Origin of the sequence: Antarctobacter sediminis, assembly GCF_019218285.1 — a bacterium.
Taxonomy (GTDB): Bacteria; Pseudomonadota; Alphaproteobacteria; order Rhodobacterales; family Rhodobacteraceae; genus Antarctobacter; species Antarctobacter sediminis.
Window position 1 is genome coordinate 276680 of record NZ_JAHUZG010000001.1, and the last position, 57671, is coordinate 334350.

Here is a 57671-nt window from a genome sequence, read left to right on the forward strand (position 1 = left end):
GATGTCGAACACACGCAGGTCAAGGCCCGTATCCTGTGCTGTGGCAAGGCTGGGCAATAGAGAGAGTAAGAGAAATGCTTTTTTCATTTCCGCAAGTTAGGTCGCGGAGCGCAGGAGGTTCAAGGTGCAATCCGTTGCGTTGACCATTGCACCATTGGCGATATGGTTTTCGGGGGCTGCTCAGCCGTCAGTCAGGAAGCGGCGTGAGGCGGGGGAGCGCATAGCCGTCCGGCGCATCCGGGTCCAGCAACAGAAAGACGTCTTGGCCCTGTGACCAGCGATCGAACCAGTCAAAAAGCGTTAGGCCGCTGTCAAAGAGCGCGGTGCCGATGGGCAGGCTTTCATCCCAGGTGCTGGGTTCCCAGATGATGATCCGGTCGCGAATGGTATCGACGCAATCGTAGATCCCGCAGCCATGGTGACAGATCGGCAAGAGCCCCTGTGGCCAGAGCCATGTGGCCGTTTCGGGATCAGGCCTGCGAAACACGAGATAGCGGCGGTCGGCTGTGGCGTCCTGATCATCGGCGAAACCATCTCCGATGCCCAGAAGGCCATACCCGGGCCCAAATCCACCATTGGCGATGTCCTGCCAGACGCGGACCAGCAAAAGTGGCAGGTCGACGTCCAGAGAGGATTGAACACGTGTCAGTGTATCGGCCCCCAGGACCGGCGAAGGCTGGGGTTCCGGCAGGCGCATGTCATGGAGTGCGTCCACGCGGGGCAGGCGGGCGCGCAGCCGGTTCAGTAGCGCGCCCGTGGCATTGTTCACTCCGCGGCCTTCATCTGGAAGCCTTTGCGGATCATGTCCGCCGGTTCCACCGGATATTCACCCGAGAAGCAGGCGTCGCAATACTGCGGGCACTTGCTGTTGCGGCCTTCGGCCTCGCCCACGGCGCGGTAGAGCCCGTCCAGCGAGATGAATTTCAGGCTGTCGACGCCCAGATGTTCGCACATCTCGTCCTCGGACATGGTAGCAGCCAGCAGCTTTTCGCGCTGGGGTGTGTCCACGCCGTAGAAACAGGGCCACGCCGTTGGGGGCGAGGCGATGCGGAAATGAACTTCGGCGGCGCCGGCATCAAGGATCATTTCCTTGATCTTGCGGCTGGTGGTGCCCCGCACAACAGAGTCGTCCACAAGGATCACCCGTTTGCCTTTGATCAGCGCACGGTTGACGTTCAGCTTTAGCCGGACGCCCATGTTGCGGATCTGCTCTGTCGGCTCGATGAAGGTGCGGCCCATGTATTGGTTGCGCACAATGCCCATGCCGTAGGGGATCCCCGATTCATGGGCGTAGCCGATGGCGGCCGGGGTGCCGCTGTCCGGCACCGGACAGACAAGATCCGCCTCGACCGGGGCTTCCCGCGCGAGTTCCACGCCGATCTGGCGGCGGGTCTCATAGACCGACCGTCCGCCGATGATCGAATCAGGGCGCGAAAAATAGACATGTTCAAAGATGCAAAAGCGCGGTTGCGCGGGGCGGAAGGGGTGATGCGATTCCACACCCTTTTCCGGGGTGATGACGACCATCTCGCCTGGCGCGATCTCGCGCACGAATTCGGCACCGATGATGTCCAGCGCGCAGGTTTCGGAGGACAGGCACCAACCATCGCCGACGCGGCCCAGAACCAGCGGGCGCACGCCCAGCGGATCACGCACGCCGATCAGCTTGGTCCGGGTCATGGCGACGACGCTGAACGCCCCTTCGACCCGGCGCAGCGCGTCCTCCATGCGGGCGGGAATGTCCCGTTGCAGGGACCGCGCCATGAGATGAATGATGCATTCGCTGTCCGAGGACGACTGAAAGATCGAGCCGCGCTCGATCAATTCGCGGCGCAGCGCCTCGGCGTTGGTGATGTTGCCGTTATGGGCAATCGCCGCCCCGCCCATCGAAAATTCGCCAAAGAAGGGCTGAACATCGCGGATCTGGGTCTGGCCCTTGGACCCGGCGGTCGAATAGCGGACGTGGCCGATGGCAAGGCTGCCGGGCAGCGTATCCATCAGCGAGGCGCGGGTAAAGTTGTCGCGCACATAGCCGAACCGTCGGGCCGAGTTGAAGCCGTGTTCGGGATGATGCGAGACGATGCCACCGGCCTCTTGCCCGCGATGTTGCAGGGCGTGCAGGCCGAGGGCGACGAAGTTCGCGGCGTCGGATATTCCGACGACGCCGAAGATACCGCATTCCTCCTTGAGCTTGTCGCCGTCGTCCGGGTCGCGGACTGCGTCGAAGTCAAAAGGATGTGCGGGCGGAAATTTGGGGTCGGACAAGAGGGAGGCTCCGAATCCGTGTGCAGACGCAGCACGGTTTAAAGCGCCGGTCCCGGAATGTCACGAAACGATTACATGAATGCCCGGGACGCCCGTAAGGCAGATGCCGCTTGTTTGGCAGATCCGGTGGACTGCGGGTATCATTTTCCCATGGTTTACCGTTTCGCCGACTGCACGCTTGATCCCGAGAGGCACAGGCTCACCTCTGGTGGCGCGGAAAGGCATGTCGAACCACAAGTCTTTGCATTGCTTGATCTGTTGTTGCAGCGCGCCGGTGAGGTGGTTTCAAGGGATGACCTGATCCGGATCGTCTGGAAGGGCCGGATCGTGTCTGATGCCACGGTGGACGCCCGAATCAGCGCGGCCCGGTCTGCGGTGGGCGACGATGGCCACAAGCAAGCAATCATCCGGACCGTCCCGCGCGTCGGCCTGCAACTGGTGGTGCCGGTGGAACGAGTGGGTACGGAAGCACTCCCCTTTCACGCAACGGACCGTGTCACCGTGCGGATGGCCACATCGGCCGATGGTTCGGGGATCGCGTGGAGTTCGCTGGGCAAGGGGCCGCCGCTGATGCGCGCGGGGCATTGGATGACCCATCAGGAACGCGACCTTGAAAGCCCGATCTGGCGGCCATGGCTGGACCGGCTTGGCCGGGGGCGCCGCCTTGTGCGCTATGACCCGCGCGGCACCGGCATGTCCGACCGGGATTGCGGCGGCGTATCCGAGGAAAAGCTTGTCGAGGACATGGAGGCCGTTGCCGACGCGGCCGGTTTGGAGCGGTTCTCGATCTTTGCGGCGTCACAAAGTGCCTCGGTTGCCTGCATCTATGCCGCCCGCCATCCGGAACGGATCGACCGGCTGATCCTTTACGGCGGTTTCACGCAGGGCAGTCTGGTGCGAGACGGAGAAATCGGTGCCGCCATGACGCAAGCCTTCGGAGACCTGATCCGCAAGGGCTGGGGGCAGGAGAATATTGGCGCCATGCGGTCCTTTTCAGCCTTGTTCATGCCACAGGCCAGCGAGGACCAGATCCAGAGCTTTATCGACTTGCAGGTCCGCTCGGCATCGCCGGACTGGGCGGCAGAACTGCGCGAGGTCTGCGCCTGTGTCGATGTGACCGAGGTGTTGCCCAAGGTCATCGCGCCGGTTTTGGTCGCCCATGCTCGCAACGATGCGCTACAGCCGTTTTCACAGGCCCAACGGTTTGCTCGCCTGCTGCCGGATGCCCAATTGTTGAGCATCGACAGTGCCAACCATGTTCTGGTTCCGGATGAACCCGGCTTTGGCCGCCTGATGGACGCGGTCGACGATTTCCTTGCCCGCCAACCGTGATCAGGGTGCGGTGCAGACACTCACCAACTGTTCATACTGCGCCGTGATCCAGCCAAGCGCCTGCTCGGGGTTTTGGTCTTCGATCTGGTCTGTAAACTGCGCAAAGACCGCGGCAGAGCGCGAGTCGTTGATCATCGGAATGTCCTGCGCGGTGATCACCGTTTGGTAGACGAAGAAGGCGATGGCCACCAACAGGATGCCCCGCGCCACGCCGAAGAAAAAGCCAAGCGCCTGATCCAGACCGCCAAGCGCCGACCGTTTTATGAGCGAGGAAAACAGCGGCGTGAACAGCGAAACAACCACCAGCGCCAACGTAAAGATCGCGGCAAAGCTGGCGATGACGGCCAGTTCGCAGCTGTCCGCAAGGAATTCCCCGATAACGGGGATTTCCTTGACCAGCGGTTGCAGCTGATCGGCAAAGAGAAAGGCGACGATGGCCGCCGCGATCCAGCCGAGAATCGCCATTGCCTCGCGCACCAGTCCGCGCGAATAGGCCAGCAGCGCCGACAGCAGGATGACAACGCCCACGACGCCATCAACGATTGTAAAACCTTCCATCTGCCTCGTTCGCCTCTTCTGGTCGGGCCCTCCGGCCCCTATTTCGTGCCTGTTTGCGCCCGGCGCTCAACCAGCGCCAAAGACGTCGCCGACAAAGGCCGTGAGGTCCGGCATCTGGGTCAGCGACATGCCGCCCGATCCGGTAGCCTTTCCTCCTTGCGGCAGGATCGCCTTGGAGAAACCAAGTTTCCGCGCCTCTTTCAATCGGTTTTCCGATTGCCCGACGGGACGCAGGCTCCCTGATAGGCTGATTTCCCCGAAAACGACAGTGTCCGCCGGCAAGGGGGTGTCCTCACGGGCGGAAAGTAGCGCAGCGGCCACAGCCAGATCGGCAGCGGGTTCGCCCACCCGCATGCCGCCCGCGACGTTCAGGTAAACGTCCAGCCCGGCAAAGGGAATGCCGCAGCGCGATTCGAGAACGGCAAGGATCATCGCCAGCCGCCCGCCGTCCCAGCCGACCACCGACCGGCGCGGCTGGGAATGCGGGCTGGGAGCCACCAGTGCCTGCAATTCCACCAAAACCGGCCGGGTGCCTTCGATGCCGGCAAAGACAACGGATCCGGGCGCGGGCTGGCCGCGCTCGGAGAGGAACAGGGCCGAGGGATTTGCCACCTCGGACAAGCCTCCGCCGGTCATCTCGAAGACACCGATTTCATCCGTGGGGCCAAAGCGGTTCTTGACGCTGCGCAGGATGCGGAACTGGTGGCCACGCTCACCTTCGAAATAAAGCACTGTGTCGACCATGTGTTCGACCACGCGAGGACCGGCCAACTGGCCCTCCTTGGTGACATGACCCACCATCATGATCGCGCTGCCGGTGCGTTTGGCAAAACTCGTCAGTTCATGCGCGGCGGCGCGGACCTGGCTGACCGACCCGGGAACGCTGTCTACATTGTCCGCCCACATGGTCTGGATCGAATCGATGATCGCAAGGTCGGGGCGCGTTTCATCCAGCGTGGTCAGAATGTTGCGCAGGTTGGTTTCGGTCGCCAGCTTGACCGGCGATTTCTCAAGGTCCAGCCGCCGGGCGCGCAGCCGCACCTGCGCGCTGGCCTCTTCGCCCGAGATATAGACGACTTTCAGCCCGCTGTTGGCAAAGGCGGCTGCCGCCTGCAACAATAGTGTCGATTTGCCGATGCCGGGATCACCGCCCACCAATACCGCACTGGCGGGAACCAGTCCGCCGCCCAGCACGCGATCGAATTCCTCCAGCCCGCTGGTGGTGCGCGGCGGTGGCGCTTCCTTGGTCGCCAGATCTGTCAATGCCACCGCGCGGCCACGCGATTGGCCGAGGCTTTTGCCCGAAGGCCCCTGACTCAACGGGGTTTCTTCGGCAATGGTGTTCCACTCGCCACAGGACTCGCAGCGCCCCGACCATTTGGATGTGACTGCGCCACAGGACTGACAGACGAAACGGGCGGATGCTTTGGCCATGGAGACTCCGTCTTTGGGGCAGGGCGCTTATGCCTTATCGCAGGGGCGAGGCCAATGGGTAGCCGTGCCGAAAGGGGGCGCTGCCCCCTCGGCCTGCGGCCTCACCCCCGAGGTATTTGAAAACCAAAGAAACCGGGGATGGTTTTTCGCTTCTTTGGTTTGGAAAATACCTCGGGGGGAGCGCGGAACGCGCGGCGGGGGCAGCGCCCCCGTCCTGGGCTAGCCGTGGGCACAACGCTTTTCGATCAGTCCAAGGAAGATCGAGGTCAGGATGCAGGCGGTGAACAGGTACAGGCCCCAGGCGGTTTCGACCCGGCCGACTCCCATGCCCTTGGCCAAGGTAATGTAGAGCGCAATCAGGAAGATGTCCGCCATGGCAAGCTTGCCGATGATTTCCAGCACTGGCAGGCTGCGGCGGTCCAGCAAGTGGAATTGGACAAGCGCCAGGCCCAGCGTCTTGATCAGCGGTGCAAACAGCGCGAATAACGTGACCAGCAACGCCAGCATTACGTCGGATTTCCACAGTGATTGAAGGCCTGACAGCAGGCTGATCTCGCTCATGCCGAACAAGGGCAGCAAGCCCGCCCGTAGGAGCGGTGCAAACCAGGACATCGGGTAAAGCACCAACAGGGCAAGGTTCAGCCAGCGCAGGTGAACCGTCCAGCCTCTGTCGGTCATGAGGTCCACCACCAAAGGCCCAACAGACCGATCAGCAACAGGCCATGCGCGACGTCGATCCAGCGCCAGCGCGCGCCGGGGCTGATCGAACTGATCAGGAACAGAGCTGAAGGCACCAACAGGACGGTGATCCCGCCATTGCTGGCCATCGTGCGTGCTGCCGACGCATATAGCGCGCCCTGGTTCAGTCCGGCTGCCGGGGCAAAGACGGTGACGATTCCGCCCATGCACAGGACAAAGCAAGCCAGCGCCGGCCACCGTGACAGGCCGCGTCCAAGGATCAGCCGGATCGCAGCCAGTACTGCCAGAATTTCAAGGTAGAGGAATTTCTTTGCAAAGAGGAAAAACAGGACAATTGGATCGGGTTGAAAGAAACCGTTCATCGGACCGCCTCGATCGGGCCGTCGGCGCGGCCTGAGATGAATTGGTCGACGTAGGGATCGCCGCTGTTGTCCAGCCGAGACACCGGCCCAGTCCATTGGATCACGCCGCCATGCAGCATGGCAACATTGTCGGCGATGGCGCGGACGCTGGACATGTCATGGGTGATTGTCATTGCGGTGGCGCCCATCTCGGTCACGATCTGGCGGATGAGTTCGTTGATGACACCGGCCATGATCGGGTCCAGACCCGTGGTGGGTTCGTCGAAAAAGATGATCTCGGGGTCGGCGGCGATGGCACGGGCAAGGCCGACGCGTTTTTGCATCCCACCTGAAAGTTCCGCCGGCAGCCGGTCAGCCACATCTGCCTTGAGTCCGACGCGGCGCAGTTTGTCGATCGCGATGGCGCGGGCCTCGTCGCGCGGCCGCTTGAGCGAGCCGCGCAGCAGGCGGAAGGCCACGTTCTGCCAGACCGGGAGGCTGTCAAAGAGCGCCGCGCCCTGAAACAGCATCCCGAAGCGGGCCAGAAATGCGTCGCGGTCGGTCTGGGTGACATCCTGACCGTCCAATGTGATGGACCCCGCATCGGGAGAGACGAGTCCGAGAATGCATTTCAGCAGCACGGATTTGCCTGTGCCCGATCCTCCGATGATCACCATGGAGGTACCCTTGGGGATGGTCAGATCGACATTGCGCAGCACTGCGTTGTCGCCGAAGGATTTGGAAACCTTGGAAAGTTCGATCATGGTCTTCCACTCCCGGCGGTGGCGCGGGCGGAAAGGGCGGATGCCTCCGGCGGGGATATTTCGGGACAGAAGAAACAACGGGGTGCGCGCAAGGTCATAGCGAGAAAAAGGCCCCTGTCAGCAGGAAGTTGGCGGCAAGAATCAGCACCGCTGCCGCCTCGACCGAGCCTTTGGTCGCGCGGCCCACGCCCTGCGCCCCGCGGCCCGAGTTCATGCCGAAGTAGCAGCCCATCAGGGCCGCCAGCCCGCCAAAGGCGCACCCCTTTGCCAGCGAGGACACCACGTCCAACGTTTCGAGGAAATCCATGGTGTTTTTCAGGTAGGCCGCGGCGTTGAAGCCCAGCGAGCCCGTGGCCACCGCGTAGCCGCCGAAGATTCCGATCACGTCTCCCACCGCGACCAGCAGTGGCACGACGACCAGAGCCGCCAGAACACGGGGGGCGACGAGGTATTTCATCGGGTCGGTGGACAGGGTCACCAGCGCATCAATCTGTTCGGTGACCTTCATTGTCGCGATTTCGGCCGCGATGGAGGATGTCACGCGCGCCGCGATCATCAGGCCGACCAGCACCGGGCCCAGTTCACGGACCATGCCGATGGCGACGATCTGGGGCACCACGGCCTCGGCATTGAAACGCGCACCGCCGGAATAGATCTGCAATGCCAGTGCACCGCCGGTAAAGATCGCGGTCAACCCCACCACCGGCAGCGACAGCCAGCCGATGTTCAGCAGCGCCAGCGCGAATTCACGGCCATAGAAGGGCGGGCGCAGTGCATGGCTGAGCGCGGTCAGTGCGAAGAGCGCCACACGACCGACCAGCGCGGTCAGCGACAGCGTGGCGCGTCCGAGCGCGCCGATGGGGGCCAGAAGGCTCACGCGCCGGTATAGGTGCGGGCATAGCGCGCACCCAGCGAGGTCAGGATCTCGTAGCCGATGCTGCCGGCCCAGTCGGCCAGCCTGTCGACGCCCTGATGCGCGCCCAGCAGTTCAAGGGTTTCGGGGGCGTCCTTGACCTCGGTCACGTCGACGCCGATCAAATCCATGGAAATGCGGCCCAGCATCGGGCAGCAGGTGTCGCCGGCCCACATCTGTGCCTTGTGGCTCATGGAGCGCAAGATGCCGTCGGCATAGCCCGCGGCAATCGTCGCCACCCGGGTGGGACGTTGTGCCGTCCAGGTGTTGCCGTAGCCCACGGTTTCGCCGGGGGCCACATCGCGGATCTGGATCACCGGAATCTCGACATGGGCGACGGGGCGGGCATCGGCAAAGGGCAGTCCGCCGTAGGTTCCGATCCCCGGGCGGGTGACGTCGAAGTGAAACTCCGGTCCCAGCAACACGCCGCCGGTCGCCGAAAGCGAGCGCGGCGCGTCGATCCCGTCTGTCATCTGCCGGAAGGCATGCAGCTGCTGCATGTTCATGGCATGGTCAGGCTCATCTGCGCAGGCAAGGTGGCTCATGACAAGGCTGGGTTTCTGCGACAAGGCGATGTCGCGCAGCGCGCTCCATTCGGCCGGTTCCATGCCCAGACGATTCATGCCGCTGTCCAGCTGGATGCCGAAGGCATGGCCGGGCAACCCTTCGACGTGGCGCAGCATCTGATCCACCGAGTTGATCATGGGGGTCAGCTGCGCGTCCCGGATCAGCGGAGCATCGCCCGCCATGTGCCCGGAGAACACGCAGATTTCCGGACGCGGGCCAAGGATGCGGCGCAGTTCGGCGCCTTCTTCGGCGACAGCGACAAAAAACCGGCGCGCGCCTTCCTCGGCCAGGGCCGGGGCCACGCGGTCGATGCCGAGGCCATAGGCGTTTGCCTTGACCACAGCGCCCGTTTCCGCCTGCGCCATGTTTGCGAGGGTCCGCCAGTTGGCGCGCAGCGCCGCGAGATCGATGGTGAGCTTTGCCTGTGCCATGGGTTCCGTGTTTCTCAGGTTCGGGGCGAGCGTCAAGCGCGAAATCGCGCCGTGCGCGGGCTTGTCGGCGACGAGGCGCTGCTTATGCTGAACCTCCGGAACTTGCGAGGGGGGAGAGATGCCTGCGGCACTTCGGCTAGAGGTCCAGCTTTTCCTGCTGGCGGTGCAGTATCTGACCCGGCTGCCGGTGCCGCGCGATCTGCCGGTTTCGGACGACCTGATGGTTCGGGCGGTGAAATACCACCCTGCTGTTGGCGCGCTGGTGGGCGGGATCGGGGCGCTGGTGCTTTGGGCGGCTGTTCCGGTGTTGCCATGGTCTGCGGCGCTGATCCTGTCGCTTGCGGCGACACTGCTGGCGACGGCGGCCTTTCACGAAGCGGGCCTTGCCGATGCGGCCGAGGGTCTGGCCGTGGGGCGCGACCGGGCCGAGGTGATGTCCATCATGGATGGCACGCGGCTGGGCACCTATGGTGCGCTGGCGCTTTCACTGGTCACGGGGCTGAAGCTGGCGCTGCTGTCGGGATTTCCGCCCGAGGTGGCGGGCGCGGCCTTGATCGCGGGTCACGCGGTGGGGCGGATGGCTTCGGTGCATGTGACCCTGACAACGGTCTATGCACGCAGCGAGGGGATGCAGAAATTCGTCCCGAAAGTCACGCCGGATGGCTATCGCGTGGCTCTGGCGATCACCCTGCTTGTCCTTGCGGGGTTGACGCTGGAGGTGGGCGGCGGGGCCACGATCTGTGCCTTCCTTGTGGGCACCGTATTGGCGCAGGCGTTTCGGGCATGGTTCGTGGCACGGATCGACGGATACACCGGCGATTGCCTTGGCGGATCACAGCAAACCGGCGAGCTGGGCGTCTATCTTGGGCTGGCTCTTTGGTTATAAGTCTTTTTAAAACAAGAGGTAGCCGGGCAAAGCTCAGGTTCTGCCCGAGGGTTGTCCGGCATGCCGATGGCGAAGGACATGCCCGCCGGTAAGGCGGGCAAAACGCTTACATCTGGCCCGCGTCGCCCTGTTGCCACGGCTGGATGAGGTTGCCAAAGCGGGTAAACTGCGACTCGAACGACAGTTCCACCGTACCGATGGGACCGTGACGCTGTTTGCCGATGATGACCTCGGCCTTGCCGTGCAGGCGACTCATGCGCTCCTGCCATGCGGCCATTTCGTCCAGCCGGTCGTCCGAGGGCTTTTCCCGTTCCACGTAGTATTCCTCTCGGAACACGAACATGACCACGTCCGCATCCTGTTCGATCGAACCCGATTCCCGAAGGTCGGACAGCTGCGGGCGTTTGTCATCGCGGCTTTCGACCTGGCGCGACAGCTGGGACAGGGCGATGACAGGGATGTTAAGTTCCTTGGCGATCGCCTTGAGACCCATGGAGATTTCCGCGATTTCCTGCACCCGGTTGTCGGCTGTGCCGCGCAACAGTTGCAAGTAGTCGACGATGATGAGGTCCAAGCCATGCGTCCGTTTCAACCGGCGCGAACGCGCCGCGACCTGGCTGATCGGCAGCGCGGGCGTGTCGTCGATATAAAGCGGGCAAGCCTCGAGATCCTTGGCTGCCTGCACAAAGCGGCGGAACTCGGTCTCGTCCATGTCCCCTTGACGGATCTTGTGGCTGGAGATTTCCGAGGCCTCGGCGAGGATACGACCAGCCAGCTGTTCGGCGCTCATTTCGAGACTGAAAAAGCCCACGACGCCGCCGTCGATGGCGCCGGTGCTGCCGTCAGGCCGTTGGCCCTTCTTGTAGGCCTTGGCGATGTTGAAGGCGATGTTGGTGGCCAGCGAGGTTTTGCCCATCGAAGGACGACCGGCGAGAATCAAAAGGTCGGAGGGGTGCAGGCCGCCCAGCTTCTTGTCCATGTCGATCAGGCCGGTCGAGATCCCGGCAAGACCACCCTCGCGCTGATAGGCGGCATTGGCGACGTTGACCGCCTCGGTCACGGCGCGCAGGAAAGACTGGAACCCGCTTTCGGTCTGGCCTTGCTCGGCCAGCTTGTACAGCGCCTGTTCCGCCTCGACGATCTGTTCGCGCGGTTCCGAGGCGACATCGACTTTGGCCGCCTTGTCAGAGATGCTCTTGCCAAGGCGGATCAGGTCGCGCCGTACCGCAAGGTCATAAATCATCTGTGCATAGTCGCGCACGGCAAAGGTAGAGACAGCCGAGGCCGCCAGGCGAGCAAGATAGGCCGGGCCGCCCAGTTCCTTCAGCCCCTCATCATCCTCCATGAACGCCTTGAGCGTAACCGGCGAGGCGAGGTTGTTCTTGGCGATGCGCGCGGCGGCGATTTCATAAATCCGGGCGTGCACCGGATCGTAGAAATGGCCGGAATTGATGATCGAGGCGACACGGTCATAGATGTCGTTCTCTGTCAGGATCGCGCCAAGAAGCTGCTGCTCGGCCTCGATGGAATGCGGCATGGTCTCGGCGGATTGAACTTCGACGCCGGTCGGATTGATCGTTGTGATCTCGTTCATTCTTTCCCCCCACTGCTCGGGTCGGCGGCATAGCAGGCCGCGTCGTCAGGGTGCAAAATGTATGTTTCTGGGGATAAACTGTGGCTATCCTGATCCACAGCATCTTGGCAGCCCAAGGGGCATTCCGTCAACATCTTGACAGGCCGACTCGGGGCTGTGCCCGTTTGGGCACATGCAACTTGCCTTATCCGAGGGCTTCCCCCGTGTCAGTCACCTGCGCGCGCAGCGCGCCATGCGTGCGGATCCTTGAGAAACGACTCGACCTCGGACAAGACACCTGCATGTTTCGCAGGGGCTTCGGCCAGAACTTCCCACCATGTACACAGATGGTGCAGATCGACCCCGTGGTCACCCAGCGTTTTGATCGTTTCCGGGAAGATCCCGTAGTAAAAGATCACCGCCGTGTGGCCGCAGGTGGCACCGGTGTCCCGGATCGCATCCACGAAGGACAGCTTCGATCCGCCATCGGTGGTCAGGTCCTCGACCAGCAGCACACGCTGACCTTCGGTCATGGCACCTTCGATGCGGGCATTTCGGCCATATCCCTTTGGTTTCTTGCGGACGTAGGTCATGGGCAGGCCCATGCGTTCGGCCACCAGCGCGGCAAAGGGAATGCCCGCGGTTTCGCCACCGGCAATGTTGTCAAAGGCTTCGAACCCGGCGTTGCGCATGACCGTAACGGTCAGAAAGTCCATCAGGGTGCTGCGGATGCGCGGGTAGGAGATCAGCTTGCGGCAATCGATATAGACCGGCGACAACTGCCCGGAGGCGAGCTTGAACGGCTCGTCCTGCATGAAGTTCACCGCCTCGATCTCCCACAACATGCGCGCGGTCAGGCGGGCCATTTCTTCGGCGGTGGGGTAGGTCGAGGGGATCATCGGTGGCGCTCCTGGTGATGGGTCGGCGTTCGCATAGACCATTTGTTCACCAGAGAGAAGGCCGCAGCCGATTGTTCGGCAGAGCAATTGCCGTTGTTTGTCACGACAGAACCCCGCCACACGAGCCACACGCCCGCCTGCGGCCTTGGCAAAACCCGTGCCTCCTTGCAGCCTGACGCGGCGGGATTGCTTGGCGCGGGTCATTTGAGCCGGAACCGATGACGATTTTCATGGACTGTTTCGGCGTTCGGGCTGTGGTGGCCGACTGCACGCTGCCGGCCTTCGTCGTCATGCGACGTTAGACCTCGCTGATCGTTGAGGCCGAGTTGGCGGTTCTGCCTGGGGCCGCACATTTTCCCATTCCGGGCTCCGGGGATTTCGGCCAGAGGGTTGCACGGATCAAGCGTTTCTTGCGGCGGCACGGGCAAGGCGGTCAGCAACGCGCGTAAATGCGGCCCCAGAACATCCGGTTGGGCATCGGGTCCGATGTGCCGGTTCTTTTCAGGTAGCGGCCGCCCAGAAGATAGGCCTCGGGTTCGCCAAGCGCCAGACACTCCCAGCGCTCGGATGCGCCGCTTTTCCATTGCACGTAATGCACCAGTTCATGCAGCAGGATCTCGCGCCACAGAGGATTGTCCAAAGGGCTGTCAAAAGCCTCGGCATGATCAATGAACTCAGGAGCCAGCAAATAGATGGTGCCGTTGGGACCGTCCTCGCGCGAAAACAACGCATTCAACCGGTCATCCACGCCGTCATCCGGAGCCAGATGTGCAACACCGCTGTAATATTCGCCGGTCAGTTCCTGCGGGCTCATGACACGCACGATCGGATGCGGCATGTGCTGTGTTTCGTATTCCGTCTGATCGCCAATCCAGGCGAGAAGTGCGTCAATCAGGATGTCCACGACCAAAGTCTCCCTTGCCAGATGCGGGAATCTGGCGGGTGACGGCGGGAAAAGTCCTGAGAGGGTTCTGAAAGTTTTCTGAATCCGGCCCGGGTTCTGTTATTTTGGGCGCAATAGGAGGCCCTTTGCCTGAAATGTTTGCCGACCCACAGCGGCCCGCCCCGGTTTCGATGGCCAATGTCGACGATGGTTCCTTGCGCCCGAACGCGGCTGCGCTTTTGGCGTACCTGCGGACCCGTGATGGCGAAGTGGTCAGCAAGCAGAGCCTGATGGATGCCGTATGGCCGGATACCCATGTGACGGAAAACTCGTTGTATCAGGCGGTGTCTGAACTGCGGCGCGCGCTTGCCGATGTGCCGGGGGTGGAGCTGCAGACCGTGCCGCGCAGGGGCTATCGTCTGGTCAGCGACGCCAGTCCGGCATCGGTGCATGGCGGGCGCTGGCCGTCATGGGGGCCGCCCCTGCGCGCCTTGGTGGCGATGTCGGTGGCCGTGCTGCTGGTGGCTGCGCTGGTTGGGGCCGTCCGCTTTGTGTCGGCCAATGCGCAACCACGGGCCAGTCTGCCCAGCGTTGCCGTGCTGCCCTTCGAGGCCTCGGATCCCAAAGGCCGCTGGCAGTTGTTTGGTCAAAGCATGAGCGAAGAGGTGGCCGGGTCGCTGGCCGCGAATAAATGGCTGCGCGTTCACGCCGCCGACAAGGCCCACGAGGCGCGGTTCGTACTAAACGGCAGCCTGTTGACCCAAGGAGGGCAGTTGCATGTGAATGCGCGTCTGACCGACCGGACCAATGGGGCGCTGATCTGGGCCAAAAGCTGGCACGGGCTGGAAAGCGGCTATTTCGATCTTCAGGCGGCGGTGGCACATGAGGTGGCGTCCGAACTGGGCGGGCACTGGTCCGGCGCGGTGGTGCGTTTCGAGGCGGGGCAGGCGGTGCGCCGCCCGACCGATAGCCTTGATGCCTACGAGCTTTTCCTTCTGGGCACCCGCGCCAAGCATCGCTTTACCCCCGAAAGCTTTGAGTCCGCGCGACGGATGCTGACCCGCGCCGTCGAAATCGACCCGGGGTTTGTCGAGGCGTGGACGACCTTGTCGGTGGTCCACAATCTGCGCGCCCTCGTTGAACCCGAGGTGGCGCAGTTGCAGCGCATCATGGCGCAACGGGCCAAGGCGATAGAGGCCGCGGTTGCGCTGGCCCCGGAGGATCCGACCGTCCTGATGGAACAAGGCTGGTTGTTGGCGCGACAGGGCGACCACGCGGCGACGGTGCGCGCAGTGCGTCGTGCGGCGGCGCTTGCGCCCGATAACCCGGACGTGTTGGCCTATGCGGCCCTGAACGGAAATCTGCGGGTCGATCTGGGCAAGGAAGGCGTGGATTGGATCAGTCGCGCCATGGCGCTGAACCCCGATCCGCCGCCTTGGTACCATATCGGCGAAGGGCTGGCCCGGTTCACCGCGCGGGATTGGCAGGGCAGCGTGGCCGCCTTTGCCAAGGCCCCCGACTACGTGACCCGGGACCTGTTCACAGCGGTTGCCCTTGCGCAGTCGGGACAGCGCGATCAGGCGCAGGCCGTGGCCGATCGCCTTGTACGGACCTATCCCGCCTTTCGCACCAGCCACTACGTGTATCAAGAGGCGATGGACCTGTCGGTCAACGGCCGTCTGCTGATCGAGACGGCCGCCGACCTTGGCATTCCGCGGGGGGATCTGCTCAGGCGACCTGCCAGTGCAGGGGCATCATTGGATTAAAGACCGTCACCGGCCCGTCGCCGGTATCGATCTTTTCCGGATAGCTGACCGGCGCGCCCTTGGTCAGTGTGACCGTGCTCTCGTTGGCGGGCAGGCGATAGAAGGCGGGACCATTGAGCGAGGCAAAGGACTCCAGCCGGTCCAGTGCGTTTTCCTGTTCAAAGACCTCGGCGAGGATCGACAGCGTATTGGTTGCGGTGAAACACCCGGCACAGCCGCAGGCGTTTTCCTTGAGCGGGTCGATGTGCGGCGCGCTGTCGGTGCCCAGAAAGAACGATGCATCGCCCGAGGTCGCTGCCGCGCGCAGGGCCAGACGATGCTCTTCGCGCTTGGCGACGGGCAGGCAATAGTAGTGCGGCTTGATCCCGCCGACGAGGATCGCGTTGCGGTTGATGACAAGATGGTGCGTGGTGATCGTGGCACCCAGATCGTCGCCGCCCGCGCGGGCATAATCGACACCTTGCCGCGTGGTGATATGTTCCATGATGACGCGCAGGCCCGGTGTGGTGCGGCGCACCGGGTCCAGAACACGTTCGATAAAGACGGCCTCGCGGTCAAAGATGTCAATGTCCGCATCCACCACCTCGCCGTGCACGCAAAGCGGGATGCCGTTTTCCGCCATGGCTTCGAGCGTGCCGCGCACCTTGTCAAAGTCGCGCACGCCCGAGGCAGAATTGGTCGTGGCACCCGCGGGGTAGAGTTTCACCGCAGTGACGATGCCGTCCTTGTGGGCCTGCACCACATCCGCCGGATCGGTTTCCTCGGTCAGGTAAAGGGTCATCAGCGGTTTGAAATCTGCCCCTTCCGGCAGTGCCGCAAGGATACGGTCTCGGTAGGCGGCCGCCTGTGTCCCCGTCACGACGGGCGGCACGAGGTTGGGCATGATGATGGCGCGGCCGAAATGGCGGGCGCTTTCGGGGGCGATGCCCTGCAACATGGCGCCATCGCGCAGGTGCAGGTGCCAGTCGTCGGGGCGGCGGATGGTGATCTGTTCCATGTCTCCGGCGTTAGCACGCGGACCCGCGCCGCGCCAGTGGGCTCAGACCTCGTCGTCGGTGGCCTCGATCTGGGCCAGCCTGCGGCGAAACCGCGGGGCGTGCATCCGCCCCACCACGTTCTGACACAGAACACGGGCCAGTTCGGTGCGGCCTTCGCTGTCGATCCGGTGCAGCAGGCGGCGCAGATAGGGCGGGTGATCCCGCCGCGCCCGCAGCATCGAAGCAAAGAGTTCGGGCGTCAGGCGGTCTTCGCCTGCGGCGGTCAGCAGACCGGGCAAAAGATCCAGCGCCCGGAAATCCGCTTGCAGGGCGCCGCCCATGAAAGGCGCGCGATAGCGCCGCACATTGGGTTTGGCAAACAGCGCCGAATGCATCGCGTCCAGCCGTTCGCGCGGATCGTATATGATCCATGCCTTTTCGGCGGCGTCGATCATTTCCGGCGCAAAGCCATAGCGCGAGGTAAAGTCGCGGCGGCGCTCTTCGACAAAGCGATCGTCCCATTCGGTTACACGCGGATCCAGCGTGGCCTGCGGTTGCAACATCAGCACCCGCGCGCCGGGCGCGGTCACCGAATAGGCACCGGCGGCATAGCCACAGGGACCAGCGCCATAGAATAGCACGGTTTCGAATTCGTCGAAAAAGCCGTCGTCCTGCAACTGGTCGAAAAAGGCATAGACGCGGTCGTCACGGAACCATGTGTCGCCATGGCTCAGCAGCGACAGCGAGGACCAGCCGTTCGCATTGACCATGTCAAAGCCGATGGGTGTCTTGGTTTCGGACAGCGCTTCGATCCCGGACATGGTTTCAAAACCGACGACCAGCGTGTCGCCTTCTTCGACAAAGATCGCCGCATGACTTTTGCCCATGGGTTCGGCATAGCCGTATTCCTCGCCGATCCGCCGAAGCGCGCCCAGCCATTCGCTGCGCGACAGCGTGCTGAGATCGGGGGCGAAAGTCCTTTTGTGCGTTTCCATGACCGGTTGTCCTCGTACTCCGTGGAAATTGACACGGATTTGAGACAAACCCTGCACGGTCTTTCCGGCAAGAATGTGGTGCCCGGGTGGCAATACCTTGCGCCAAGGACAGAGCCACAAGGCTCAGGCGTCATCCTGCTGGCGCGACCGCGTGGCGTGACCTGCAAGGAAACGCGCCGCATTGACCGGCACCGGGCGCGAAGGCGGGGTCATCAGGAGGCGTGCAAAAAGCGCCCGATAGGGTTCCTGCGCCAGCAGTTCCTCAAAACGTGCCTTGCGCCACGCAACGGCCGCCGCGTGCAGTCGGGACAGTTCAGGATCTCGGGCCAGATCGGCACGGTGGTCTGCCACGCCGGGCAGCAACAGGGCGCTGCGGTCGTCTTCGTCACACCAGTTGCGTTCGACCCAGTAATCCATCCCAAGTGCCTGATCGGAATGCACGGCCCGGCCCCGGTCGGCTTTCAGCACATAACTTTCCATCGCGCCAAGCGCGTAGTGGTTCAACTGAGCCAACCCATAGTTGGACCGGCCATAGGTCGAAAAGATGCGGCGGCTGCGGAATTGTTCGTCCAGCGCGCGGCCCTCGCTGTCGAACCATTTTGCGCGACCCAGCCGGGCCTTGTCCGGCGCGCGGGGGCGATGGACGCCCAGTTTCGCGTAGGTTCCGTCATTGCGATACAGCGTCTTGAACATGGCCGCGCGCCAAGGCCAGTGCATGACCACCGGCGCGGCGCTGGTGAATTGCCGTGTCACCGGTTTGTCGACGTAGCGCACGACGCCCGCGTTGCCGAACAGCCGCCAGGTCAGCGTGATCGCCGTGGCTTGGGGCAGGGCGGCGACCAGCGCGGGCAGGGTTCGGTCGCCGGTGTGGACATTGACGAATTCGTCAATGTCCAGCGACAGCAACCAATCCGCTTCGCGCACGGCTTCGGCCTTGTCCGCGCGTTTCAGCCCGGTGAACTGGATGCCGCGTGCCTCGTAGGGGCCGTCGTTGCGAATATGCGTGACGGGCGCCACGTGAGCCAGCCGGTCCAACATGGCATCGGTGCCATCCTGACAATCGTTCGACAGGGCCACCACATGGGTGACGCCGCAGGCAAGGTGATGCGCCAGCCAGTCCAGCAGGAAGGCGCCTTCGTTGCGCAGGCAGAGGACCGCTGTGATCTTCACGGCGGCGTCAGGTTTCCATATCCAGCGCCAGCGCATAGGCGACGCGTTCGGTTTCCGTCAGTTCCAGCGCCAGCGCCTGCCGGTACAGGTCTTCGAATTCGGGCATGCCGTGCAGTTCGGCCGCCTTGGCGCGGTGCCATTCCAGCGCGCGATGATGGGCGGCGCGCAGGATATCGTCGCGCATCAGCCGGTCATATTCGGCACGGACGCGGGGTATGTTGCGCTTGATCGTGATGTCGCGGTGCACAGACCAGTCCATGCGGATCCAGTAATTCAACCCGATATTGCGATCCACGTGCAGGGCGCGACCGCGCTGGCGCTTGATGAGAAAGCTCTCGGCGGACCGCAGCGCGTAGTGGTTCAACTGGATCAGGTCATAGCCGATCGTCCGCTTGGAACTCCTCCAGCCGTTGCGGATGGCGGCTTCGGTCATGTCATGACCCGATCCGTTGACCCATTTGACCTTGTCCTCGAACCCTTCGGCCAGCTTGTTCGGCCGGTGGCACGAGATCTTTTCATAAGCGCCGATGTTGCGGAACATCGTCTTGAACCCCCAGACCGTGTGCGGTTTGGGGCAATACTTCGGGGCGCAGGTGTCGAATTGTTCGATTACGAAACGGTCCTGAAACCGGCGCACACCATTGTGCCCGAACAGCCGCCAAGTCATCGCCACGTTGGTGGCATCCGGCACCCGGTCGAAAACATCCGCCAGCGTGCCGTTGCCGCAGCGGATGTTGACGAATTCATCCACGTCGATATGGGCGATCCAGTCGGCCTGCCTGATGACGTCTTCTTGCAGCGCGGCGTCCAGCGCATGCTGTTGCGGGCTTTTGCCTTTCCAGCCGTTGTTGTCACGGTGATGGACGATCCCCAGCGCGTCCAGACGATCAAGGATTTCGACCGTGCCATCGGAACAGTCATTGGTGTAGATCAGGAAATTGTCAAAGCCCACGGCCCGGTGATAGGCGATCCACTCAAGGATATAAGGGCCTTCGTTCTTCATGCAGCCGACGATGACATTGCCCGTCGATCCCTGTGGCAACACGCGGCGCGGGGCCGGGGCAAAGGCGGCAGCAAGGTCTTCTTCGTTGACGCGGCCCAGCCGGTTGTGCGGCGCATAGGCGGATCCGTGCAGGCGCGCGAAGTTCTGCTTGGCCTGCGGGGGCATGACCTCTTGGGCGGCGTCGGTCAGGGGGGGCGTTTCCGGTTCCGGCACCGAAGCACCGTGCAGATGCGCCAGTTCGGCGGCACGGGCAGCGCGTTCCTCCTTGTCGCCCTGCGCGATGCGCCAGCGGAACGCCATAAGGTACTGCGTGGCGCGATAGCCGCGCGTCGGGCAGGCCTCTTGCCAGTCACCGCAGATCGGGTCGGCCTCCATGTCGGCGGGATCCATGCCGGGATGGGCGGCGCAAAGATCCGCGATGTCCGCTTCGAACCGCATGGACAGTTCGGACAGGGCACCGGCAAGAATGGCTCCGCCGGGAACCTTGATCTCGCCGAGGAAACGTCGCCAAAGCGCGCGCGGCAAAAGAATATCCTGCCGGTCCAGCAGGCGCAGCACCGCATCGTTGAACAGCCTCGCGCGGGTCAGCCATGGCGCGGCGGGCAGACGCGGCAGATCCTCTGCCTCGGCCTTGCCGATCTGCGCCTTGATGCCAAAGGCCTCACAAAGGTCGGTCGTTGCCTCCTCGGACCACAACCTGTCACGGTTGATCGAACGAAACTGTACCGAACCGGTGCCAAAGACCGCTTCCCATTCGTCTTGCAGCCTTTTGTAATCCAGCCAGAAGTTCGCGCCCTGCACCTCGGGGAACAGGCCCGCCAACGGGGCGGTGTCGGGCCATGTCTCCAGCGCGGCAGAGCGGAAATCGGGGGCGTCCAGCAGGCCAAGTTCGAGGTCCAGCGCCCGGGCGCGGCCGTCCAGAACCTGTGCGCCATAACGCGCCACCAACGCCCGCGCCGGTTCGTCCAGCCAGGCAAGGATGCGAATGTCGGACGAGATCGGGGCCAGCATATCCCGCAGACGTTCCAGTTCGGTACGGTTCGACAGGGAAGTGCCCAGTTGATGCGCCGACAAGATCAGGCTGTGGGCACCTTCGCGCTCGGCCTCTTGCGCCAGTTGCCGGGTAACATCCTCGCGCAGCGCGGCCTGTTTCCCGGCCAGCATGAAACCACGGTTAAAACGCAGAACGTCGGGGCGGTCGGCGTCGGTGACGGCCATGAACAGCCGCGTGTGATTGCGGGTGCCGGGGCTGCGGGCATAGAGCACGCCTTCATCTTTCAGGCGGCCCCGTTTGGCGTCAAGGATCCTTTGTATTCTGTCGCTGGACGGGCCGTCCGGCCCGATATGTAGATAGATCCGCATCACACTGCCCCTCGTGCCGTTTCGGCCTTGTTATTCCTGCCTGTCCGCTTGTCGCGGGTGTTTTCGTTCAGCTTGCCCCACCAGGGCATGTCCATGTCCAGATGCCGGGCCAGACGCTCGCGCGCGTCCTTGGCTGCCACCGGAAGTTCCAGATAGCGCGGATCCTCGCCAAAGAGGTCGCGCAGCATGTCGTAATGGCCTTCGATCCAGCGGATGCGCTGATCGTCATCGGCCCCATAGCCCGCAGGCAGGCCCGGGATTGGCCCGGTGGGCAGGCGGTCATTGCCAAGGTTGCCCCAGCGCCGCATGGATTCCGACGTCTCCGAAGGTGGCCGCCATGTGGCCACGAACAAGAGATCCGGCCGGGCAAGGCGCATCGCCTTGATCATCGCATAATCGCACTGAGGCCACATCGAAGCCGCGCCGTTCAACACGCTGATCTCTGTCAGCGCGTCGTATAGCCCGTCAAGATGGGCAAAGGGATCGCCGGTTTCGAAGTACCCATTGTATAGCTGCCGGGCGATGTAGGTCCCGCCAAGTCCGGGGGTGCGGGTGTGAACGCGGCGGACCTTGTGATCTGCCGCCCGCCAGCCAGCCTGTTCCAGCGCATGGGCCAGCGTCGTGGTGCCCGTCTTGGGCAGGCCGAGATTGACCAGCTTGACCTTGAGATCGCTCATAGCCCCAGCGCCTCCATCAACTCGGCCTCGCCCGGGGGCAGCGCGGGCAGCGCCGCAAGATGGGCATACATCTCGGCATAGGCGGGCTGGGTCATCAGGGCATCGCGTTTCTCGCGGTGCAGACGGACACACTCACCATGCAGTCGCGCGATTTTCGGGTCCGATTTGATCCTGTCCAGCGCATCTTCCAACGCGGGCAAATAGCGGAGGATCGAGCGGTCCTCATATCCCGCATCATTGCGTTCGCGCCAGTAGGTGTCATCGAACACGCGGCCTTCGCGGTTGACGTCGCCCCGGTCGTTCTTGACGAGATAGCTGTCCAGCGAGCGCAGGGCATAATGGTTCAGCGTGGCGAACTGGCGGCTGCCGGCTGCGGGAAACTTGCGGATGCGGCGCGGGTTGTCCGCCGTCAGGAACTTTGGCGGCACCCTGCGGCCTGAGGCATCGGTCCAGTCCGGTCGCCTGTCCTCGGGCAGGGACTTGCGAAAGAAGGGCCGATGCGCGCCAAAATATTGCAGCGGGAAATCGTGGCGGACGAGGCTTTTGACCTCGATCGAGGTTTCGGCACACCAGATGTCGGGATTATGCGAGCGCATGAACTGCGCGATCACCGGACGGTCGACGAAATCCGCGACCCCGTCACTGGCGAAGAACTGAAAGTTGATCGAAATGGCCTGCGGGTCGCCACAGGCCGCGATCAGGGCCGGGATCGTATGGTCGCCCACGTGGACGTTCAGGAACTCATCCACATCGGCGATCCAGACCCAATCCGCCTGCCGCACCACCGGATGTTTCGCGGCGGCCTTCAGCGCTTCCATCTGGTAATTGCGGCCCTCCGCCGGGTTGGGGAGATGCACAACATTGCCGATGTCCGGGTGCGGGCTGGCCGCCAGCGCATCCAGCAAGCGATCCGTGCCATCGGTGCAATCGTTGGAATAAAACAGGAAATCGGTGACACCCAGTAGGCAATGAAAAGCCATCCACTCCAACAGGAATGGTCCTTCGTTCTTGACGCAGGTCACAGCGGTGATGCGCCGCGTGGCGCCCGCTTTGATGTCAGCCATGTCTGCTCGTCTGCCTGATCTCCGGGTTTGCCCCGGTTTTATACCGCGAATCATGACATTCCGTGAGCAACCCGTCAATCCATGCCAAGGTCAAGAGCCCGGGGGCGTGACTTCCGTCCTATTGACGGCCCTCGCAGGGCTTGGGAAACCGGGGGCAGGAGGACCGCCATGACATTGCCTGCATCCATCGACGACGTTCAGGAAACGCTTGGGAACACGGGCTATGTCTGTGGCCGGGCGCTTGCCACCGTCGTGTTCCTGTCGCTGCGCCTTGGGCGGCCTCTGTTCCTCGAGGGGGAGGCCGGCGTCGGCAAGACCGAGATCGCCAAGGCGCTGGCCAAGGCGCTGGGGCGGCGTTTGATCCGGCTGCAATGTTACGAGGGGCTGGATGCCTCCAGCGCGGTCTACGAATGGAACTTTCCGGCGCAGATGATCGCCATTCGCACTGCCGAGGCACAGGGCAGCGCCGACCGGGACGTTCTGAACCGCGAACTGTTCGGGCCGGACTACCTGATCGAACGTCCGCTGTTGCAGGCCATGCGACCGGATGAGAACGGCGCGCCCATCCTGCTGATCGACGAACTGGACCGCACCGATGAACCTTTCGAGGCCTTCCTGCTGGAGGCGCTGAGCGACTTTCAGGTGACGATCCCCGAAATCGGCACCATCCAGGCGCCCGAGCCGCCGATCGTGATCCTGACCTCGAACCGCACGCGCGAGGTGCATGACGCGCTCAAACGGCGCTGCCTGTATCACTGGGTGGATTACCCGGACTTCGCGCGCGAGGTGGAAATCCTCAATGCCCGCGAACCGGGCGTGGCCGAAACCCTCAGCCGCGAGATCGTGGCCTTTGTTCAGTCGCTGCGCACCGAAGACATCTTCAAGAAACCGGGCGTGGCGGAAACCATCGACTGGGCCAAGTGCCTGCTGGCACTGGACGTGGTGGACCTGTCGCCCGAAGTGATCAGCGACACGCTGGGCGCGATCCTGAAATACCAGGACGACATCGCCAAGATCGAAGGCGGCGAAGCCAAGCGCATCCTCGACGAGGCCAAGGCCAGTATCGAGGCGGCATGAACCTGTTCCGCCCAACCGGCCTGAAGGACCTGCAAGTGGCCAGGGATGCCGGATGGAGCGCCCGGCCCGCGTACCGGCCGGACCGGTCCACTTTCTACCCGGTCACATCGCAACGCTCCGCTGAACAGATCGCGCTAGACCGAACCTCCGTTCTGCCAGCCTCGGATGGTCCGGGGCCTGTAACCCGCTTTGCAACTTCCATGGACTGCGCGGCTGGCCATCCGGGTCATCTGGCTGGCTCCAAGGAAGATGACGAACCGCGGGTCGCTGCGGATGCGCTTTCCGCGTCCAAAACCAAACCTGTCGAGCCGGTCTCGGTTGCGTTGCCGTACCGGTTCAAACAACCAACCTCCTCGAAAAAGCCCATGAAAAGGGTGGAACCGAGATGATCAGTGCCACCACACCCCCGGCGCGGCGGCGCAAGCTCCTCCGCCCCCACGGGCAGAACGTCCCGCGACGATACGGTTCCAAGGATCTGCCAGAGATCGGATTATACAATTGCCAGAAGGATCAGGCGCGCCACGCCCTTGGGATCGGGTTTGACGCGGCCACGCAGGATGCGCTGATGTTTCTTCTTGGTCAAAATACCTCTCCGGGGGTCCGGGGGTGGAAAACCCCCGGGGTTTGCCAAAGGCGAAATCAGGATGCCTGAATACCTGCCGCTCGAAATTCCCGAAAACCCGCGCCTTGCGCAGAACATCATCCACTTCGCCAGGGCTTTGCGTCGCGCGGGCCTTCCGGTGGGACCGGGCCGGGTAATCGACGCGATCCGCGCGGTCGAGGCGGCAGGCTTTACCGAGCGGATGGATTTCTACTGGACGCTGCATGCCTGTTTCGTGAACCGGCCCGAACATAGGGTCGTCTTTGCGCAGATCTTTCGGCTGTACTGGCGCGATCCACGTTTCCTTGAACAAATGATGTCGATGATGCTGCCCGCCATTCGCGGCGTGCAGGAGGAACGCAGCGCGGTGGCGGCCGAGAAACGCGCAGCTCAGGCCCTGCTGGGCGACCAGCTGCCTGAGATGCCCGAGGAGGAAGAGCAGGAAGAGGCCACCAAGGTCGAGGTGGATGCCTCGATGACCATGTCCGTCGAGGAAAAGCTGCGCAGCCTCGATTTCGAACAGATGTCGACCGAGGAAATCGCACAGGCCAAGCGGATGCTGGCGCGGTTGACCCTGCCGGTGAAACCGATCGAAAGCCGCCGTCTGATGGGCGCTCATCTTGGGCACCGCATGGATGCGCGCAAGACGATCCGAGATGCCCTGCGCAAGGGAGGTGAGATCCAGTCCATTGCGCGGGCGAAACGGCGGCCACGCTGGCCCAACCTGGTGGTCCTTTGCGACATTTCCGGCTCCATGAGCCAATACAGCCGCATGGTGCTGCATTTCCTGCACGCTGTTGCGAATGAAAAGGGGCAGGGTTGGGCCAAGGTCCACGCCTTCACCTTTGGCACGCGGTTGACCAATATCACCCGCCATCTTGCCACCCGTGACGTCGATGCGGCGCTGAAGGCCGCCGGGGCCGAGGCGCAGGATTGGGAGGGCGGCACGCGGATCGGCCAGTGCCTGCACGCCTTCAACCGGGACTGGTCGCGCCGGGTCATGGGGCAGGGGGCTGTCGTTTTGCTGATCACTGACGGTCTGGACCGGGACGATGCGGGCGCGCTTGAGAAAGAGATGGAGCGCCTGCACCTGTCCTCGCGTCGGCTGATCTGGCTGAACCCCTTGTTGCGCTGGGACGGTTTTGCGCCCAAGGCCACGGGTATCCGCGCCATGCTGCCTCATGTGGACAGCTTTCGGGCAGGGCATTCCATCGCGTCGCTGGAGGATCTGGCCGAGACAATCTCGCGTCAGGATGATCTGGGCGAAAAGACCCGATTGATGCAGATGCTCTAGGCGGCGGACCGCCGAAGCGGCGCATTGAGGGAAACATTGCCGCCAGTTGTGCGTTTTCTTGCCAATCCCCATCCGGGGAAGGTGGAAAGGAGACAGCGATGACCCCCATTCGCAATGCCACGGCGCTTGCCGGTGTACTGACCCTCGTGATCGGAGGCCCGGCGCTGGCGCAGGGCCAGAACGGCGATGCCGGTGCCGCTGCCAAGCTGCCTCAGCGACAGCTTGAGATGCTGAACGAACTTTGCAAGCTGGGCACAGAGGCACCGCAGGGTTTTGCCTGCGATGCCATTGCCGAGGCGCTTGCCGGTGGTCAGGCGGACAAGCCCGATCCCGAGGCACCCGAAGCAGATGCCAAGGTCGATCCGGCAGAGGCGCTGAAACCCAAGGACGCAACCGAAGACAAGGCAGAGGATCCGGCCCCCAAAACGGCCGACCCCGCGCCGGAAGTCGTCGACCCAGCACCCGAAACGGTCGAACCGGCCCCCGAGGCAGCAGACCCCGCACCCGAAGTTGCCGAACCTGATCCGGAACCGGCGGACCCCGCCCCGGAGGTTGTCGAACCGGCCCCGGAACCCGAGGCAGGCGACGCGCCAAGGGTTGCGGATACCCCGGACCCCGCAGCGGAAAGCGACGGTCCCGATCCGCAGGCGCAGATCGACTCGTTGCGCCGCCTGTTGGAAAGTCCGCCCGCTGCGGCTGCTGCCAGCCCACGGGATGGCGGAGAGCTTGTCGAGGAAAAGCTCGACGCAGAAGATGTGCGCCGGTCGAGCGAGGATTTCACAACCGGACTGGACGGCAAGGTGAAACCGGATGCCGAGGCCAAGAAGTCGGATGATGACGATGGCCTGTCGCCGCTGGCAAAGGCTGCGATTGTCGGTCTGGGCGCTGTCGCCCTGTCCGAGATCCTTGGTGAAAATGACAGGGTCGTATCGAACTCCGGCGACCGTGTGGTTGTTGAACAGGACGGGCAATTCCGCGTCCTGCGCAATGACGACGTGCTGTTGCGCCGACCGGGGGCCGAGGTTGAAACCCGCAGCTTCGAGGACGGGTCGACGCGAACCCGTGTGACCTACGAAGACGGCACAGTGGTCACCACGATCCGCGCCGCTGATGGGCGCGTCCTGCGCCGCGTGCGCCAGTTGGCAGACGGGACAGAGGTTGTTCTGTTTGACGATACGCAATCCAGCCCGCGGGTAGAGATCAGCGAACTGCCAAGGGTCGAGACACGCAGCCGTGTCGATTACCGCGATACGGATGCGGATTCGCTTGCCCGGGCTTTGGCGGCCACAGGCGCGTCCGACATCAACCGCCGCTTTTCGCTGGCTCAGGTGCGCAACATCGATGCGGTGCGTCACCTCGTGCCCGAGATCACGGTGGACACGATCAACTTTGAAACCAATTCGGCGGCGATCCGTCCCGAAGAGGCCCGTGACCTTGCCGCGCTCGGTGATGCAATGCGAAGCGCCATCGCCCGCAATCCGGCAGAGGTATTCCTGATCGAAGGGCACACGGACGCTGTGGGCAGCTTTGCCTACAACCTTGCCCTGTCGGACCGTCGCGCGGAATCCGTGGCACTGGCATTGACCGAGTATTTCGACGTCCCGCCAGAGAACATGGTTCTGCAAGGCTATGGTGAAGGCGATCTGTTGATCCGTACAGATGACGCGGAACGCGCCAATCGCCGTGCCGCCGTGCGTCGCATCACGCCGTTGCTGACCGGGCAGTAAGCCGCCCCTGACAGACCCCGAAAAGGCCCCCGGCAGAATGCTGTCGGGGGCCTTGTTTATTGGGGGTCGGGAATACCTCCGTTGCCCGAAACGGCCTGTCAGGGTTTGATGACGCTGCGTCACAGGAATACGTGGCTCCCGAATTTCAAGGGGCTGGCGATCCATCAAGGGACCATGCCGCCCGCCGCCACCGGCGCACCAAAGACTTTCCCGTCCGTCTAGCCTTTGCTGGAAAGGAATTGCCCAATGAAACGCTTCCTCCTCGCCACGGCCGCGCTCGGCGTGCTGACGGCGTCTCTTGCCGGGCCGGCAGCGGCCCAGAATTTCGACCTGAAACAGCTGTGCAACCCCGCGCTGGGCATCAAATGCCCGCCCGCGACCGGAACCCTGCGCCGTGTGCCCAAGGCCAAGACCGCGCCCAAGGTCATCGTACAGCAACCCAAAGCCACGGTGCAGCCGCCCAAGAAGGTGGTGCGCGTGCCCAAAAAGACCGTGCAGGTGCCGCAGGTCATCGTGACCCCGCAAAGAAACAAACCCGCGGTACAGGTCATCATACCCAAGAACGTGTCGCCGCAGGTCAAGGTGCCGAACGTCCAGATCGTTCGGCCCAAGGGCAAGACGCCGACCATCAAGCTGCCGACGCAGACCGTGCGTCCGGGGGCAAAGGTGCCCGGTGTCCAGATTGCCGTCCCGCCCAAGGGAAAACAGCCTGCGATCAAGGTCGCCCCGAATGGCACGCTTGTCGTCAAGCCCGGGCAGGTGGATCTTGGGGCCCTGCGGGACCAGTTGGCGAAGGATCTTGTCACTGGCAAACCCGGCGCCCTGAGGGTGACACCCCGGCCCGGGGTCACGATCCGCATCCCCGAAGGCAACATCGACCTCGGCTCCAGCCAGCGGCAGGCCGATATCGTGGCCTTGCGGGACGTTGCCAAGGTGGCCGCGGCGGTTGGCCTTGTGGCGGGCGGGGTCAAGATCCTTGACCGGACCCTGACCGATGAGGATGTGCGCCGCTCATCCGAGGATTTTGCGCGCGTCGCAACCCAGATCGGTGCCCGCACGGGTACGCTTGATTTCCGCAACGTGGATCTTGGCAAGGTGTTGCAACGGGGAGACCGCGTCATCACCAACAGCGGCGACCGGATGGTAGTGCAGAACAACGGCGTGATGCGTGTGCTGCGCAATGACGACGTGCTGCTGAATCGCCCCGGGACGAATGTGCAGACCTTCCAGTACAAGGATGGCTCGACCCGAAACCTGATGATGTACGAAGACGGAACACAGGTTGAAACTGTCCGGGCACCGGATGGCCGCGTGCTGCGCCGGTCGTCGATTGCACCGGACGGCACAGAGGTTGTGTTGTTCGACGATACGCGACCGACCGAACAGGTCCATGTCAATGAGCTGCCCGAGCTGAAGGGACCGACTGTCGTGGCCTATAACAGCGACAGCGACGTGAACGGGGCGCTGGGCGCGGAAACCAATGTCGAGGCCGGACGTCAGTTCTCGCTGGCACAGGTGCGTGACATCGAGGCCGTGCGCAAGATGGCACCGGGCATCAATATCGACACGATCCACTTTGCGTCGAACTCGGCTGCGATCCGCCCCGAAGAGGCCGAAGAACTGGCCGCACTGGGCTATGCGCTGCTGGAGGCCATTGCGCTGAACCCGGGCGAGGTCTTTCTGATCGAAGGGCACACCGACGCGCGCGGGCACGAGGCCTATAACCTGTCGCTGTCAGACCGCCGTGCAGAATCCGTGGCGCTGGCCTTGATCGAATACTTCGGCGTCCCGCCCGAAAATCTTGTCCTGCAAGGCTATGGGGAAAGTGATCTGCTGGTGCGGACAGATGCCGCCGAACAGGCCAACCGCCGTGCCGCCGTCCGCCGGATCACGCCCCTGTTGACCGACATCTGATCCGGAAAAAACCTCCCGGACCCGGCGCAAAGATCCTGCGCCGGGTCTTTGCATGTGCGTGGCACAGCATCTGCCAAGGCCCCGGCGGCACGGGTTGTCCGGACTGTGGCCAATTCAGTCGACGAGGATCCCGTCAGTGACAAAAACTGCGCGATAGGTTTCGCTGCTGTCGTCGAAATTGAGCGTGCCGCGCACGGTGATCTTGGTGGCCTCGGGCACATCGGGCATCGGGCGCTTCATCATGACTTCCAACGAGGGACCATAGCCGTTTTGTCCGCAAAAGGGACAATCGGCCGGATCGGGCACCAGCAGGAAGGTCGACACATAGGCCTGCGCCTCGACCGGGACGTAGTAACCGGTGATCTGGAACCCGTCCTGCATGGCCCGCAGGTCGTCGGGAATGATCTTGGCCACCGACCATGTGGTTTCAGTCTCTGTCTCTTCGTATTCGATCGACTGGATCAAATCCCACGGATCAGGCTCTGCCGAGGCCGGGCAGGCCGCAGAGAGACAGGTGGTGGCCGCATGGAAAGCGGCAAAGAGGTGGATCATGCTCATGGGCGCAATATACGCCCGGCGCAGCGCAGAGACCATGCATCACGTGCAACATGGCCCCACCATCGGCAAACTATTGCAGGGCACAACAGGCGGGGGCCGATCCGTAAGACGGGTCCGCCCCTGCCGAGTCGATCAGACCATCATTTCCTTGGTCGCCGACAGGTGGACGTCCGGGTAGTCGCGTTCGATCCGGTCGATGTCCCATTGCAGGCGCGTAAGGTAGACCACATCGCCATCATGGTCATAGCTGATGTGCTGTTTGTTGGCGTTGATGAACTTTTCAACCGCGGCCTTGTCGCCGGTCACCCAGCGCGCCGAGGTGAACTGAGAGGCGTCGAACCGGACCGGCAGACCGTATTCCAGCTCGATCCGGCTGCCCAGCACCTCGAATTGCAGCGCGCCCACGACGCCGACGATAAAGCCCGACCCGATCATCGGCTTGAACACCTTGGCCGCGCCTTCCTCGGCGAATTGCATCAGCGCCTTTTCCAGGTGCTTGGCCTTCATGGGGTCGCCCGCGCGCACCGATTGCAGCAGTTCCGGTGCAAAGGACGGGATGCCCGTGACCTTCAGCGCCTCACCTTCGGTCAGCGTGTCGCCGATGCGCAGCTGGCCATGGTTCGGGATGCCGATGATGTCACCGGCCCATGCCTCTTCGGCCAGTTCGCGGTCGGATGCCAGGAACAGCACCGGGTTCGAAATGGCCATGGGCTTTTTCGTCCGCACATGGGTCAGCTTCATGCCGCGGTTGAAATGCCCCGAGGCGAGCCGGACAAAGGCCACGCGGTCGCGGTGCTTGGGGTCCATGTTGGCCTGCACCTTGAACACGAAGCCGGCCACCTTCTTTTCCTCGGGGGCGATTTCGCGCGGGCTGGCCTTTTGGATCTGCGGCTCGGGGCCGTAGGTGCCGATGCCATCCATCAGTTCCTTGACGCCGAACGAATTGATGGCCGAGCCGAACCAGATCGGCGTCATGTGCCCTTCGAGCACCGATTGCGGGTCCAGCTTGGGCAGCAGTTCACGCGCCATCTCGACCTCTTCGCGGAGCTTCTCCAACAGGTCGGCAGGAATGTGATCCTCCATCCGGGGATCGTCCAGACCTTCCAGCCGGATCGATTCTGCCACCTTGTTCCGGTCGGCGCGGTCCATCAGTTCCAGCCGGTCGTTCAGCATGTCGTAGCAGCCAAGGAAATCCCGGCCCATGCCGATGGGCCAGCTGGCGGGCGTCACGTCGATCGCCAGGTTTTCCTGGATTTCGTCGATGATCTCGAAGGTATCGCGCGCCTCGCGGTCCATCTTGTTGCAGAAGGTCAGGATCGGCAGGTCGCGCAGGCGGCAGACCTCGAACAGCTTTTGCGTCTGGCTTTCCACACCTTTCGCACCGTCGATCACCATGACTGCCGCGTCCACCGCCGTCAGCGTGCGGTAGGTGTCCTCGGAGAAGTCCGAGTGGCCGGGCGTGTCGACAAGGTTGAACCGGAAATTGCCGAAGTCAAAGGACATGGCCGAGGCCGAAACGGAAATCCCGCGGTCCTTTTCCATCTGCATGAAATCCGAACGCGTGCGCCGTGCCTCACCCTTGGCGCGCACCTGTCCCGCCATCTGGATGGCACCGCCATACAGAAGGAATTTCTCCGTCAGGGTCGTCTTGCCGGCGTCCGGGTGCGAAATGATCGCAAAGGTGCGGCGGCGGGCGATTTCCGCGGGCAGATCGGGGCGGTTCGAAGGTGCGTCCAACATGCGCGCGGATATAGGCGAGCGGCGAGGCCGGGGCAATGCGCAAGACGCGCGGCGCAGCGCGTACCGGTCTGCTGTCTTGTTCCTGTCACAGAGCTGCGCTAAGGTGAACATAGAGTGAACATTTTAGGGAGGAAGCGCGATGTTGTTGAGAGAAATTGCAGAGGAACTGGTTGCCGGCTGCCGCGAAGGGCGTGAGTTGGAAAACCTCGACAAGATCTATGCCGCAGATGCCGTTTCGGTCGAGGCGATGCCGATGGACGGCGCGGACAGCGCTGAAACCCACGGGATTGAGGGCATCAAGGGCAAGCACGCCTGGTGGTCGGCCACTTTTGAGGTGCTGGACGGTACGGTCGACGGACCGTTCCTGCACGGTGATGACAGCTTTGCCGTGATTTTTGAAATGAAGGCAAAGCACCGCGAAAGCGGCGAGGTGAGCGATATGAAAGAGGTCGCGATCTATTCCGTCGCTGACGGCAAGATCGTGCGCGAGGCGTTCTATTACACGATGTAGGCGGGCCTAACCCCCGGATGACTTGCGCAGGACATCCGTGGCGTCGGGCCGTGCCAGCAGGTGCTCTTCGACCTCCAGTGCGCGGGGATCGCTACGGCGATGGCCGGGCAGCAGGTCGGAGAGTTCAAGATCCTTTGGCAGCGCGGCGCGGGTGCGTGTGTCCACCAGCATGGATTCGGCGGCAATTCCTTCGGCGTATATGATCTGATGCGTGTCAAAAAGCATCTGGTAGTAATCGACAAAGCCGCCCTTGCGGCGGGCCACGGTATCCCCGTTCACAAGGTGCCGCGCCCGCACCAGCAGTTCGGCGCGTCCCGCACCAAGGTGGTCGCGGCGCTGGTAGATGAAAAGCCGATGATCAGGAGACACCAGCAGATCACGGGTATTGTTCAGCACACCCTCGCGGATGCAAATCGGGGCAAAGGCACCTACGGCGCGGACGGTCTGATGGCCGATCCAGCGGATCGGCTGGGGACCATCGTCGCGGGTCAGGATGCGGTCGCCGACCTTCAGATCCTCGACGGGGCATTGGGCCCCGCTGGCAAGGGTGATCATGGTTCCGGCTGTAAACGAGACACAGGCCACCTGCGCATAGCGTTGCAGCGCCGCCTCTTCGTCAACGCCGACCAGAACGTAATCGGCCCGCGCCTTCATCGGTGCCAGCGGCAGCAGATAGACCTCGGCCGCGTTGCCTTCGTCGTCAGTTTCCACCAGCACCAGCGCCTCGGTCGTCTGGCCATCGCCGGACATGAAAGTCACGCAACAGTCAAGGTGCAGGTCCGCGCCGGGATCGCCAAGGGCGCTGCCCTCGGCCACGCGAAACGGCGGGGCGGGCCCTGTCACCACTCCCAGCGGTTTCAGGACCGCCAGTGGCGACAAACGGTAGACATCGTCGTGCACAAGCTCTTCGGCAAAGCCGATCGGATCGCCAAGATTGGCACCGTTCACCACCCGCAGCGCATCGGCGCGGTAGACCTGAAGGCTTTGCGTGGCGCGGGTTTGGTCCGATTGTGGCATGAAACTTTCGCACTGAGGTGACGGCTGGATAGACGCTGTCGCCCATTGTATGCCAGCACAATGTGTCTTCAAATGGCCCGGAAGCCGGTGTTTTGTCGGCGGAGGGGAAACAAGGAACAGGGAGCCAGGAACATGGATCTGGGAATTCGCGGCAAACGGGCGCTGGTCTGTGCCTCTAGCAAGGGGTTGGGACGCGGCTGCGCCGAGGCACTTGCCGAGGCAGGGGTGGATCTGGTTATGAACGCCCGCGGCGCCGAAGCGCTGGAAGAGGCGGCGCAGGATCTGCGCGATCGTTACCAGGTTTCGATCAAGACCGTCGCCGCCGACATCGTGTCCGAAGAAGGCCGCGCACGGGTGCTGGAAGAGGCTGGCGACGTGGACATCCTTGTCAACAATGCGGGCGGCCCGCCGCCGGGCATGTGGTCGGATTGGGGCCGCGAGGATTTCATCAAGGCGCTGGACGCCAACATGCTGACACCCATCGCGCTGATGACCGAGCTGATGCCCAAGATGATCGACAAGGGATGGGGCCGGGTGGTCAACATCACCTCGGTTTCGGTCAAGGCACCAGTTGCGGTTCTGGGCCTGTCGAACTCGGCCCGGACCGGTCTGACGGGCTATGTGGCGGGCACCTCGCGGCAGGTGGCCTCCAAGGGCGTGATCATCAACAACCTCCTGCCCGGCATTCATGACACCGACCGCGCCACCGCGCTGGACACCGGTGTGACCAAGGCCAAGGGGATCTCGATGGATGAGGCCCGCGCCGAACGCGAGGCGACCATCCCCGCCGGGCGCTATGGCACGCCGGAGGAATTCGGCAAGATGTGCGCCTTCCTCTGCTCGCAGCACGCGGGTTTCATCGTCGGCCAGAACATCCTGCTGGATGGCGGCGCAAGCAACATGACGATGTAAGCCGATGGCGCGCGGACCGGACGGGCAGGGTGGCGGCGCGGGGTTTTCCCTCGCCGACCAATTGTTCAACGCTGACAGCCTGCGCGATCTAGCGCAGGACTACGCGGTGCTGCCCGCATTCGATGCCGCGCGCTTTCACGCCGAGGCGCTTGGCGGACTCGACGGGCGCGGGTTGCTGGAACGGCTGGACTGGATCGCCACCTGTGTCGAAACGCAGTTGCCCGCTGATTTTCCGGCCATGGCCGAGGCGCTGGAGGCTGCCTTGCCCGATCCGCTGGACCCGTCGCTAAAGGACGATGATTTCGGGCGCTTTATCCATGCGGTGCCCGGAATACTCGCCGTGCGGCACGGGTTGGAGGATCATCCCGACAGGGCGCTGGATCTGCTTTATGAGGCGACCAAGCGCTTTTCGATGGAATTCTACATTCGTCCATTCTTGAACCGCTGGCCCAACGAAACGCTGGCGCGTCTGGATCTGTGGGCGGGGGATGAGAACTATCACGTCCGCCGCCTTGTCAGCGAAGGCACGCGGCCCCGACTGCCCTGGGCGGCGAACATCGCGCTGGACCCGGCGGTTCCCTTGCGTTTTCTGGACAGGCTGCACGCCGATCCGACACGCTATGTCACGCGGTCGGTGGCGAACCACATGAACGACCTGTCCAAGGTGATGCCGGACCGTGTCGTGGATCGCCTGCGCGATTGGCAGGCCGCCGGTCGGCAGGATGTCAAGGAAATGGACTGGATCACCCGCCATGCGCTGCGCACGGCGGTCAAACGTGGCGAACGCGGCGCGCTGGACCTGCTGGGCTATCGCCCCGGCCATGTCGCGGCACGGATCGAGGGACTGCCTGACGGGCTGCGCATTGGCGAGACCTTGCAGTTCGACGTTGTGCTGAGCGGCGACGAAGCTTTGCCCGTGCTGGTGGACTACCGCTTGCGGTTTGCACGCCCGAACGGCAGCGCGGAAAAGGTCTTCAAGCTCAAGACCGGCAGTCTGACGCCGGGCAAGCCGCTGACACTCCGGAAGAAACACGTGCTGAAGGGCAATGCCACCACGTACAAGCTGCACCCGGGGCCGCATCGGATCATTGTGCAGGTGAACGGTCAGGACGTGGCCGAGGCCGGGTTCGACCTTTACGCCTGATCCCAGCGTGCCTCCAGCACTTCCAGCGCCTTGATGCGCTCGCTGGTCTTGGGGTGTGACATCAGCCATGCGGGCATGGCACCGGACCGCGATTGCGTCAGGTCTTCCAGTTTGCCGAACAGGGTCTTTTGCGGACCGACCCCGATGCCCGATTTGACCAGCAGCGCAGCGGCATAGGCGTCTGCCTCATATTCGTCCGAGCGCGACAGACGCGCGGCCAGAAGTGAGGCAAGACCGTTTGCGATATAGACGCCGACGCCCGGCAGAAAGCGGCTGAGCACCATGGCCAGCGCGGTGCGCAGCGCGTTTTGGCCCGAAAAATCGATCATGCGCCGCCGCGTATGCCCCAAGGCCACATGGCCCAGTTCGTGGGCAATGACGCTGGCCATTTCCTCGGCGCTGACTTCGCCTTGCTGGTACTTGCGATAAAAACCGCGCGTGATGAAGATCCGTCCATCCGGTGCGGCCAGCCCGTTGATCGGGTCGATCTCGTAGATGTTGACCTTGATCCGCGGCAGGTCCAGCGACTCGGCCATGCGGTCTGTCAGTCGTTTGAGCCGGGGGTCCGCCAGTTCCGTTGAACGGGAGTCCAGTTCGCGCGCGGTCCGCCACGCGGAAAACCGGTAGTAGACAAAACCGTAAAGCACGGCGAGCAGGATCGGAGTCAGCTTGAGCATGAGGGGAATATGGTTCCGCTGCCCGGTCTGGAAAAGGGGCGAACCGCCGCTGACGCCGTGAAAAGCCCCGCCGCCGGCGATCAGGCGGCGGGAAATGCGTCAGGGATCAGCCGAAGTGCGTCGACAGAGCTTCTTCGGTCAGTGCCTTGAGTTCGGCAAGCGCGGCTTCTGACTTGCCGAACCGCACCGTGTCCCCCGAAAAGCGGCCAACGGTGGTCATGGGCACGCCTGCCTTGCCTGCGGCGATCATCAACGCCTCGGCGGAGTCAAAGTTGCAGGCGATCAGGTAGCGGCCTTGATCCTCGCCGAACAACATGGCCGTGTCATCATTGTCGATCTGCACACCCACGCCCGAGGCCGCGGCCATTTCAAACGCCGCAAGCGCAAGCCCGCCGTCGGACAGGTCGGTGCAGCAATTGATCCAGTCGCGGTTGGCGCGGATGAATTCGCCCGCGGCCTTTTCGGCTGCAAGGTCGACCTTGGGCGCGTCGCCTTCTTCGCGGTTGAACACCTCGTAAAGCAGCGCCGACTGACCAAGGTGGCCTTCGGTTTCGCCCACCAGCAAGGCCACGTGCCCGTCGCGGGCGTAGCCGAGGATCGGTTCCTCATCCGCCGCGATCAGGCCGACCGCGCCGATGGTCGGCGTGGGCAGGATGCCCTGACCGTCGGTTTCGTTGTAGAGCGAGACGTTGCCGGACACGATCGGCATGTCCAGTGCAAGGCAGGCCTGCCCGATGCCATCCAGCGCGCCCACGAACTGGCCCATGATCTCGGGCTTTTCGGGGTTGCCGAAGTTCAGGTTGTCGGTGGTGGCCAGCGGCAGCGCGCCGACAGCGGACAGGTTGCGATAGGCCTCGGCCACCGCCTGCTTGCCACCCTCGACAGGGTTGGCGCGCACGTATCGGGGGGTCACATCGCTGGTAAAGGCCAGTTTCTTGTCGGTGCCATGCACGCGGATCACGCCCGCGCCAAATCCCGGCACGCGCATGGTGTCGGCCATGACCTGACTGTCGTATTGTTCGTAGATCCATGCGCGCGAACAATAGTTGGGGCTTGCCACCAACAGCTTCAGCGCATCCACGGGATCAACCTGTGGCACATCCTCCAGCGGCAGCGCCTCTTCGGTCGGGACCCATGGGCGGTCATATTCCGGTGCGGAGGACGACAACCGCGACAGCGGCATGTCCGCCTTGCATTCGCCGTTGTGCATGATGAGGAAGCGGTCTTCGGGGATGGTTTCACCGACGATGGCAAAATCCAGGTCCCACTTGTCAAAGACGGCTTTGGCCTCAGCCTCTTTGGACGGGTCCAGAACCATCAACATGCGTTCTTGCGACTCCGAGAGCATCATCTCGTAGGCGGTCATGTTGGGCTCACGCTGGGGCACTTTTTCAAGGTCCAGCCGGATGCCCAGTTGCCCCTTGTCGCCCATTTCCACCGCCGAACAGGTCAGGCCCGCCGCGCCCATATCCTGGATCGAGATCACCGCGCCGGTTTGCATCAGCTCCAGCGTGGCTTCCATCAGGCGTTTTTCGGTGAATGGATCGCCGACCTGAACGGTGGGGCGCTTTTCCTCGATGCTCTCGTCGAATTCCGCCGAGGCCATGGTTGCACCGCCGACGCCGTCGCGGCCGGTCTTGGCGCCAAGGTAGACCACCGGGCGGCCAACGCCCGAGGCGGCAGAGTAGAAGATCTTGTCCGCATCGGCGAGACCCGCGGCAAAGGCATTCACAAGGCAGTTGCCGTTGTAGGCGGGGTGAAAGCGGACTTCACCGCCAACGGTGGGCACGCCAAAAGCGTTGCCATAACCGCCGATCCCCTCGACGACACCATGGACCAGCTGCCGGGTCTTGGGGTGTTCCTTTTCACCGAAAGACAGCGCGTTCATCGCCGCAATCGGGCGTGCGCCCATGGTAAAGACATCACGCAGGATGCCCCCGACGCCCGTCGCCGCGCCCTGATAGGGTTCAATATACGAGGGGTGGTTGTGGCTTTCCATCTTGAAGACGACGGCCTGACCGTCGCCAATGTCCACGACGCCAGCGTTTTCGCCGGGGCCACAGATCACCTGCGGGCCGGTCGTGGGCAGTTTCTTGAGATGGATCTTGGACGACTTGTAGGAACAGTGCTCGTTCCACATCGCCGAAAAGATGCCCAGTTCGGTAAAGCTGGGTTCCCGGTTCAGGATGCGCAGGATCTCGGCATATTCATCCGGCTTGATGCCGTGTGCCTCGATCAGTTCCTCGGTGATGGCCGGTTCCTGCATGATATCCCCCGTCTGGCGTGTGCTGCGGTCTTTACGCCAAGCCCCGAGGCAGGAAAAGGGGGCGTGTGGGCAACTTGCGTCCGGCGCGATGTCGCGGTTGCGGTGCGGTCATGCTGCAACTGCAAAGGGATTGGTGTGTTAGCCCTGCGATTTCAGAAGTCGATTCAACCCTTGATTGAGGCCTGGCCCGCTGAATCAAAGCGGTCAGCGTGCGCCTGCGGCCCCGTTCCCTTGTCTGCCCATGCGCGCGGTCCTGCGCCATGGCCGTGGCGGGGTGAAGGCGGATCAGAACGCTTTGGTAGCGGACAAAACAGACGGTCGCAGATGCTGCGGGCGCGTCGCAGCGTCTAACTAAATCTAGTGGATTTACTTTTTGCTCATTCGATGAGCCAAAAAAAAAGGCCGAGCACAAAGCTCGGCCGAAGTCCAACAGGGAGGTATGAAGATGAACCGCGAATGAGCGTTTCATCGTTCATTTGCCGAATATGTCATCACGACTGACTCGATCAAGCCATTTCACGTCGCACGCGCAGCATTTCCGCTATGCGTGATGTGCATACCACAGCGTTTTTGCCTGTTTTTCGGGCGGAGTTCAGTCCTCGACCAGCGCGCGCACCTGACGGCGGTGGGCAATGATCTCTTCCTGAACAAAGTCCCGGAATGCGGCTACACGCTTGGATTGTCTCAGTTCTTCGGGGTAGGCGAGGAAGACGGGCACTTCGACGGATTCCACGTCCGGCAGGACGCGTTTCACCTTTGGAAAGTCCTCGATGATGTAATCGGGCAGAACGCCGATGCCGAGGTTCGAGATCACGGCCTGCAACACGCCGAAATAGTTGTTCACGGTCAAAGTGGCCGGCATTTCATAGGCCAGCAACTGTTGAACCAGCGCCTTGCCCGCCGATACCTGTGCCGAATTCGGGTTCTGACAGATCAACCGATGGCCGCTCATATCCTCAAGCCGTGTCGGTTCACCCTGGTCGGCAAGGTATTCCGGAGAGGCGTAGAGGCGCATGCGAATGCTCATCAACCGTTTTCGGATGAGGTCCGCCTGGCTGGGTTCCTTCATGCGGATCGCCACATCGGCCTCCCGCATGGGAAGGTCAAGAACGCGTTCTTCCAGCATCAGGTCAATATTGAGATCCGGGTATTTCTCATAGAGCTTGGTCAGGCGCGGGGCCAGCCAGAGCGCGCCGAAGCCATGTGTGGTGGTAACCCGGAGCTCACCAAAGACTTCTTCTTCGCTGTCGCGGATGCGCGCGGTGGCCGCATCTATCCGCTTTATCATCGCGCTGGTGGCATCGAACAGCAGTTCGCCCTGTTCCGTCAGGATCAGGCCGCGGGCGTGCCTGTGGAACAGAGTCGTATTGAGCGATTCTTCCAAGGCACGAATCTGCCGCGACACCGCCGATTGCGACAGGTGAAGGGCGTCTCCGGCGTGCGTCAGGCTGCCTGCGTCGGCAACGGCGTGAAATATTCTTAGCTTGTCCCAGTCCATGGCGCCACGGTCTTGTCTGCTGATCTCAATATACGACAGAATGATTTTGTTAAGAAGATTACAGGCCTAGAGCGTCACTTTTGCGATATTTTCCTTGTTAAGGTCAGCAACTGTGACCTATATTTTGCCCCAATTGCACATATCTTCTGCGTTGGGAGGCGCGTCATGAGCAAGCACAGGATTTCTCTGAACGACCGTTTCGATCTGGAAAAGGAGACCGTGCTGCTGAACGGCACCCAGGCGCTTGTCCGTCTGATGTTGACCCAGAAAGAACGGGACCGGGCCGCCGGGTTGAACACCGCAGGCTATGTGACGGGCTATCGCGGATCGCCTCTGGGGGCGGTCGACTTGCAGATGCGCAAGGCGGAAAAACAACTGAGGGCCGCTGACGTTCTGTTCAACGAGGGTCTTAACGAAGATCTTGCCGCCACCGCACTTTGGGGCAGTCAACAGGCAGAGCTGCGCGGCGAGGGCAAGTTCGACGGCGTCTTTGGCCTTTGGTATGGCAAGGGACCCGGCGTCGACCGCTCGGGAGACGCCATGCGGCATGCCAATATGGCGGGCACGTCCAAACATGGCGGCGTGCTGATGGCCATGGGCGACGACCATACCGGGGAAAGCTCGACCGTGCTGCACCAGTCGGAATGGGCGCTTGTGGATGCCTATATGCCCGTGGTGTCGCCCGCCGGCGTGCAGGAAATTCTGGACTACGGCCTGTATGGCTATGCGCTGTCGCGCTTCGCCGGGGTCTGGGTTGGTCTCAAGACCATGAAGGACACCATCGAGGCGACGGCGGTCGTGGACGGACGTATCGACCGCGTGAACCTTGTCACTCCCGATTTCGACATGCCCGACGGCGGGCTGAACATCCGCTTGGCTGACACGCCGCATGCGCAAGAAACGCGGATGATTGATTACAAGCGCTTCGCGGCCGAGGCGTTTTCCCATGCCAACCGCATGGACAAGCGCGTCTGGGGCAAGCCGGGTGCCAAGATCGGCTTTGTCGCGGCGGGCAAGAACTGGCTCGACCTGCAACATGCGATGAGCCTGCTGGGCATTGACGAACCCGAAGCCGAACGGCTGGGCATCACCACCTACAAGATCGGGCAGGTCTTTCCGCTGGACATGCGGGGCTTTCATGACTGGGCCGAAGGGCTGGACCTGATCGTGATCGTCGAGGAAAAGCGCAAGCTGATCGAGATTCAGGTCAAGGAAGCGCTGTTCGACGACAACCGCTATCGCGTCTACGGCTGGTACAAGGGCGGGGCAGGTGGCCTGCACCGCGAAGAACTGTTCCCGACACGTGGCGCGCTGGATCCTACGTGGATCGCCCGCAAGCTGGGCGAGATTCTGGTCGAAGAGGGGCGCGGCACGGACGCGGTCAAGGCTGGCCTGACCCGGATCGAAGAGGCCGCCCGCGCCGACAACCTGCCCGAGATCGCGGCACGTGTTCCCTATTTTTGCGCGGGATGTCCGCACAATACCTCGACCAAGGTGCCCGAAGGCAGCCGTGCCTATGCCGGCATCGGTTGTCACTACATGGTGCAGTGGATGGATCGCGAAACGCAGGGATTTACCCATATGGGGGCCGAGGGTGCGAACTGGATCGGCGAAGCCCCGTTTTCCAAGCGCCCGCATGTGTTCCAGAACCTCGGTGACGGCACCTACAACCACTCGGGCGTTCAGGCGATCCGGGCCGCGCTCGCCGCGGGAACCAATATCACCTACAAGATCCTCTTCAACGATGCCGTGGCCATGACCGGCGGGCAGCCGAACGAGGGCGGACTGACGCCTCAGCGCATTGCGGCGGAACTCCGGGCTATGGGCGTTCAGGCGCTGGCCGTGGTCTATGATGAAAAGGAAGAGGTGAACCCGGCGTCGTTCCCTTCGGATGTGCAGACCTTTGAACGGGCCGAGATGGACAGTGTGCAGAAACGCATGTCCGAGGTCGAAGGCGTGTCTGCGATCATCTACGTGCAGACCTGTGCCGCAGAGAAGCGCCGCCGTCGCAAGCGGGGCAAGTTCCCCGACCCGGATCAGCGCGTCTTCATCAACACCGATGTTTGCGAAGGTTGCGGCGATTGCGGCGTACAGTCGAACTGTGTGGCAATCGTGCCCGAAGAAACCGAGCTGGGCCGTAAACGGGCCATCGACCAAAGCGCCTGCAACAAGGATTTCTCTTGCCTCAAGGGCTTTTGTCCCAGCTTCGTGACCCTGAAAGGCGCGCAGGTCAAGAAAGCGCCGACCACTGCGCTGGACCTGCCTGACATGCCCGCACCGGCGCTGCCGCAGATCGACGGCACGCACAACGTCATCATCACCGGCGTGGGCGGAACGGGTGTTGTGACCGTGGGCGCGGTTCTGGCGCAGGCAGCCCAGATCGACGGCAAAGGCGCGGCCATGATGGAAATGGCCGGGCTGGCACAGAAGGGCGGCGCCGTCCATATCCATTTGCGTCTGGCGGAAAAGCCCGATGACATCTCGGCCGTGCGCGTCGCAACCGGCGAGGCGGATGCGCTGATCGGCGGCGATCTGGTCGTGTCCGCAGGGGCCAAGACACTGGGCCTGACGCGCGCCGGGCGGACCGGAGCCGTGGTCAACAGTCATGAGATCATCACCGGTGAGTTCACGCGCAACACCGAATTCCACCTGCCCACGGACCAGTTGCGTCTGGCGCTTGAGGCGCGGTTGCAGGATCGGGTGGCCTTTTTTGACGCCTCCGATCTGGCGCGCGTGACGCTTGGAGACTCGATTTTCTCCAACATGATGATTCTGGGGGCGGCATGGCAGCAGGGCCTTGTGCCGCTGTCGCATCAATCCATCAAGGAGGCGGTCGAACTGAACGGCGCGGCGGTGGAACGCAACCTGCGCGCCTTCGAGATCGGTCGGTGGGCAGTTCTGTATCCCGCCGAGGCGGCGGGACTGACGCAGTCAAAGGTGGTCGACCTGCCCAAGAGCCTTGAGGATCGGATCGCGTTCCGCGCCGATCATCTGGTGAAATACCAGGGCAAGGGACTTGCCAAACGCTATCGCAAAATGGTGGACGGTATCGGCGATACCCGTCTGAAAGAGGCGGTCGCCAAGGGGTATCATAAACTCTTGGCCTACAAGGATGAATACGAGGTGGCGCGGCTCTTGCTGGAAACGCGGGCGAAGGCGGAACAGACCTTTGACGGCACTTTCGAAATGCAGTTTCACCTTGCGCCGCCGATCGTCTCAAAAGTAGGCTCGGACGGCCGTCCGGTCAAAAAGACCTATAGCGAGGGCATGTTGCGCTGGTTCCGCCTTATGGCGCGTCTGAAGGGGCTGCGGGGGACACCGCTGGATCTGTTTGGCCGCACCGAAGAGCGCCGCATGGAACGCGCCCTGATCGCGCAATACGAGGCGGACATGGCCGAGTGGCTGCCCAAAGCCGCCCCGGAAACCATGGATGCCTTGGTCGCTCTGGCTGAACTGCCGTTGCAGATCCGGGGCTTTGGCCCGGTCAAAGCAGCGAACGAAGCCAAGGCCGCGAAACGGCGCGAAGAACTGTTGTCCGTTCTGCGGCAAGGTGGTGCCCCTCTGAAGGCGGCAGCCGAATAAGGAAAACACCGGGTTCTGAGAGGCTTTTCATGAAACTTTCATGAAGGCGTCACAGAATCTGGTGCATTCGGCGCGGCGGCCTTAAAATGGGCCGAGGTTGCAAGGAGGATTCACGCCAGATGCCCAACCGGCGTCACGTTGCCCGTGATATTTCGTACAGCTATTCCGCCAGCACGCGCGGCGGACGCGCCATGATCCGGCTCATGGAAAATGCCACTGGCCGCATCGGCCTGATCCGGCGTGCCGAAGGATATGAAAACGAGGTCGCGCAAGGGCGCGACTTCTGGCAGGTCATGGTCGAACGCTACGGGCTTGGTCTGGATGTCATTGCGGGCAGCCTTGACAACCTGCCCAAGGAAGGGCCGTTGATTGTGATCGCCAACCATCCCTATGGTATCCTCGACGGGCTGATCATGGGGCACATCCTTTCGGTCGTGCGTGGTGATTTCCGCATCCTTGCCAACAGCGTCTTTCGCAAGGCGGAAGAACTGAACCGCATTATCCTGCCGGTGAATTTCGACGAAACGAAAGAGGCGATGCAACAGAACATCGCCACCCGGAAAGAGGCGCTTGGCTATCTGGGTGACGGCGGGTGCATTGGGATCTTTCCCGGCGGCACGGTGGCCACGGCGGAACGCCCCTTTGGCAAGCCGATGGACCCCGGTTGGCGTCTGTTCACGGCGCGCCTGATCGCCAAGTCCGAGGCCACGGTTGTGCCGATCTACTTTGACGGGCATACCTCGCGGCTGTTCCAATTGGCGAGCCATCTGCACTACACGCTGCGCATGGGCCTGTTGATCAAGGAGTTCCGCAAGCGCGTGGATACACCTGTGCGTGTGGCCATCGGCACCCCCATCCCGCGGGCGGAAATTGACGTGCGGGCCAAGGACGCACGGGCGATGATGGATTTCCTGCGCAAAGCGACTTATGACCTGTCTCCGACTCCCCTGAAGTCCTACGACTACGGGTTCGAGTTCGAAGAGAAACACAGGGAAAAGCCGAAGGCGCGCCACTGACAGACGCGCGTCGCGGGGCAAGAGCGGGGCGCAAATGGCGGTAGGGGTTTTCGACAGCGGGCTTGGCGGGCTGACGGTTCTGGACGCGGTGTCGCGTCGGCTGCCCGAGGTGCCATTCGTCTACTTTGGCGACAACAAGCATGCGCCCTACGGTGTGCGTGACGCGGATGATGTCTATAACCTGACCTGCGCGGCGACCGAACGGCTGTGGGACGCGGGCTGTGACCTTGTGATCCTTGCCTGCAATACCGCCTCGGCGGCGGCACTGCGGCGGATGCAGGAAAGCTGGATCCCGCGGGACAAACGGGTGCTCGGCGTGTTCGTGCCGCTGATTGAGGCACTGACCGAACGCCAATGGGGCGACAATAGCCCGCCGCGCGAAGTGGCTGTGGAACATGTTGCCCTTTTTGCCACCCCCGCCACGGTCCGCAGCCGCGCCTTTCAGCGTGAACTGGCCTTTCGCGCCATCGGCGTCGATGTCGAGGCGCAGGCCTGCGGCGGTCTGGTCGATGCGATCGAGGAAGGCGACATGATCCTTGCAGAGGCGCTGGTGCGGAGCCATGTGGATGCGCTGAAACGCAAAATGCCCACCCCGGAGGCGGCAATCCTTGGCTGCACTCATTACCCGCTGATGCAGGACATCTTTCAAGAGGCGCTGGGGCCAGAGGTGAAGGTCTATTCGCAGGCCAACCTTGTGGCCGAATCTCTGGCGGACTACCTCGGTCGGCATCCGGACATGATGGGCGCGGGGACAGAGGGCGGCTTTTTGACCACCGGTAACCCGGCCAAGGTCTCGCAGAATGCGACGCAATTCCTGCGTCGGAAAATCACTTTCGACCCCGCCTGAACCGCGGCGTCATGGCGGTCGCCGGATTGATTTTTCCGGCGATCCCGCCTATATGTTGGGGCGTAGAGGAGATCAGACCATGTCCATGAACGGCCCGCTTCCCCCGATCGTCTGACCCGGTTCCGCCTAGGCGCCGGGCCAGGTGTCCTGACGGGGCGGCAAGACTTCCATCACTTTGTCATGAATCTCGCCGGCTTCGGGCGAGTTCGCCATGGCTGCCGACAGGCGTTGGTAATCCGCTTGCACCTTTTCGCCAAGGGCTACGAGCGTATCCAGCGCCTGCTTCTTGCGTTCCGCGCTTAATGCCGCAAAATCCTCGGTGGCCAGATGCGCGTAATAGCCGTGGAACAATTGCGAATTGTCGAAGAACCGGTCGCAGGCCACCATCAGTTCGATGCTGAGGCGACGGCGCACCGCGCGATAGTCTCCGAAACTGGGGTCGGGCGCTTCGGGCGGAACAAAAGGCCGATAGTCCGACGGACCGGAATCGATCTGTTCTTTCAATGCCGCGATCCGGCGTGTTTCGATAATCCCGGTTACACTGCGGTCGTCGAAATCGGCATGGATCAGGATATCGACAAGCACTTCGGCCAGATGGCGCTGACGGTCATCCGCATCGCGCCGCCGCTGGCGCCAGTCGCCCACGGCCTGCGCCGTGGCCTTGCCCAGCCAGCCCAAAACCGCGACCAGAGAAGAAATCGCCAGCAGCGCCAGCGCGCCGGTCACGCTTTTGGTGTCACCGGTGAACAACGATTGCAGCCAACCCATGGTGCCTAGCGCCCTCCGCCGGGACGTTCCCCGATGTCGCCGGACCACCATGCCCGCTTGATCCCCTGATAGACGACGATTTCCTGTCCGGGACGATAGGGTTCCAGCTGATGTTCCTTGTAGGCGAGGCTTTCTCCTTGGCGTCCGCTGGCCTCTTTCCACGTCAGGCGATAACGGTACTTGTTGTTGACGCGATAGTTGGTGGCTTTCATGCCGGTCACATGAGCCGTTTCCCGCGCGCCGTAGCGGCGCGCTCGCACGGCGGCCACGGCCCAACGGCCCGGAATCCACATGGCCACCAGCGCGCCAAGACCAAAGACCAGCGCGATCCAGCGGGTCACGATCGAGGTGGTCCGGTTTTCTCCGCGGTTGAGCTCGGTCCTTTCCGGATCGCTTTGGAGATACCAGATCGGCAGTCGTTCACCAATCTCATGACGATGGTAGAGCGAACTGCCGACCGAGCGGCTGACGACCACACGCTCGCCTTCGTGGGTTTCGAACCGTAGGTCAAAATAATAGGTGACCTCACGATCCCCGTCGCTGTCTGTTGTGACCTCGCGCCGTTTGTCGACGATGTCGGCGGCGGTTTCGCGGCCTTCCTGATCGAACCGGTTTGCAAGGTTCAGCGTCGTGTGGCTGATCAGGGTCAGGACCAGCAGCAGCGCAATAAAGATCAGCGTGATCCAGCCCCCCATGCGCCAGAACAATCGGAATATCGAAACAGGTTGGTCATCAGCAATACGGGCCATGTCGGCATGATGACCGCGCCGCGCGCGCCGTTCAAGCGCAAGAACGGGGAATTCATCGTTGATCGTGATCCGGTGGGGGTCTATAGCCAAAAAGCAAAGGAGCCATGTCATGTCCGCGTTCAATACCCTGCGCCTGCGACGATGATCTGCCCGCTGCCCGCCGACCGGGCCGCGCCTTTCCCTTTGTCTTTCCCATTCGCGTTGCCGTGCCGTGCACGCATCATCCAGCAGGTGACTTGCCATGACCCATTCCATCGCCATCATCGGGGCTTCGGGCTATACCGGGGCCGAGTTGATCCGGCTTTTGGCCACCCATCCGTCATTTGAAATCAAGGCGCTGGCGGCCAATTCCAAAGCCGGGCAGAGCATGGCGCAGGTCTTTCCGCATCTGCGCCATCTTGATCTGCCGGATCTTGTGACTTGGGAGCAGATCGATTTTTCTGCAATCGACCTGTGTTTCTGCGCCCTGCCGCACAAGACCTCGCAGGAGGTGATCTCGCAACTGCCCAAGAGCGTGAAGATCGTCGATCTGTCGGCGGATTTCCGGCTGCGCGATCCGGCGGATTACGAAAAATGGTATGGCAATGCCCACGCTGCCATAGAGACGCAGAAAGAGGCCGTTTACGGCCTGACCGAGTTTTACCGCGACGCCATCAAGGACGCGCGCCTTGTGGCCGGAACCGGCTGTAACGCGGCAACCGGGCAATACATCCTGCGGCCGCTGATTTCGGCCGGGGTGATCGACCTGGACGAGATCATTCTGGATCTGCAATGCGGGGTCAGCGGGGCCGGGCGGTCGCTGAAGGAAAACCTGCTTCACGCGGAACTGAGCGAGGGCACCAATGCCTATGCCGTAGGCGGCACCCACCGGCACCTTGGCGAATTCGATCAGGAGTTCAGTGCGCTTGCCGGTCGGCCGGTGCAGGTGCAGTTCACGCCGCACCTTGGGCCATTCAACCGGGGCATCCTTGCGACCTCCTACCTGAAAGGCGATCCGCAGGCGATCTACGCGGCGCTTCAAGCGGCCTATGCGGATGAGCCATTCATCGAAGTGCTGCCCTTTGGTGAAACGCCCTCGACGCATCATGTGCGCGGGTCGAATTTCTGCCATATCGGCATGACCGGAGACCGGCGGCCCGGGCGTGCGATTGTGGTGGCGGCACTGGACAACCTGACCAAGGGCAGTTCGGGGCAGGCTTTGCAGAATGCCAACCTGATGTTGGGTGCGGCGGAAACCGCCGGGTTGATGCTGGCACCCTGTTTCCCCTGATCCAGTCGTGCGCCATGGGCGCACAGGTTGGTTTGCGTTCAGGCCACGCAGGCCTTGAGGAGGGCGCTGCCCTCCTCAAACTCCTCCCGGGATATTTTCGGACAGAAGAGGCGGCAGGGCGCGGCAAATCGCGCCGGGCTCTCCCCTTGGGAGCAGGGATTGTCTATATTGCCGGAAGTTGGAAGCACGGGGGTCTCATGGCTTTGAAGTCGCTCAAGAAACAACGGCGAATCCAGATCATTGCCCTGGCCGTGGTGGCCTTGATCGTGTCAACCGGGCTGATTGGCTATGCAATGAAGGACGGGATCAATTTCTTTCGCTCGCCAAGCCAGGTCATGGAAGAGCCGCCAGCGCCCAACGAGGTTTTCCGGATCGGTGGGTTGGTCGAGGAAGGGTCACTGGTGCGGGGCGACGGAGAGCAGATCCGGTTTCGTGTGACGGATGGCGGGGCGACGGTGCCGGTGGTCTATACCGGTGTCCTTCCCGATCTTTTTGCCGAGAAGCAGGGCATGGTGGGCACGGGCCGTTATGTTGACGGGGTGTTCGAGGCGACCGAAATTCTTGCCAAGCACGATGAGACCTACATGCCCAAGGAAGTGATCGACGCGCTGAAAGAGCAGGGCACCTACGTCGAGCCCGAGAGTTGATCGGCACTCGTTGCCTCGATGAGGTAGAGCGTCGCGCGTAATCCGCCGCGAAGCGGGCGGTCGAGGTGCAAGCCGCCGCCGGACTGGCGCGCAAATCCGGCAACGCTGGACAGGCCTAGGCCACGGCCCTCATGTGCCGGTTTCGTGCTGTAGAAAGGTTCGGCCAACATGGGCAGTGCCTCGGAAGCGACGCCGGGGCCGTCATCCTCGATATCAAGAGCGATGAAAGGGGGCGCATCCGCGGGCGGCGACAGGTCTGTCGGCATGGCACGGCGATCGGCGGAGATGCGGATGGTGCCCCGTCCCGAGGTGGCCTCTTGCGCGTTGAGGCAGAGCTGAATGGCGCAGGTTTCCAGCATGTCGCGGTCGACGCGGGCCACCAGCGGATCGGGTGGCGGGGTAATTTCGACCGTCATCGCTTGTGGGAGCATGTCGCTCAGCACCTCACCCAGATCGTAGAGAAACCCCTCGATCGGGACGGCAGAAGGAGACAGCCGGGTGCGTCCGCTGGAGGCCATCAACTGTTTGACGGTCACGGCGGCCCGGCTGGCGGCGCTGCGGGTTTCTTCGAGCGCGCGCCGGCGGTCATCGGGCCGGTCAAGTTGGTCGAAAAGTTCGAGATTGCCCAGAATGACCGTCAGCTGGTTGTTGAAATCATGCGCCACGCCGCCGACGAATTGCCCGAGGGCGCGGGCCATCTGGGCGCTGGCATAGCGTTTCTGCGCCGCGCGCAGGTCCGATTGCAGGCGCCAGCCTGAGATCATCGATCCGATGTAGTAACCCAGCACTGCGAGGGCGACAAAGGCCACCATCACACGATCCATCCAGCGGTCCAGCATGGGTTGCAGGACAATGACCAGAGCCAACACCAGGATCCCGACCAACAGGCAATCCGCGATGACAAACCCGATTTCCTTTTGCGGCCGTTGCAATGTGTATAGGCCGAAACCAACCAGCCCGGCGGCGCCGGTGAAGGTCAGGCCGGGTGAAATTCGCGCCGCGATGAAATAGAGCGGCAAGGCCATGAAACAGAGCGCAGACAAGAGGTAGAACGTCAGCGCCAGACCGTAGCGCAGATGCGGCGGGCAGAGCTTTGGTTGGGTGAGGGTCAGCACAAGGCCCAGTTCCAGCAGGACGTAGCATGCGGTCCAGCTGACGGCGATCTTGCGGTCTATGAGCAGCAGCAGGATCGTGATGACAATGGTCAGGACACTGTATCGCGTCACGATTTCCCAGCGGGAGCCGTATTCGGCACGGCGCATGTCGTCCAGTCTGGACTCGAAACCATCGCGGGGAAAGAGCCGGGTCATGTCTTCAATCTCGTCACCGGGGCCGCTGAAAGGCGCGGCCGTCATCACATTCAAACATGTGAAAACTACGAAATCCCCAAGGTCGCGTCACTTGCCTTTCAGGGAATTCTACTCGAATGAATAGAGCCGCCCCGGGTTCGGGGCGGCTCTGTTAAGGTTTGAAAACCAAAGGGTTGTCAGCGCAGGATGCTGCGTCCCGCATAGGTTGCGGTGTCTTCCAGGATCTCTTCGATTCGGATCAGTTGGTTGTATTTCGCCAACCGGTCAGACCGCGCCAGCGAGCCGGTCTTGATCTGGCCGCAATTCGTGGCCACAGCGAGATCAGCGATGGTCGCGTCTTCGGTTTCGCCCGAACGGTGCGACATGACGTTGGTCATGCGCGCGCGATGCGCCATGTCGACCGCTTGCAGTGTCTCGGTCAGGGTGCCGATCTGGTTGACCTTGACCAGCATCGAGTTGGCGCAGCCGCGTTCGATCCCCATTGCAAGGCGGGCGGGGTTGGTGACGAAAAGATCGTCGCCCACCAGCTGAACCTTGTCACCTAGGGCTTCGGTCAGCAGTTTCCAGCCCTCCCAGTCGTCCTCGGCGCAGCCGTCTTCGATCGAGAGGATCGGGTAGTCGGCGCAGAGCTTGGCAAGGTAGTCGACGTTTTCGGCCGAGGTCAGCGACAGACCTTCGCCCTTCATCTCGTATTTGCCGTCTTTGAAATATTCGGTCGAGGCAGCGTCGAGCGCCAGCATGATGTCGTCGCCGGGTTTGTAGCCGGCTTTCTCGATCGAGTTCAGGATGAAATCCAGCGCCTGGCGCGAGGAGCCGATGTTCGGGGCAAAGCCGCCTTCGTCACCGATGCCGGTGGACAGGCCCGCGGCCGAAAGCTCTTTCTTGAGGGTGTGGAACACCTCGGAGCCCATGCGCACCGCTTCGCGGATGTTGTCCGCGCTGATCGGCATGATCATGAATTCCTGAATGTCGATCGGGTTGTCGGCATGTTCGCCGCCGTTGATGATGTTCATCATCGGCACGGGCAGGGTGCGGGCCGAGGTGCCGCCCACGTAGCGGAAGAGCGGCTGGCCGGTGAATTCCGCGGCGGCCTTTGCGGTGGCCAGCGACACGCCGAGGATGGCATTGGCGCCAAGGCGGCCCTTGTTTTCGGTGCCGTCCAGTTCGCACATGGCAAGGTCGATGGCGACCTGTTCGGTGGCGTCAAAGCCAAGGATCGCCTCGGCCAGTTCGCCGTTCACGTTTGCCACGGCTTCCAGCACGCCTTTGCCCATATAGCGGGCCTTGTCTCCGTCGCGCTTTTCCACGGCTTCGTGGACGCCGGTCGATGCGCCCGAAGGCACGGCGGCGCGGCCCATGGAGCCGTCTTCGAGAGTGACGTCGACCTCGACGGTCGGGTTGCCGCGGCTGTCGAGGATCTCGCGCGCGTGGATGTCGATGATGGTGCTCATGGGTCTTGTCCCTCTGGGCTGTCGGTTCGGCGTTCTCTTATCAGTCGCTGACGGAAAGTAAACGCGACCGATAGCGCTAACGCCTCTTTCGGGCAAAGGGTTGCGCTAACAGCGCAGCGCCGCGTATCGGCGGCGGGCCGTCTAGCCTTGCACGCCTGCACGTGCCAGCCGCCGCTCGCGGAGAAAGGTATACAGGCCCGCCACGAGGATCAGCGCCGATCCGGCCAGTGTCCACGCGTCGGGGCGGTCGCCAAAGATCAGCACGCCCAGCCCTGTAGTGAATACCAGCCGCGTATAACGGAAGGGCGCGACGATCGAGGCTGGGGCCAGCCGCATGGCCGAAGTAATCGCAAGATAGCCGGAGGTTGTGACCAGCACGGCGCCAAGGATCGGCCAAAGCGCCGCGGGCGCATAGCTGTTGTTGTCAGTGGCCATGAGCCACAGGATGCCGCCGGGCAGGAGTGTGACAAGGAACCCCCAGGTCGAAATGGCAAGGGCCGGGATATGTGCGGGCGACAGGCGCGTAACCAGATCCCGAGCGGACAAACCGGCAATGCCCATCACGGCAAAAAGCTCCCACCCGGTGAAACCCGCTCCCAGCGGGCGGATGACCATCAACATGCCGACGATGCCCACGGCAACGGCGGTCCAACGGCGCCAGCCAACCTGTTCCTTGAGAAAGATCGCCGCGCCAAGGGTCACGATCAGTGGCCCGGCTTGCAAGATGGCCGCAAAGACCGGAAGCGAGACGTATTTCAGGCCAAAGACAAGGCCGATAGCGCCGATGATCTCGAACAGGTTGCGCAAAAGGACCATCGGGTGCAGGGCGTCCCGCGTCCAAAGCGGCACCCGCATCACGGCGGCTATGACGATGAACAACATCGTGCCGCCAAGCCCGACCATGGTCATGACCTGCCCGATGGGCGCGACCTGTGTTGCCAGCTTGAAAAACGCATCCGCCCCGGCCAGCAGGGCCATGGAGAGGATCATCAGGGAAATGGCGCGCAGGATCATGCGGACGCCTCGGGGCGGCGGGTGCGGGTCATGCTGGGGCTTTCGGGCAAGGTGTTGGGGCAGGGTATCGCCCGCCCCCCGGACACGTTCAACCCCAAAGCCGGTTTCAGCCGGGCATGATCTCTGCCAGATGCGCGGCACAGCCCCGCAGCGCGGCATAGTCATCCACCACCAGATCGACCGGGAATTGGGTCATGTAGGCGTTGAACCGGCCCTTGTCGGCAAAGGCTTCGGCAAATCCCAGCGGTCCCAGATGGGGGCCAAGGTGGCGGGTGACGCCTCCGACAAGATAGATGCCGCCAAAGGGCAGGGTGATCAGCGCAAGATCTCCGGCATAGCGGCCAAGGAAGCGCACGAACAGGCGGACGGCCCGCAGGGCGCGCGGGTCACCGGCCTCGACCCCGGCCATGATTTCGGCGGCAGGCAGAGGCAGGCCGTCGCCCTCATCATGGCAAACCCATGCGTAAAGATGCTCCAGCCCGCGGCCCGAAAGGATCTCTTCCAGCCCGGGACGTCCCATCCGGCCGGTCAGCCAGTCCAGCAACCGCAGTTCTTCGGCGTCGCGTGCAAGAAAGGACACATGCCCGGCCTCGGCCGCCGGGACCAGCGTCCGGTCGCCATGGGAATGGACGGAGACGGCGTTCAGCCCGGTCCCGACATTCAGGACCAGCCGGGCGGCACCGGCGGGGGCTTCGCGCCCGGTCAGCACCGGCGACAGGCTGTCCTGACCAAGATGCGCGACCGCAAAGCCCTGCGCCTGCAAATCGTTGATCACGGCCACTTTGTCCGCGCCGGTCTGGGCTTGCAATGCGGCCGAGTCCACGGTCCAGGCAAGGTTGGTCAGGGTGCCGACGCCATTCTTGACCGGGCCCGCCATGTCGATGCAGACCCCGACGGGGCGGACCTTTTGTTCAGCAAGGTAGCTGTCGAGGATCGGCCCGATCCCGGGGTTTTCGGCGTTGCGGAACCTGCGGATCGAGTCTTCGACGATCTGGCCGCCGGCGCACAGCGCAACCCGCGTGTTGGTGCCGCCGATGTCGGCGACAACGGAAAGCTCTTGGGACATGGCAGGGCCTTTCAGGTGGTCAGGGCTTTGGCAAGCGCGTGATACGACGCCTTCGGGGTCCGCGCCAAGGTGTCGAAATCCACATGTACAAGCCCAAAGCGTTTTTCGTACCCCAACGCCCATTCGTAATTGTCCAACAGGGACCAGATGAAATAGCCCTTGAGGGGCACACCCTCGGCGATGACCTGCCGGACCTTGTCCAGATGCGCGTCCAGATAGGCGATGCGGTCAGGGTCGTCGACCGCGCCCTGCCGCAGCATGTCTGGTGACGCCATGCCATTTTCGGTCACGTAAAGCGGCAGGTCGCCGGTATACTCGCGTGCCGTGCGGGTGAGGAAATTATACAGCCCGTCCGGGTAGATTTCCCAGTCCATGAAGGTCTTGGGCAGCGGGCCTTCGACCTCTTTGTAGTTGGGCCAGGGGTGGCCCGCGGCGGCGATCAGCTTGCGGGTGTAATAGTTGATCCCGCACCAGTCGAGCGGCGCGCCGATGGTTGGAAAATCGTCCTGCCAGCCTGTCGGCAGGTGGGGCTCCAGCCCGTCCAGCGCCGCCTGCGGGTAGGCCCCTTTGAAGACGCCGCCAAGGAACCAATGGTTGTAGATGGCGTCATACCGGTCGGCGGCGGCGCGGGCCGCGTCGCTGTTGTCGGCGGGATCGGCCCATTCCATGTTGAAGACGCCGCCAAGATTGCTCATTCCCAGCCCGCGCATCGTTTCGATCGCGCGCCCATGGGCCAGCAGCACGTGGTGCATGGCGCGGGCCGTGGCGCGAATGTCGCGCAGGCCGGGGGCATGGTGGCCGTCGAAATGGCTGAGCCATGCTACGCACCACGGTTCATTGATCGGCGCGACCGAAAACATGCGGTCACCGATCCGGGACATGATGACCTGCGTGTAATCCGCAAACCAGTCGGCGATGTCGCGATTGCGCCAACCGCCAAGGTCCAGCAAGGGGGAGGGTAATTCCCAATGATAGAGCGTGGCGCAGGGTTTGATCCCGCGTTCCAGCATCGCGTCGGTCAAGCGGTCATAGAAATCCAGCCCCTGCTGGTTGACCGGTCCGCGCCCCTCCGGGAGCACCCGCGCCCAGCTGAGAGAAAAGCGATAGGCGTCAAAGCCCGCGTCCCGGACCAGGTCCAGATCCTCTTCGTAGCGGTGATAGTGGTCGCAGGCGCGCGCGCCTTGCTCAAAGCGCACGACATTGCCCGGGGTGGCGGCGAAATCGTCCCATTGCGTGCGCCCCGCGCCACCATGGCCATGGCCTTCGATCTGGTAGCTCGACGTGGCGCAGCCGAAGAGGAAACCTTCGGGAAAATCGGATCGGTGATGTCGCATGGTTTACCTTTGTGGAGCAGGGCCGGTCGAACTGCCGATGATCAATTCGGCCTCCATCAACCGGGTCAAGGGCGGTTGGCCCGGATTGCGGATCAGGTCCAGCAGCAGTTCGGCCGCCGTCATGCCGGCGACCCTGACGGATGACCGCGTGGCGGTGAAAATGGGGACTTCGTGGCCATTGCCCAGATAGCCCAGATCATCGTCATGGGTGATAACGGACACGTCGCGGCCCATTTCCAACCCGGCTTCATGTATGGCGCGGCGCACGCCGATTGCCGTGATCATCGAAGACACAAGAAACCCCGTTGGCCGGTCGTCCAGCGCCAGCATGTCGCGCGCGCTGCGGTAGCCGTAGACCTCGGTCATCTCGCCCGAACGCATCAGGGCCGGGTCTTCGGGCACATGGCGATCTGCCAGCGCGGCGCTATAGGCCTTGCGGCGGCGATGGGCGAAATCCATGAATTCCAACCCGTTGACCAGCGCAATCCGGCGGTGGCCAAGGTCCAGCAGGAAATCCGTGGCCCGCCGAAAGGCGCGGGTGTTGTTGGTGTCCAGCCACGAATAGGGCAGCGCCACGTCCGAGGCCCGGCCATGCACCACAAAGGGCAGGCCCAGTTCGGTCAGCAGCGCAATCCGCGTGTCGGCCATACGCGGACCATGCACGATAATGCCGTCGACATTCCCCCGGCTGCGGATCTTGCGATAGGCGTTTTCCTCATCCTTGTCGTCGACAAGGCTGATCATCACCTCGTAACCGGCCTTGGAATAGGTCTTGCCCGCGCCTGCGATGAAATCCCCGAAAATCGGGTTCACCATCTCGTGCTGGTCAGAAATGGGCAGCACGTGTCCGATGGCCTGCGCCCGTCCGGTGGCCAACCCCTTGGCGCGGGCATTGGGGCTGTAGTTCAGTTCGCGCGCGGCGCGCAGAACCTTTTCCCGGGTCTTTTCGCTTACCTCGGGATAGCCGTTCAGCGCGCGGCTGACGGTGGTCTGGGACAGGTTGAGGTGTTCGGACAGTTGCTTGAGATTCATGCTCTCATATCGCTCAAAGCGCTTCGGATTTGTCAAGGGCTAGCATGGGGTCAGATGCAGGGTGGTTTAAGCCTTGGCTGCGGCGCAGCATATGTTTTCAAGGAAAGTAGACGGGTCAATCGTTGACAGGGCAGGGCGACTCGCGGATAGTGACGACGCCCAAAGCGCTTTGGAAACGCGCAGGATCCAAGGTGCCGGTAAACTGAATGACCCACGCGGGGTGGCGTGGAACCGGGAGGAACATCAATGAAGTCACCGTTCTATCTGAGCGTTGCGGCCGTCGCGCTGAGCGCGGGCATGGCGCATGCGGAAAAGCTGACCGTCTTCGGTCCCTGGCTTGGGCCGGACCAAGAGCTGGTCTTGCAGGTTCTGGACGCTTTCGCCGAGCAAAGCGGCCATGACGTGTCCTATGTGGGTTCGGACAGTTTCGAGCAGCAGATCGTCGTCGATGCCGAGGCAGGCTCCGCACCGCATGTGGCGATTTTCCCGCAGCCGGGTCTGGCCTCTGACATGGCGTCGCGCGGTTTCCTTGCGCCGCTCAAGGATGGCACCGCGGAGTGGGTGCGCGAGAATTACGCTGCGGGCGACAGCTGGGTCGATCTGGGCACCTACGCGGACAAGGACGGCGCGGACAAGCTGTTTGGCTTCTTCTACAAGGTCGATGTGAAATCGCTGGTCTGGTACAACCCGGAAAACTTCGCTGATTTCGGCTATGACGTGCCCACGACGATGGAAGAGCTGAAAGAGCTTGAGGCGCAGATGATCGCCGATGGCGAAACGCCGTGGTGTGTCGGTCTGGGGTCTGGTGGCGCGACAGGCTGGCCGGCGACGGACTGGGTCGAGGACCTGATGCTGCGCACCCAGCCGCCCGAGGTCTATGACCAATGGGTTGCGAACGAGATTTCCTTCGACGATCCGCGGGTCGTTGCCGCGATCGAGGAATTCGGCACCTTCATCGCCGACGGCAAGGTGGCGGGCGGTCAGTCGGCCGTGGCCTCGACCGATTTCCGCGACAGCCCCAAGGGCCTGTTTTCGGCACCGCCGCAATGCATGATGCACCGCCAGGCGTCGTTCATCCCGACCTTCTTCCCGGAAGGCACCGAGGTCGGTCTGGATGCCGATTTCTTCTATTTCCCGGCCTATGCCGACAAGGATCTGGGGCAGCCGGTTCTGGGCGCGGGGACTCTTTGGGCGATCACCAACGAAAACGATGCCGCACACGATCTGATCGCCTTCCTCCAGACCAACGAGGCGCATGAGATCTGGATGGCGAACGGTGGTTTCATGACGCCGCTGAAAACGGTCGATCCGTCCAAGTTCAAGGACGAGGCCACAGCCAAGATGAACAACATCCTGCTGGAGGCGACAACCTTCCGCTTTGACGGGTCCGACCTGATGCCGGGCGGCGTTGGCGCGGGCAGCTTCTGGACCGGCATGGTCGACTACGCGGGCGGCAAGCCTGCGGCGGATGTCGCCAAGGAGATCCAGGATAGCTGGGACGCGCTCAAGTAAGCCGTTCGAACAAGTGTCACCTGTCCCGGGCTTGACCCGGGACCTCGGTCCGGGCCGGTTGTCCGGCGGATAGGGCAGAGGCCCCGGAGCTGGTCCGGGGCGGGTGTCTTGGCGGGCAGCGGCGCGCAATGGAACGCGCCGCCACTTTCCAGAGAGACAGGGAGCACGGCATGCATCCGGCGCTACAGGGACTTCTGACAATCGTGATCGGCGTGGGGGCCTGCGTTGGGTACTTCTGGGCCTCGAACCAGGCGCTTGACCGGTTCATCTTTCCGGCGCGCGGGCCCAATGCGGGCCGAAACATCAACCGCGCCAACCTTGTGCGCCCTTGGCTGTTTCTCTTTCCGGCGCTTTTCGCGCTGACCTTGTATCTGGCCTACCCGGTGTTCGAGACACTGCGCCTGTCGCTGACCGACAGGGATCAGGGCGGCGCCTTTGTCGGATTTGCCAATTACCGGCAGATGATGGGCGAGGCCAAGTTCTGGGAGGCCATGGGCAACAACATGCTCTGGCTCATCGTCGTGCCCGCCATGTCCACCGCCTTTGGGCTTTTGGCGGCGCAGCTGACCGACCGTATT

The 57671-nt window shown here is 62.8% G+C and carries 50 protein-coding genes (2 of these 50 running past the window's edge); 17 read left to right on the forward strand and 33 right to left on the reverse strand.

The annotated features are described in order from the left end of the window. The 3 genes from KJP30_RS01395 to purF form a co-directional block, all read right to left on the reverse strand. A protein-coding gene (locus tag KJP30_RS01395; protein WP_218447176.1) for a hypothetical protein crosses the window boundary here: on the reverse strand, nucleotides 1–87 show its start. 537 nt of this gene lie to the left of the window's left edge; the window shows 87 of its 624 coding nt (coding positions 1–87); the start codon lies at nucleotides 85–87; the stop codon falls past the left edge of the window. 100 nt (nucleotides 88–187) lie between these two features. Beyond that, nucleotides 188–769 (reverse strand): SMI1/KNR4 family protein, encoded by a 582-nt coding sequence (locus KJP30_RS01400; protein ID WP_218447177.1) that lies wholly within the window; start codon nucleotides 767–769, stop codon nucleotides 188–190. Next, nucleotides 766–2265 (reverse strand): amidophosphoribosyltransferase, encoded by a 1500-nt coding sequence (purF, locus tag KJP30_RS01405; protein WP_218447178.1) that lies wholly within the window; start codon nucleotides 2263–2265, stop codon nucleotides 766–768. Before purF ends, KJP30_RS01400 begins: the two co-directional genes overlap by 4 nt. Nucleotides 2266–2415: 150 nt before the next feature. Here purF and KJP30_RS01410 point away from each other — a divergent pair, with 150 nt between their 5' ends. Next, nucleotides 2416–3597 carry an alpha/beta hydrolase gene (locus tag KJP30_RS01410; RefSeq protein ID WP_218447179.1) on the forward strand — a complete coding sequence of 394 codons (1182 nt, stop codon included), beginning with the start codon at nucleotides 2416–2418 and terminating at the stop codon, nucleotides 3595–3597. Here KJP30_RS01410 and KJP30_RS01415 read toward each other — a convergent pair whose 3' ends face one another. The 7 genes from KJP30_RS01415 to alr all read right to left on the reverse strand — a co-directional run bounded on the left by KJP30_RS01415 (nucleotide 3598) and on the right by alr (nucleotide 9304). Continuing rightward, nucleotides 3598–4155, reverse strand: coding sequence for a CvpA family protein (locus KJP30_RS01415; RefSeq protein WP_218447180.1), 558 nt, complete (start codon nucleotides 4153–4155; stop codon nucleotides 3598–3600). A gap of 66 nt (nucleotides 4156–4221) precedes the next feature. Further along, nucleotides 4222–5589 (reverse strand): DNA repair protein RadA, encoded by a 1368-nt coding sequence (gene radA, locus KJP30_RS01420; RefSeq protein WP_218447182.1) that lies wholly within the window; start codon nucleotides 5587–5589, stop codon nucleotides 4222–4224. Nucleotides 5590–5808: 219 nt separating this feature from the next. Then, nucleotides 5809–6267: a paraquat-inducible protein A gene (locus KJP30_RS01425; protein ID WP_218447183.1), complete on the reverse strand. Its 459-nt coding sequence runs from the start codon at nucleotides 6265–6267 to the stop codon at nucleotides 5809–5811. After that, on the reverse strand, nucleotides 6264–6650 hold the full coding sequence (locus KJP30_RS01430; RefSeq protein WP_218447184.1) for a hypothetical protein: 387 nt from the start codon (nucleotides 6648–6650) through the stop codon (nucleotides 6264–6266). The genes KJP30_RS01425 and KJP30_RS01430 overlap by 4 nt, the downstream gene beginning before the upstream one ends. After that, on the reverse strand, nucleotides 6647–7393 hold the full coding sequence (locus tag KJP30_RS01435; RefSeq protein ID WP_218447185.1) for an ABC transporter ATP-binding protein: 747 nt from the start codon (nucleotides 7391–7393) through the stop codon (nucleotides 6647–6649). Before KJP30_RS01435 ends, KJP30_RS01430 begins: the two co-directional genes overlap by 4 nt. Nucleotides 7394–7487: 94 nt before the next feature. Continuing rightward, the gene (locus KJP30_RS01440; protein ID WP_218447186.1) at nucleotides 7488–8270 is read right to left on the reverse strand and encodes an MlaE family ABC transporter permease; all 783 of its coding nucleotides are present in this window, start codon (nucleotides 8268–8270) and stop codon (nucleotides 7488–7490) included. After that, entirely contained in the window at nucleotides 8267–9304 is a 1038-nt protein-coding gene (alr, locus tag KJP30_RS01445) for an alanine racemase (RefSeq protein WP_218447187.1), read from the reverse strand. The genes KJP30_RS01440 and alr overlap by 4 nt, the downstream gene beginning before the upstream one ends. A 118-nt stretch (nucleotides 9305–9422) precedes the next feature. Here alr and KJP30_RS01450 point away from each other — a divergent pair, with 118 nt between their 5' ends. Then, nucleotides 9423–10190 (forward strand): adenosylcobinamide-GDP ribazoletransferase, encoded by a 768-nt coding sequence (locus KJP30_RS01450; RefSeq protein WP_218447188.1) that lies wholly within the window; start codon nucleotides 9423–9425, stop codon nucleotides 10188–10190. 106 nt (nucleotides 10191–10296) lie between these two features. On the opposite strand, the gene KJP30_RS01455 is transcribed toward KJP30_RS01450, so the two are convergent. The 3 genes from KJP30_RS01455 to KJP30_RS01465 all read right to left on the reverse strand — a co-directional run bounded on the left by KJP30_RS01455 (nucleotide 10297) and on the right by KJP30_RS01465 (nucleotide 13566). Further along, nucleotides 10297–11784, reverse strand: coding sequence for a replicative DNA helicase (locus tag KJP30_RS01455; protein WP_218447189.1), 1488 nt, complete (start codon nucleotides 11782–11784; stop codon nucleotides 10297–10299). Between the two features lie 206 nt (nucleotides 11785–11990). After that, on the reverse strand, nucleotides 11991–12662 hold the full coding sequence (locus tag KJP30_RS01460; RefSeq protein WP_218447190.1) for an orotate phosphoribosyltransferase: 672 nt from the start codon (nucleotides 12660–12662) through the stop codon (nucleotides 11991–11993). A 433-nt stretch (nucleotides 12663–13095) separates the two neighbouring features. Further along, nucleotides 13096–13566 (reverse strand): DUF6647 family protein, encoded by a 471-nt coding sequence (locus KJP30_RS01465; RefSeq protein WP_218447192.1) that lies wholly within the window; start codon nucleotides 13564–13566, stop codon nucleotides 13096–13098. 134 nt (nucleotides 13567–13700) lie between these two features. Between KJP30_RS01465 and KJP30_RS01470 the strand changes: the two genes are divergently transcribed. Further along, entirely contained in the window at nucleotides 13701–15311 is a 1611-nt protein-coding gene (locus KJP30_RS01470; protein ID WP_218447193.1) for a winged helix-turn-helix domain-containing protein, read from the forward strand. Here the strand turns inward: KJP30_RS01470 and pyrC are convergent. From pyrC to KJP30_RS01500, 6 genes are all read right to left on the reverse strand, one after another. Then, a complete protein-coding gene (gene pyrC / locus KJP30_RS01475; protein WP_218447194.1) occupies nucleotides 15274–16308 on the reverse strand; it encodes a dihydroorotase in 1035 nt (344 codons plus the stop codon). The two genes, KJP30_RS01470 and pyrC, sit on opposite strands and share 38 nt — an antisense overlap. 42 nt (nucleotides 16309–16350) lie before the next feature. Further along, nucleotides 16351–17283 (reverse strand): phosphoadenosine phosphosulfate reductase, encoded by a 933-nt coding sequence (locus tag KJP30_RS01480; RefSeq protein WP_218447195.1) that lies wholly within the window; start codon nucleotides 17281–17283, stop codon nucleotides 16351–16353. 123 nt (nucleotides 17284–17406) lie between these two features. Further along, nucleotides 17407–18453, reverse strand: a complete 1047-nt coding sequence (locus KJP30_RS01485; protein ID WP_218447196.1) for a glycosyltransferase family 2 protein — start codon at nucleotides 18451–18453, stop codon at nucleotides 17407–17409. Between the two features lie 7 nt (nucleotides 18454–18460). Then, entirely contained in the window at nucleotides 18461–20818 is a 2358-nt protein-coding gene (locus KJP30_RS01490; protein ID WP_218447197.1) for a glycosyltransferase family 2 protein, read from the reverse strand. Next, nucleotides 20818–21495, reverse strand: a complete 678-nt coding sequence (locus KJP30_RS01495; RefSeq protein WP_218447198.1) for a sulfotransferase family protein — start codon at nucleotides 21493–21495, stop codon at nucleotides 20818–20820. The genes KJP30_RS01490 and KJP30_RS01495 overlap by 1 nt, the downstream gene beginning before the upstream one ends. Then, a complete protein-coding gene (locus KJP30_RS01500) occupies nucleotides 21492–22559 on the reverse strand; it encodes a glycosyltransferase family 2 protein (protein ID WP_218447199.1) in 1068 nt (355 codons plus the stop codon). Before KJP30_RS01500 ends, KJP30_RS01495 begins: the two co-directional genes overlap by 4 nt. Nucleotides 22560–22727: 168 nt before the next feature. Between KJP30_RS01500 and KJP30_RS01505 the strand changes: the two genes are divergently transcribed. From KJP30_RS01505 to KJP30_RS01520, 4 genes are all read left to right on the forward strand, one after another. Further along, nucleotides 22728–23636 carry an AAA family ATPase gene (locus KJP30_RS01505; RefSeq protein WP_218447200.1) on the forward strand — a complete coding sequence of 303 codons (909 nt, stop codon included), beginning with the start codon at nucleotides 22728–22730 and terminating at the stop codon, nucleotides 23634–23636. Nucleotides 23637–24280: 644 nt separating this feature from the next. Next, nucleotides 24281–25531, forward strand: coding sequence for a vWA domain-containing protein (locus KJP30_RS01510; protein WP_218447201.1), 1251 nt, complete (start codon nucleotides 24281–24283; stop codon nucleotides 25529–25531). A 98-nt stretch (nucleotides 25532–25629) separates the two neighbouring features. After that, a complete protein-coding gene (locus tag KJP30_RS01515) occupies nucleotides 25630–27258 on the forward strand; it encodes an OmpA family protein (RefSeq protein ID WP_218447202.1) in 1629 nt (542 codons plus the stop codon). Between the two features lie 246 nt (nucleotides 27259–27504). Beyond that, complete coding sequence (locus tag KJP30_RS01520; protein WP_218447203.1) at nucleotides 27505–29172, forward strand: OmpA family protein; 1668 nt, start codon at nucleotides 27505–27507, stop codon at nucleotides 29170–29172. A gap of 114 nt (nucleotides 29173–29286) precedes the next feature. On the opposite strand, the gene KJP30_RS01525 is transcribed toward KJP30_RS01520, so the two are convergent. Both KJP30_RS01525 and KJP30_RS01530 read right to left on the reverse strand, forming a co-directional pair. Further along, nucleotides 29287–29730: a hypothetical protein gene (locus KJP30_RS01525; protein WP_218447204.1), complete on the reverse strand. Its 444-nt coding sequence runs from the start codon at nucleotides 29728–29730 to the stop codon at nucleotides 29287–29289. Nucleotides 29731–29862: 132 nt separating this feature from the next. Continuing rightward, nucleotides 29863–31470 carry a peptide chain release factor 3 gene (locus tag KJP30_RS01530; protein ID WP_218447205.1) on the reverse strand — a complete coding sequence of 536 codons (1608 nt, stop codon included), beginning with the start codon at nucleotides 31468–31470 and terminating at the stop codon, nucleotides 29863–29865. A gap of 139 nt (nucleotides 31471–31609) precedes the next feature. Between KJP30_RS01530 and KJP30_RS01535 the strand changes: the two genes are divergently transcribed. Further along, entirely contained in the window at nucleotides 31610–31981 is a 372-nt protein-coding gene (locus KJP30_RS01535; protein ID WP_218447206.1) for a nuclear transport factor 2 family protein, read from the forward strand. Nucleotides 31982–31987: 6 nt separating this feature from the next. Here KJP30_RS01535 and KJP30_RS01540 read toward each other — a convergent pair whose 3' ends face one another. After that, the gene (locus KJP30_RS01540; protein WP_218447207.1) at nucleotides 31988–32998 is read right to left on the reverse strand and encodes a Hint domain-containing protein; all 1011 of its coding nucleotides are present in this window, start codon (nucleotides 32996–32998) and stop codon (nucleotides 31988–31990) included. Between the two features lie 132 nt (nucleotides 32999–33130). Here KJP30_RS01540 and KJP30_RS01545 point away from each other — a divergent pair, with 132 nt between their 5' ends. After that, on the forward strand, nucleotides 33131–33910 hold the full coding sequence (locus KJP30_RS01545) for an SDR family oxidoreductase (RefSeq protein WP_218447208.1): 780 nt from the start codon (nucleotides 33131–33133) through the stop codon (nucleotides 33908–33910). A gap of 4 nt (nucleotides 33911–33914) precedes the next feature. Then, nucleotides 33915–35054 (forward strand): YhaZ family DNA alkylation repair protein, encoded by a 1140-nt coding sequence (locus tag KJP30_RS01550; RefSeq protein ID WP_218447209.1) that lies wholly within the window; start codon nucleotides 33915–33917, stop codon nucleotides 35052–35054. Here KJP30_RS01550 and KJP30_RS01555 read toward each other — a convergent pair. From KJP30_RS01555 to KJP30_RS01565, 3 genes are all read right to left on the reverse strand, one after another. After that, nucleotides 35045–35731, reverse strand: coding sequence for a M48 family metalloprotease (locus tag KJP30_RS01555; RefSeq protein ID WP_218447210.1), 687 nt, complete (start codon nucleotides 35729–35731; stop codon nucleotides 35045–35047). The genes KJP30_RS01550 and KJP30_RS01555 overlap by 10 nt on opposite strands. A 106-nt stretch (nucleotides 35732–35837) precedes the next feature. Next, nucleotides 35838–37997, reverse strand: a complete 2160-nt coding sequence (gene purL / locus KJP30_RS01560) for a phosphoribosylformylglycinamidine synthase subunit PurL (RefSeq protein ID WP_218447211.1) — start codon at nucleotides 37995–37997, stop codon at nucleotides 35838–35840. A 592-nt stretch (nucleotides 37998–38589) separates the two neighbouring features. After that, nucleotides 38590–39495, reverse strand: a complete 906-nt coding sequence (locus KJP30_RS01565) for a LysR family transcriptional regulator (protein WP_218447212.1) — start codon at nucleotides 39493–39495, stop codon at nucleotides 38590–38592. Between the two features lie 165 nt (nucleotides 39496–39660). Between KJP30_RS01565 and KJP30_RS01570 the strand changes: the two genes are divergently transcribed. The 3 genes from KJP30_RS01570 (at nucleotide 39661) to KJP30_RS01580 (ending at nucleotide 44940) form a co-directional block, all read left to right on the forward strand. After that, nucleotides 39661–43077: an indolepyruvate ferredoxin oxidoreductase family protein gene (locus tag KJP30_RS01570; protein WP_218447213.1), complete on the forward strand. Its 3417-nt coding sequence runs from the start codon at nucleotides 39661–39663 to the stop codon at nucleotides 43075–43077. Between the two features lie 119 nt (nucleotides 43078–43196). Further along, a complete protein-coding gene (locus KJP30_RS01575) occupies nucleotides 43197–44093 on the forward strand; it encodes a lysophospholipid acyltransferase family protein (protein ID WP_218447214.1) in 897 nt (298 codons plus the stop codon). A 34-nt stretch (nucleotides 44094–44127) separates the two neighbouring features. After that, nucleotides 44128–44940, forward strand: coding sequence for a glutamate racemase (locus KJP30_RS01580; RefSeq protein ID WP_218447215.1), 813 nt, complete (start codon nucleotides 44128–44130; stop codon nucleotides 44938–44940). Between the two features lie 126 nt (nucleotides 44941–45066). Here KJP30_RS01580 and KJP30_RS01585 read toward each other — a convergent pair whose 3' ends face one another. Together KJP30_RS01585 and KJP30_RS01590 are read right to left on the reverse strand one after the other, a co-directional pair. Then, on the reverse strand, nucleotides 45067–45708 hold the full coding sequence (locus KJP30_RS01585; protein WP_218447216.1) for a hypothetical protein: 642 nt from the start codon (nucleotides 45706–45708) through the stop codon (nucleotides 45067–45069). A 5-nt stretch (nucleotides 45709–45713) separates the two neighbouring features. Next, entirely contained in the window at nucleotides 45714–46568 is an 855-nt protein-coding gene (locus tag KJP30_RS01590; RefSeq protein WP_218447217.1) for a DUF3592 domain-containing protein, read from the reverse strand. Between the two features lie 130 nt (nucleotides 46569–46698). On the opposite strand from KJP30_RS01590, the gene argC reads away from it, so the two are divergent. Both argC and ccmE read left to right on the forward strand, forming a co-directional pair. Further along, nucleotides 46699–47727 carry an N-acetyl-gamma-glutamyl-phosphate reductase gene (gene argC / locus KJP30_RS01595; RefSeq protein ID WP_218447218.1) on the forward strand — a complete coding sequence of 343 codons (1029 nt, stop codon included), beginning with the start codon at nucleotides 46699–46701 and terminating at the stop codon, nucleotides 47725–47727. A 197-nt stretch (nucleotides 47728–47924) separates the two neighbouring features. Further along, entirely contained in the window at nucleotides 47925–48374 is a 450-nt protein-coding gene (ccmE, locus tag KJP30_RS01600) for a cytochrome c maturation protein CcmE (RefSeq protein ID WP_218447219.1), read from the forward strand. Here the strand turns inward: ccmE and KJP30_RS01605 are convergent. From KJP30_RS01605 to KJP30_RS01630, 6 genes are all read right to left on the reverse strand, one after another. Next, the gene (locus tag KJP30_RS01605; RefSeq protein WP_218447221.1) at nucleotides 48353–49729 is read right to left on the reverse strand and encodes a sensor histidine kinase; all 1377 of its coding nucleotides are present in this window, start codon (nucleotides 49727–49729) and stop codon (nucleotides 48353–48355) included. The genes ccmE and KJP30_RS01605 overlap by 22 nt on opposite strands. Before the next feature lie 131 nt (nucleotides 49730–49860). Beyond that, nucleotides 49861–51135, reverse strand: a complete 1275-nt coding sequence (gene eno, locus KJP30_RS01610) for a phosphopyruvate hydratase (protein ID WP_218447222.1) — start codon at nucleotides 51133–51135, stop codon at nucleotides 49861–49863. Nucleotides 51136–51276: 141 nt separating this feature from the next. Then, nucleotides 51277–52149 carry a DMT family transporter gene (locus tag KJP30_RS01615; protein ID WP_218447223.1) on the reverse strand — a complete coding sequence of 291 codons (873 nt, stop codon included), beginning with the start codon at nucleotides 52147–52149 and terminating at the stop codon, nucleotides 51277–51279. Between the two features lie 106 nt (nucleotides 52150–52255). Further along, a complete protein-coding gene (locus KJP30_RS01620) occupies nucleotides 52256–53215 on the reverse strand; it encodes a glucokinase (RefSeq protein WP_218447224.1) in 960 nt (319 codons plus the stop codon). A gap of 11 nt (nucleotides 53216–53226) precedes the next feature. Then, nucleotides 53227–54549: a GH1 family beta-glucosidase gene (locus tag KJP30_RS01625; RefSeq protein ID WP_218447225.1), complete on the reverse strand. Its 1323-nt coding sequence runs from the start codon at nucleotides 54547–54549 to the stop codon at nucleotides 53227–53229. Nucleotides 54550–54552: 3 nt separating this feature from the next. Beyond that, a complete protein-coding gene (locus KJP30_RS01630) occupies nucleotides 54553–55581 on the reverse strand; it encodes a LacI family DNA-binding transcriptional regulator (RefSeq protein WP_218447226.1) in 1029 nt (342 codons plus the stop codon). Between the two features lie 246 nt (nucleotides 55582–55827). On the opposite strand from KJP30_RS01630, the gene KJP30_RS01635 reads away from it, so the two are divergent. Beyond that, nucleotides 55828–57093, forward strand: coding sequence for an ABC transporter substrate-binding protein (locus KJP30_RS01635; RefSeq protein WP_218447227.1), 1266 nt, complete (start codon nucleotides 55828–55830; stop codon nucleotides 57091–57093). A 170-nt stretch (nucleotides 57094–57263) separates the two neighbouring features. Further along, on the forward strand, nucleotides 57264–57671 hold the start of the coding sequence (locus KJP30_RS01640; RefSeq protein WP_218447228.1) for a carbohydrate ABC transporter permease. 594 nt of this gene lie beyond the right edge of the window; the window shows 408 of its 1002 coding nt (coding positions 1–408); the start codon lies at nucleotides 57264–57266; its stop codon lies beyond the right edge, outside the window.

Bases quoted from the DNA above. Each gene is read 5' to 3' on its own strand.
- KJP30_RS01410 (WP_218447179.1), top strand. From the start codon at position 2,416: ATGGTTTACCGTTTCGCCGACTGCACGCTTGATCCCGAGAGGCACAGG.
- KJP30_RS01415 (WP_218447180.1), bottom strand. From the start codon at position 4,155: ATGGAAGGTTTTACAATCGTTGATGGCGTCGTGGGCGTTGTCATCCTG.
- radA (WP_218447182.1), bottom strand. From the start codon at position 5,589: ATGGCCAAAGCATCCGCCCGTTTCGTCTGTCAGTCCTGTGGCGCAGTC.
- KJP30_RS01425 (WP_218447183.1), bottom strand. From the start codon at position 6,267: ATGACCGACAGAGGCTGGACGGTTCACCTGCGCTGGCTGAACCTTGCC.
- KJP30_RS01430 (WP_218447184.1), bottom strand. From the start codon at position 6,650: ATGAACGGTTTCTTTCAACCCGATCCAATTGTCCTGTTTTTCCTCTTT.
- KJP30_RS01435 (WP_218447185.1), bottom strand. From the start codon at position 7,393: ATGATCGAACTTTCCAAGGTTTCCAAATCCTTCGGCGACAACGCAGTG.
- alr (WP_218447187.1), bottom strand. From the start codon at position 9,304: ATGGCACAGGCAAAGCTCACCATCGATCTCGCGGCGCTGCGCGCCAAC.
- KJP30_RS01450 (WP_218447188.1), top strand. From the start codon at position 9,423: ATGCCTGCGGCACTTCGGCTAGAGGTCCAGCTTTTCCTGCTGGCGGTG.
- KJP30_RS01455 (WP_218447189.1), bottom strand. From the start codon at position 11,784: ATGAACGAGATCACAACGATCAATCCGACCGGCGTCGAAGTTCAATCC.
- KJP30_RS01460 (WP_218447190.1), bottom strand. From the start codon at position 12,662: ATGATCCCCTCGACCTACCCCACCGCCGAAGAAATGGCCCGCCTGACC.
- KJP30_RS01470 (WP_218447193.1), top strand. From the start codon at position 13,701: ATGTTTGCCGACCCACAGCGGCCCGCCCCGGTTTCGATGGCCAATGTC.
- pyrC (WP_218447194.1), bottom strand. From the start codon at position 16,308: ATGGAACAGATCACCATCCGCCGCCCCGACGACTGGCACCTGCACCTG.
- KJP30_RS01480 (WP_218447195.1), bottom strand. From the start codon at position 17,283: ATGGAAACGCACAAAAGGACTTTCGCCCCCGATCTCAGCACGCTGTCG.
- KJP30_RS01490 (WP_218447197.1), bottom strand. From the start codon at position 20,818: ATGCGGATCTATCTACATATCGGGCCGGACGGCCCGTCCAGCGACAGA.
- KJP30_RS01495 (WP_218447198.1), bottom strand. From the start codon at position 21,495: ATGAGCGATCTCAAGGTCAAGCTGGTCAATCTCGGCCTGCCCAAGACG.
- KJP30_RS01500 (WP_218447199.1), bottom strand. From the start codon at position 22,559: ATGGCTGACATCAAAGCGGGCGCCACGCGGCGCATCACCGCTGTGACC.
- KJP30_RS01505 (WP_218447200.1), top strand. From the start codon at position 22,728: ATGACATTGCCTGCATCCATCGACGACGTTCAGGAAACGCTTGGGAAC.
- KJP30_RS01510 (WP_218447201.1), top strand. From the start codon at position 24,281: ATGCCTGAATACCTGCCGCTCGAAATTCCCGAAAACCCGCGCCTTGCG.
- KJP30_RS01515 (WP_218447202.1), top strand. From the start codon at position 25,630: ATGACCCCCATTCGCAATGCCACGGCGCTTGCCGGTGTACTGACCCTC.
- KJP30_RS01520 (WP_218447203.1), top strand. From the start codon at position 27,505: ATGAAACGCTTCCTCCTCGCCACGGCCGCGCTCGGCGTGCTGACGGCG.
- KJP30_RS01525 (WP_218447204.1), bottom strand. From the start codon at position 29,730: ATGAGCATGATCCACCTCTTTGCCGCTTTCCATGCGGCCACCACCTGT.
- KJP30_RS01530 (WP_218447205.1), bottom strand. From the start codon at position 31,470: ATGTTGGACGCACCTTCGAACCGCCCCGATCTGCCCGCGGAAATCGCC.
- KJP30_RS01535 (WP_218447206.1), top strand. From the start codon at position 31,610: ATGTTGTTGAGAGAAATTGCAGAGGAACTGGTTGCCGGCTGCCGCGAA.
- KJP30_RS01540 (WP_218447207.1), bottom strand. From the start codon at position 32,998: ATGCCACAATCGGACCAAACCCGCGCCACGCAAAGCCTTCAGGTCTAC.
- KJP30_RS01545 (WP_218447208.1), top strand. From the start codon at position 33,131: ATGGATCTGGGAATTCGCGGCAAACGGGCGCTGGTCTGTGCCTCTAGC.
- KJP30_RS01550 (WP_218447209.1), top strand. From the start codon at position 33,915: ATGGCGCGCGGACCGGACGGGCAGGGTGGCGGCGCGGGGTTTTCCCTC.
- KJP30_RS01555 (WP_218447210.1), bottom strand. From the start codon at position 35,731: ATGCTCAAGCTGACTCCGATCCTGCTCGCCGTGCTTTACGGTTTTGTC.
- purL (WP_218447211.1), bottom strand. From the start codon at position 37,997: ATGCAGGAACCGGCCATCACCGAGGAACTGATCGAGGCACACGGCATC.
- KJP30_RS01565 (WP_218447212.1), bottom strand. From the start codon at position 39,495: ATGGACTGGGACAAGCTAAGAATATTTCACGCCGTTGCCGACGCAGGC.
- KJP30_RS01570 (WP_218447213.1), top strand. From the start codon at position 39,661: ATGAGCAAGCACAGGATTTCTCTGAACGACCGTTTCGATCTGGAAAAG.
- KJP30_RS01575 (WP_218447214.1), top strand. From the start codon at position 43,197: ATGCCCAACCGGCGTCACGTTGCCCGTGATATTTCGTACAGCTATTCC.
- KJP30_RS01580 (WP_218447215.1), top strand. From the start codon at position 44,128: ATGGCGGTAGGGGTTTTCGACAGCGGGCTTGGCGGGCTGACGGTTCTG.
- KJP30_RS01585 (WP_218447216.1), bottom strand. From the start codon at position 45,708: ATGGGTTGGCTGCAATCGTTGTTCACCGGTGACACCAAAAGCGTGACC.
- KJP30_RS01590 (WP_218447217.1), bottom strand. From the start codon at position 46,568: ATGACATGGCTCCTTTGCTTTTTGGCTATAGACCCCCACCGGATCACG.
- argC (WP_218447218.1), top strand. From the start codon at position 46,699: ATGACCCATTCCATCGCCATCATCGGGGCTTCGGGCTATACCGGGGCC.
- ccmE (WP_218447219.1), top strand. From the start codon at position 47,925: ATGGCTTTGAAGTCGCTCAAGAAACAACGGCGAATCCAGATCATTGCC.
- KJP30_RS01605 (WP_218447221.1), bottom strand. From the start codon at position 49,729: ATGACGGCCGCGCCTTTCAGCGGCCCCGGTGACGAGATTGAAGACATG.
- eno (WP_218447222.1), bottom strand. From the start codon at position 51,135: ATGAGCACCATCATCGACATCCACGCGCGCGAGATCCTCGACAGCCGC.
- KJP30_RS01615 (WP_218447223.1), bottom strand. From the start codon at position 52,149: ATGATCCTGCGCGCCATTTCCCTGATGATCCTCTCCATGGCCCTGCTG.
- KJP30_RS01620 (WP_218447224.1), bottom strand. From the start codon at position 53,215: ATGTCCCAAGAGCTTTCCGTTGTCGCCGACATCGGCGGCACCAACACG.
- KJP30_RS01625 (WP_218447225.1), bottom strand. From the start codon at position 54,549: ATGCGACATCACCGATCCGATTTTCCCGAAGGTTTCCTCTTCGGCTGC.
- KJP30_RS01630 (WP_218447226.1), bottom strand. From the start codon at position 55,581: ATGAATCTCAAGCAACTGTCCGAACACCTCAACCTGTCCCAGACCACC.
- KJP30_RS01635 (WP_218447227.1), top strand. From the start codon at position 55,828: ATGAAGTCACCGTTCTATCTGAGCGTTGCGGCCGTCGCGCTGAGCGCG.